Origin of the sequence: Streptomyces longisporoflavus, from assembly GCF_014649775.1 — a bacterium.
Lineage (GTDB): Bacteria > Actinomycetota > Actinomycetes > Streptomycetales > Streptomycetaceae > Streptomyces > Streptomyces longisporoflavus.
The window spans coordinates 230,687-288,357 of record NZ_BMTR01000003.1; the positions used below are offsets into that span (position 1 = coordinate 230,687).

General features: G+C 70.8%; 48 protein-coding genes, 3 tRNA genes and 1 pseudogene (2 of these 52 running past the window's edge). 20 read left to right on the forward strand and 32 right to left on the reverse strand.

Annotated elements, in window-relative coordinates; translation table 11 throughout:
- The 4 genes from glxA to IE226_RS07725 all read right to left on the reverse strand — a co-directional run.
- On the reverse strand, positions 1-199 hold the 5' portion of the coding sequence (gene glxA / locus IE226_RS07710) for a radical copper oxidase GlxA (RefSeq protein ID WP_190080278.1). It extends 1,742 nt beyond the left edge of the window; 199 of the gene's 1,941 nt are visible here — the first part of the coding sequence; its start codon is at positions 197-199; its stop codon lies beyond the left edge, outside the window.
- A complete protein-coding gene (locus IE226_RS07715) occupies positions 196-2,199 on the reverse strand; it encodes a glycosyltransferase family 2 protein (protein WP_190080279.1) in 2,004 nt (667 codons plus the stop codon). Before IE226_RS07715 ends, glxA begins: the two co-directional genes overlap by 4 nt.
- Before the next feature lie 326 nt (positions 2,200-2,525).
- Positions 2,526-3,242 (reverse strand): FadR/GntR family transcriptional regulator, encoded by a 717-nt coding sequence (locus IE226_RS07720; protein ID WP_190080280.1) that lies wholly within the window; start codon positions 3,240-3,242, stop codon positions 2,526-2,528.
- A gap of 113 nt (positions 3,243-3,355) precedes the next feature.
- Positions 3,356-3,429, reverse strand: a tRNA-Lys gene (locus IE226_RS07725).
- A 256-nt stretch (positions 3,430-3,685) separates the two neighbouring features.
- On the opposite strand from IE226_RS07725, the gene IE226_RS07730 reads away from it, so the two are divergent.
- From IE226_RS07730 to IE226_RS07765, 8 genes are all read left to right on the forward strand, one after another.
- Positions 3,686-5,128 (forward strand): peptidoglycan-binding protein, encoded by a 1,443-nt coding sequence (locus IE226_RS07730; protein ID WP_190080281.1) that lies wholly within the window; start codon positions 3,686-3,688, stop codon positions 5,126-5,128.
- A gap of 271 nt (positions 5,129-5,399) precedes the next feature.
- Complete coding sequence (locus IE226_RS07735; RefSeq protein ID WP_190080282.1) at positions 5,400-6,596, forward strand: SPFH domain-containing protein; 1,197 nt, start codon at positions 5,400-5,402, stop codon at positions 6,594-6,596.
- Entirely contained in the window at positions 6,583-7,305 is a 723-nt protein-coding gene (locus IE226_RS07740; protein ID WP_190080283.1) for a nucleoside/nucleotide kinase family protein, read from the forward strand. The genes IE226_RS07735 and IE226_RS07740 overlap by 14 nt, the downstream gene beginning before the upstream one ends.
- A 129-nt stretch (positions 7,306-7,434) precedes the next feature.
- Positions 7,435-8,037: a lytic polysaccharide monooxygenase auxiliary activity family 9 protein gene (locus IE226_RS07745; RefSeq protein ID WP_190080284.1), complete on the forward strand. Its 603-nt coding sequence runs from the start codon at positions 7,435-7,437 to the stop codon at positions 8,035-8,037.
- 121 nt (positions 8,038-8,158) lie between these two features.
- Positions 8,159-9,865, forward strand: a complete 1,707-nt coding sequence (locus tag IE226_RS07750; protein ID WP_190080285.1) for an AMP-binding protein — start codon at positions 8,159-8,161, stop codon at positions 9,863-9,865.
- 109 nt (positions 9,866-9,974) lie between these two features.
- Positions 9,975-11,273, forward strand: a complete 1,299-nt coding sequence (locus IE226_RS07755) for a sensor histidine kinase (protein WP_190080286.1) — start codon at positions 9,975-9,977, stop codon at positions 11,271-11,273.
- Entirely contained in the window at positions 11,237-11,911 is a 675-nt protein-coding gene (locus IE226_RS07760; protein ID WP_190080287.1) for a response regulator, read from the forward strand. The genes IE226_RS07755 and IE226_RS07760 overlap by 37 nt, the downstream gene beginning before the upstream one ends.
- A gap of 110 nt (positions 11,912-12,021) precedes the next feature.
- On the forward strand, positions 12,022-12,312 hold the full coding sequence (locus IE226_RS07765) for a hypothetical protein (RefSeq protein ID WP_190080288.1): 291 nt from the start codon (positions 12,022-12,024) through the stop codon (positions 12,310-12,312).
- Here the strand turns inward: IE226_RS07765 and IE226_RS07770 are convergent.
- The 9 genes from IE226_RS07770 to ehuB form a co-directional block, all read right to left on the reverse strand.
- On the reverse strand, positions 12,287-14,506 hold the full coding sequence (locus IE226_RS07770; protein ID WP_190080289.1) for an MMPL family transporter: 2,220 nt from the start codon (positions 14,504-14,506) through the stop codon (positions 12,287-12,289). The two genes, IE226_RS07765 and IE226_RS07770, sit on opposite strands and share 26 nt — an antisense overlap.
- A gap of 380 nt (positions 14,507-14,886) precedes the next feature.
- Positions 14,887-15,558 carry a response regulator gene (locus IE226_RS07775; RefSeq protein ID WP_190080290.1) on the reverse strand — a complete coding sequence of 224 codons (672 nt, stop codon included), beginning with the start codon at positions 15,556-15,558 and terminating at the stop codon, positions 14,887-14,889.
- Positions 15,491-16,744, reverse strand: coding sequence for a sensor histidine kinase (locus tag IE226_RS07780; protein ID WP_190080291.1), 1,254 nt, complete (start codon positions 16,742-16,744; stop codon positions 15,491-15,493). Before IE226_RS07780 ends, IE226_RS07775 begins: the two co-directional genes overlap by 68 nt.
- A 269-nt stretch (positions 16,745-17,013) precedes the next feature.
- Positions 17,014-17,087: transfer RNA gene (locus IE226_RS07785), tRNA-Lys, on the reverse strand.
- A 71-nt stretch (positions 17,088-17,158) separates the two neighbouring features.
- A complete protein-coding gene (locus tag IE226_RS07790) occupies positions 17,159-17,917 on the reverse strand; it encodes an IclR family transcriptional regulator (RefSeq protein WP_190080292.1) in 759 nt (252 codons plus the stop codon).
- A 194-nt stretch (positions 17,918-18,111) separates the two neighbouring features.
- A complete protein-coding gene (gene ehuA, locus IE226_RS07795; RefSeq protein WP_373306911.1) occupies positions 18,112-18,882 on the reverse strand; it encodes an ectoine/hydroxyectoine ABC transporter ATP-binding protein EhuA in 771 nt (256 codons plus the stop codon).
- A gap of 34 nt (positions 18,883-18,916) precedes the next feature.
- Complete coding sequence (gene ehuD / locus IE226_RS07800; RefSeq protein WP_190080293.1) at positions 18,917-19,564, reverse strand: ectoine/hydroxyectoine ABC transporter permease subunit EhuD; 648 nt, start codon at positions 19,562-19,564, stop codon at positions 18,917-18,919.
- Positions 19,561-20,295: an ectoine/hydroxyectoine ABC transporter permease subunit EhuC gene (gene ehuC / locus IE226_RS07805; protein ID WP_190080294.1), complete on the reverse strand. Its 735-nt coding sequence runs from the start codon at positions 20,293-20,295 to the stop codon at positions 19,561-19,563. The genes ehuD and ehuC overlap by 4 nt, the downstream gene beginning before the upstream one ends.
- Positions 20,295-21,218, reverse strand: a complete 924-nt coding sequence (gene ehuB, locus IE226_RS07810; protein ID WP_190080295.1) for an ectoine/hydroxyectoine ABC transporter substrate-binding protein EhuB — start codon at positions 21,216-21,218, stop codon at positions 20,295-20,297. The genes ehuC and ehuB overlap by 1 nt, the downstream gene beginning before the upstream one ends.
- Positions 21,219-21,315: 97 nt before the next feature.
- Here ehuB and IE226_RS07815 point away from each other — a divergent pair, with 97 nt between their 5' ends.
- Positions 21,316-21,816, forward strand: a complete 501-nt coding sequence (locus IE226_RS07815) for a DUF3830 family protein (RefSeq protein ID WP_190080296.1) — start codon at positions 21,316-21,318, stop codon at positions 21,814-21,816.
- 15 nt (positions 21,817-21,831) lie between these two features.
- Here IE226_RS07815 and IE226_RS07820 read toward each other — a convergent pair whose 3' ends face one another.
- On the reverse strand, positions 21,832-23,235 hold the full coding sequence (locus tag IE226_RS07820; RefSeq protein ID WP_190080297.1) for an amidase: 1,404 nt from the start codon (positions 23,233-23,235) through the stop codon (positions 21,832-21,834).
- Positions 23,236-23,298: 63 nt separating this feature from the next.
- The gene (locus IE226_RS07825) at positions 23,299-24,255 is read right to left on the reverse strand and encodes a D-2-hydroxyacid dehydrogenase (RefSeq protein WP_190080298.1); all 957 of its coding nucleotides are present in this window, start codon (positions 24,253-24,255) and stop codon (positions 23,299-23,301) included.
- Positions 24,256-24,598: 343 nt separating this feature from the next.
- Here IE226_RS07825 and IE226_RS07830 point away from each other — a divergent pair, with 343 nt between their 5' ends.
- From IE226_RS07830 to IE226_RS07840, 3 genes are all read left to right on the forward strand, one after another.
- A complete protein-coding gene (locus IE226_RS07830; RefSeq protein ID WP_190080299.1) occupies positions 24,599-25,459 on the forward strand; it encodes a maleate cis-trans isomerase family protein in 861 nt (286 codons plus the stop codon).
- A 12-nt stretch (positions 25,460-25,471) separates the two neighbouring features.
- Complete coding sequence (locus tag IE226_RS07835) at positions 25,472-26,209, forward strand: maleate cis-trans isomerase family protein (protein WP_190080300.1); 738 nt, start codon at positions 25,472-25,474, stop codon at positions 26,207-26,209.
- Positions 26,210-26,438: 229 nt separating this feature from the next.
- Entirely contained in the window at positions 26,439-27,527 is a 1,089-nt protein-coding gene (locus IE226_RS07840; RefSeq protein WP_373306912.1) for an LLM class flavin-dependent oxidoreductase, read from the forward strand.
- A gap of 11 nt (positions 27,528-27,538) precedes the next feature.
- Here IE226_RS07840 and IE226_RS07845 read toward each other — a convergent pair whose 3' ends face one another.
- Complete coding sequence (locus IE226_RS07845) at positions 27,539-29,344, reverse strand: putative bifunctional diguanylate cyclase/phosphodiesterase (protein WP_190080302.1); 1,806 nt, start codon at positions 29,342-29,344, stop codon at positions 27,539-27,541.
- A 337-nt stretch (positions 29,345-29,681) separates the two neighbouring features.
- On the opposite strand from IE226_RS07845, the gene IE226_RS07850 reads away from it, so the two are divergent.
- Positions 29,682-30,962, forward strand: coding sequence for a M6 family metalloprotease domain-containing protein (locus tag IE226_RS07850; RefSeq protein ID WP_190080303.1), 1,281 nt, complete (start codon positions 29,682-29,684; stop codon positions 30,960-30,962).
- A gap of 105 nt (positions 30,963-31,067) precedes the next feature.
- Here IE226_RS07850 and IE226_RS07855 read toward each other — a convergent pair.
- The 7 genes from IE226_RS07855 to IE226_RS07885 all read right to left on the reverse strand — a co-directional run bounded on the left by IE226_RS07855 (position 31,068) and on the right by IE226_RS07885 (position 38,157).
- Positions 31,068-31,141 (reverse strand) — tRNA-Lys (locus IE226_RS07855).
- Positions 31,132-31,755, reverse strand: coding sequence for a bifunctional DNA primase/polymerase (locus tag IE226_RS07860; protein WP_190080304.1), 624 nt, complete (start codon positions 31,753-31,755; stop codon positions 31,132-31,134). Before IE226_RS07860 ends, IE226_RS07855 begins: the two co-directional genes overlap by 10 nt.
- Before the next feature lie 281 nt (positions 31,756-32,036).
- The gene (locus IE226_RS07865; protein WP_190080305.1) at positions 32,037-32,402 is read right to left on the reverse strand and encodes a DUF8844 domain-containing protein; all 366 of its coding nucleotides are present in this window, start codon (positions 32,400-32,402) and stop codon (positions 32,037-32,039) included.
- An 84-nt stretch (positions 32,403-32,486) separates the two neighbouring features.
- Complete coding sequence (locus IE226_RS07870) at positions 32,487-33,863, reverse strand: AAA domain-containing protein (protein WP_190080306.1); 1,377 nt, start codon at positions 33,861-33,863, stop codon at positions 32,487-32,489.
- A complete protein-coding gene (locus tag IE226_RS07875) occupies positions 33,860-35,446 on the reverse strand; it encodes a hypothetical protein (protein ID WP_190080550.1) in 1,587 nt (528 codons plus the stop codon). Before IE226_RS07875 ends, IE226_RS07870 begins: the two co-directional genes overlap by 4 nt.
- Before the next feature lie 445 nt (positions 35,447-35,891).
- The gene (locus tag IE226_RS07880) at positions 35,892-37,043 is read right to left on the reverse strand and encodes a hypothetical protein (RefSeq protein WP_190080552.1); all 1,152 of its coding nucleotides are present in this window, start codon (positions 37,041-37,043) and stop codon (positions 35,892-35,894) included.
- A complete protein-coding gene (locus IE226_RS07885; RefSeq protein WP_190080551.1) occupies positions 36,994-38,157 on the reverse strand; it encodes a phosphatase PAP2 family protein in 1,164 nt (387 codons plus the stop codon). The genes IE226_RS07880 and IE226_RS07885 overlap by 50 nt, the downstream gene beginning before the upstream one ends.
- Positions 38,158-38,436: 279 nt before the next feature.
- Here IE226_RS07885 and IE226_RS07890 point away from each other — a divergent pair, with 279 nt between their 5' ends.
- On the forward strand, positions 38,437-39,030 hold the full coding sequence (locus tag IE226_RS07890) for a histidine phosphatase family protein (RefSeq protein ID WP_190080307.1): 594 nt from the start codon (positions 38,437-38,439) through the stop codon (positions 39,028-39,030).
- Positions 39,031-39,094: 64 nt separating this feature from the next.
- On the opposite strand, the gene IE226_RS07895 is transcribed toward IE226_RS07890, so the two are convergent.
- Positions 39,095-40,540, reverse strand: a complete 1,446-nt coding sequence (locus IE226_RS07895; protein ID WP_190080308.1) for an NsdA family TPR-like regulatory protein — start codon at positions 40,538-40,540, stop codon at positions 39,095-39,097.
- 267 nt (positions 40,541-40,807) lie between these two features.
- Between IE226_RS07895 and IE226_RS07900 the strand changes: the two genes are divergently transcribed.
- Complete coding sequence (locus IE226_RS07900; RefSeq protein ID WP_190080309.1) at positions 40,808-41,329, forward strand: hypothetical protein; 522 nt, start codon at positions 40,808-40,810, stop codon at positions 41,327-41,329.
- A gap of 66 nt (positions 41,330-41,395) precedes the next feature.
- Entirely contained in the window at positions 41,396-42,256 is an 861-nt protein-coding gene (locus IE226_RS07905; protein WP_190080310.1) for a spermidine synthase, read from the forward strand.
- Positions 42,257-42,383: 127 nt separating this feature from the next.
- Here the strand turns inward: IE226_RS07905 and IE226_RS07910 are convergent, their stop codons facing one another.
- Positions 42,384-42,920 carry a hypothetical protein gene (locus IE226_RS07910; protein ID WP_190080311.1) on the reverse strand — a complete coding sequence of 179 codons (537 nt, stop codon included), beginning with the start codon at positions 42,918-42,920 and terminating at the stop codon, positions 42,384-42,386.
- Positions 42,921-43,006: 86 nt separating this feature from the next.
- On the opposite strand from IE226_RS07910, the gene IE226_RS07915 reads away from it, so the two are divergent.
- The 3 genes and pseudogenes from IE226_RS07915 to IE226_RS07925 form a co-directional block, all read left to right on the forward strand.
- Positions 43,007-43,696 (forward strand): response regulator transcription factor, encoded by a 690-nt coding sequence (locus IE226_RS07915; protein ID WP_190080312.1) that lies wholly within the window; start codon positions 43,007-43,009, stop codon positions 43,694-43,696.
- Positions 43,693-45,081 (forward strand): sensor histidine kinase, encoded by a 1,389-nt coding sequence (locus IE226_RS07920; RefSeq protein ID WP_190080313.1) that lies wholly within the window; start codon positions 43,693-43,695, stop codon positions 45,079-45,081. Before IE226_RS07915 ends, IE226_RS07920 begins: the two co-directional genes overlap by 4 nt.
- A 488-nt stretch (positions 45,082-45,569) precedes the next feature.
- Positions 45,570-46,460: pseudogene (locus IE226_RS07925) on the forward strand (chitinase); the annotation flags it as partial.
- A 107-nt stretch (positions 46,461-46,567) separates the two neighbouring features.
- Here the strand turns inward: IE226_RS07925 and IE226_RS07930 are convergent.
- The 7 genes from IE226_RS07930 to IE226_RS07960 all read right to left on the reverse strand — a co-directional run bounded on the left by IE226_RS07930 (position 46,568) and on the right by IE226_RS07960 (position 56,633).
- On the reverse strand, positions 46,568-48,217 hold the full coding sequence (locus IE226_RS07930; RefSeq protein WP_190080315.1) for a bifunctional aspartate transaminase/aspartate 4-decarboxylase: 1,650 nt from the start codon (positions 48,215-48,217) through the stop codon (positions 46,568-46,570).
- Between the two features lie 29 nt (positions 48,218-48,246).
- Positions 48,247-49,950, reverse strand: coding sequence for an aspartate-alanine antiporter (gene aspT, locus IE226_RS07935; RefSeq protein WP_190080316.1), 1,704 nt, complete (start codon positions 49,948-49,950; stop codon positions 48,247-48,249).
- 47 nt (positions 49,951-49,997) lie between these two features.
- Positions 49,998-51,677, reverse strand: a complete 1,680-nt coding sequence (gene aspT / locus IE226_RS07940; RefSeq protein WP_190080317.1) for an aspartate-alanine antiporter — start codon at positions 51,675-51,677, stop codon at positions 49,998-50,000.
- A 108-nt stretch (positions 51,678-51,785) separates the two neighbouring features.
- Positions 51,786-53,207, reverse strand: a complete 1,422-nt coding sequence (locus IE226_RS07945; RefSeq protein ID WP_190080318.1) for a GH1 family beta-glucosidase — start codon at positions 53,205-53,207, stop codon at positions 51,786-51,788.
- A gap of 158 nt (positions 53,208-53,365) precedes the next feature.
- On the reverse strand, positions 53,366-54,178 hold the full coding sequence (locus IE226_RS07950) for a carbohydrate ABC transporter permease (protein WP_229870671.1): 813 nt from the start codon (positions 54,176-54,178) through the stop codon (positions 53,366-53,368).
- A 131-nt stretch (positions 54,179-54,309) separates the two neighbouring features.
- Entirely contained in the window at positions 54,310-55,314 is a 1,005-nt protein-coding gene (locus IE226_RS07955; RefSeq protein WP_190080320.1) for a carbohydrate ABC transporter permease, read from the reverse strand.
- 5 nt (positions 55,315-55,319) lie between these two features.
- Positions 55,320-56,633: an ABC transporter substrate-binding protein gene (locus IE226_RS07960; RefSeq protein WP_190080321.1), complete on the reverse strand. Its 1,314-nt coding sequence runs from the start codon at positions 56,631-56,633 to the stop codon at positions 55,320-55,322.
- A gap of 313 nt (positions 56,634-56,946) precedes the next feature.
- On the opposite strand from IE226_RS07960, the gene IE226_RS07965 reads away from it, so the two are divergent.
- Positions 56,947-57,671, forward strand: the 5' portion of a protein-coding gene (locus IE226_RS07965; protein WP_190080322.1) for a LacI family DNA-binding transcriptional regulator. It continues 331 nt past the right edge of the window; 725 of the gene's 1,056 nt are visible here — the first part of the coding sequence; the start codon lies at positions 56,947-56,949; the stop codon falls past the right edge of the window.

Sequence of the window (57,671 nt, forward strand, 5' to 3'; positions counted from 1 at the left end):
GGCGGTACTCCTCGGGGAAGTTCACGACCTGCCAGTGACCGTTGTCGGCCTTGTACTCCGGCTTGTTGATCTTGTAGTCGTGGTACTTCTCGGAACCCACGCGCCAGAGCCACGGGCCGTTCATCCCGGCCAGCGCTATGACCACCGCCGTGCCTATCGCGATGCGGCGGGCGCGGCGGCGGCTGGAGCGGTCTTTCATTTCTTACGTCCCCCAAGGGCGATCTGCATGGTCTGGTCGTTCGCCGCCCAGCTGGGTTTCTGCTGCGGCGCATGCGGTGCGTGCGGCGCCTGTGGGGCGTCGTGCGCCTGCGGCAGCCGGGCCGTGGCATCGCCGTCCCGCTGCTGCGGCACCGTCGGGCCCCGGCCCCCGTCGGACGGCGGCCCCGAAGAGCCCGCCCCGTGCCGGGACTTGCGCTTCTTCTTGTCCTGGCGCATGCCCCACCGCCAGGCGAAGATCGGCGCCGCCGTGATCAGCAGGGCGAACGTGGCCCAGATGATCATCGCCGGGTGGACGTGGTCGAAGACGAACGCGGCGGCCATCGATCCCGCGAAGACCAGAATGAAGAACAGGTGGATCCGGAACGTGCCGAACAGTGTGTCCGGGCTCGCCGAATCGCCCTTGGGAGTCACCACGAACTTGCTCTTGCGGCGCAGCGCGGCGTCGAGCAGGGAGCGCGCGTAGACCGGCGCGGAGAGGGCCGACATCACCATGCCCGCGATACCGCCGGAGCCCTCGGGCTCGTGCGGCGAAACGTTGTGGCGGCGGTTCCAGATGTAGAGGCCGATCTGCAGCGCCGACGCGTTGCCGTACAGCATCAGCCAGATCGTCGGGTCGATGTTCACGCCGGATGCGCCCATGCCGAGGAACAGCGCGCAGGAGAGCGCGGCCAGGATCCAGTTCATGGCGGACATCGGGTAGAAGATGACCATCATCGTGTAGTTGAAGAGGCGGCCGGGCGGCAGCGAGAACGGCGCCTTCCAGAACTGCTTCAGGATGGTCTCGTACGTCCCCCGCGACCAGCGCAGCTGCTGCGTGAAGAAGTCCGTCCAGGCGTTGGGGCCCTCACCGACAGCGAGCACGTCCGGCGTGTAGACCGACTTCCACTTCTTGCCGGTCTTCGGGTTCGTGGCGCGGTGGATCTCGAAGCCCGTCGCCATGTCCTCGGTGATCGAGTCGTACAGACCGCCGATCTGCTTCAGGGCGCTGATGCGTACGGCGTTGCTCGTGCCGACGAACATGGGGGAGCCGTAGGCGTTGCCCGCGCGCTGGATCAGGGCGTGGAAGAGGAACTGCTGGGACTCGGCGGCCTTCGTGATGAAGTTGTCGTAGTTGCCGTAGACCTGCGGGCCGATGACGAAGCCGACGTTCTCGTCGCGGAAGAAGCCGAGCATCCGCTCGAGGTAGTTGGGCATCGGGACGTGGTCGGTGTCGACCGATGCGAAGTAGTCGTAGTCGTCGCCGTGCGCGTCGAGCCAGGCGTTGTAGTTGCCGTGCTTGGTCTTGGCGCGGTGCGGGCCCTTGCTCATGTTCCACTTCGCCACGCCCTTGCGGGAGAAGTGGTGCACGCCGAGCCGCAGGCAGACTTCCTTGACGGCGGGGTCGTCGCCCTCGTCGAGGAGCCAGACGTGCATCAGACCGCGGTGGCGGATCTTGACGGCCGCCTCCAGGGTCTTCGTGACCATCTCAAGGGGTTCCTTGCCGGGCACGAAGGAGGTGAGGAAGGCGACACGGGTGCCGGTCTCGGGCACCACGGGTATCGGGTCACGTGCGACGAGCGTGGCGTGCGCGTTCGACAGCACGTTCATGCAGCGGAAGAACTCGATCAGGCCGATGGATATGAGCATGATGACGTCGAGCGTCGGCAGCCAGTCGTTCGCGACGTAGTCACGCTTCGTCCAGTGCGTCGGCTGGAGCAGCCAGGCCAGCAGCACGAGGGAGAGCAGCGGCGCGGCCCCCAGCATCAGGGCGGCCCTGATCCGGTGCGGCTCCTGCGAGAGCAGGGAGCGGTACTGCACCTTGTACGGCTTGGTCGGGTCCGGCTGCGTGAGCGGCCCCGCGAGACGGCTGTAGTGCTCGTAGTCGTATCTCGGCAGTGCCTTCTTGATACGCCTGAACCCGCCTGTCCTGTGCGACGGCACCCGCAGTTGCGTCGTCTCTGACGGGTCGTCCGGCCGCGCGCCCGTCGGCGTCGACGTCATGAGTCATCCCCCCGCACGCGGTCACCCGCGTGTTCGTTGGTCCTTCCGTCCGGTCCGGTCCCCCTCGACCTTCACGAACGCATCAGTGACAGGCCACCGTCCCCTTAGACATGGAACAGCTACCTTCCGGTTGCATGATGCCCCCCTCGGCATCTGTTCGTGAAAGGGACCCCCGCCCCTTCCCCCCGCGGGCTACCGGTCGGGCCCCCAACTGCCCCGCACCGCGTGCCTCATGAGAGCCAGTGGCTCCAGCACAAGGTTCTACGCCCCTAGCCATGATCGCAAGAGCGAAGCAAGGGGTTTACCGGTCATACGAGCGATGTGAGTTACCTATTGCTACCTGTTGGGACAGGAGCGCTCAATCGCGTTCGAATATTACCGAAGTGTTCCCGTATCGCCCGCTCGGCCCGGAGGACGTCGCCGGATCGGACCGCGTCGAGGATCTCGCGGTGCTGGCGGCAGGTGACCTTGGGATCCTGCGGAATATCCACCAAATCGGTACGTACCTTGTGGAAGGCGTCCCAGAACGCCTCCAGAACCTCGCCGAGCAGGGGGTTGCCCAGGCAGCGGTAGAGGGTGGCGTGAAATGCGCGGTCGGTTTCGGTTCGCACCGCGCCCGGCCGTCCGTTGTGACTTTCGTCCGCCGCCGTCTCGGTGTCCATCCGGTCCACGATGGCGTCCAGTTCGGCGAGGTCCGCCGCCGGGATGCGGCCGGCGAGGCGGGCGATGAGCCCGGTCTCCACGGCCTCCCTCAGCTCCAGGAGCTGGAGCAGGCTGTCCTCGCCGCGGTAGTGCCCTGCCACCGTGCGGAAGGTGAGGCCCTCGATCATCGGAGCCATCGACATGGGTCCGACATATGTGCCGAAACCGTGCCGGATTTCCACGATGCCCATCGCCTGCAGCGCCTTCAGTGCCTCTCGCACGGAGTTCCGACTGACGCCGAGGCGTTCCATCAGTTCGGGCTCGGTGGGCAGAGAGGCTCCCGAGGGAAGCCGCTGGTCGATGATGAGCTTCTTGATCCGCTCCTGTATGTCGCGCGCCATGGCGCAACGGTAGCGGTACGGACACGGGTATCGACCCGGCGCGGAAGGCGCGTGTTCACCTGGCACGGGAAACACGAAAGCCCCCCGCGTGAACGGAGGGCTTTCGCTGTCTGTGCGCCGCCAGGGACTCGAACCCCGGACCCGCTGATTAAGAGTCAGCTGCTCTAACCAACTGAGCTAGCGGCGCCTGCTGACCTGGAGAACTCTACCGGACGTGGACGAGTGCTCCGAACCAACCGGAGGCCCCGGGTCCTCGGGGCCGCATTGGTGCCGGGGCCCGGGCGGGCTTTGCCCGGGCCGGGCCCCGCGGGGCGGCGGGGATGGTGAATGCGGGCGTATCAATCATTCGGACCGTCAACATGCGATATCGCCCGACAGTTGAGAAGCTGACGACTGTGCAGATGCGACGCAGGCATTCTTTCCTTGAGTGTGACGGGAATCGCATGGAGGTTGCTCCGGTATTCGAGGAATTCGATCCCGGGAGCGACTGCGACTGCCCCGGATGTATTCACCGGCGACGAGTCATGGCCCACACGCTTCCCGTGAGCCTCGGCGGCCACCCGGCGGCGCACGGAGCGCGGCGCGCCCTTGTCGTCGCCGCGGCGGCGGGCACCGTGCTCGGCGGCGGCCAGACGCTGCCGGCGGTGGCCGCGCCCGATGCGGGGCGGCAGGCGGGGCGGCTTCCGGGTGCGGTGCCGGGGGCTCCTCCGGGGGCTGTCCCGGGGGTTCTTTCGGGGACTCTTTCGGACGAGGGGCCGGGGGCGGGGCCGACGGGGGACCCGCGGGGGGATCCGGATTCCGGTACTCCGCAGGGCGGCAGGAGCGGGCTGCACGGGGCGCCCGGCGCGGCGGGTACTCCGGGGCCCACGGCTGCGGCGCCGCGGCCCATCACGCGGGCCGCGATCCTCGCCCGCGCCGGGACGTGGGTCGCGGCGAAGGTGCCGTACAGCATGAGCAAGTACTGGAGCGACGGCTACCGGCAGGATTGCTCCGGCTTCGTCTCCATGGCCTGGAACCTCGGCGGCAATGAATGGACGGGGAGCCTGGCCAAGTACGGGGTGCCTGTCACGAAGGCAGAGCTGCAGCCCGGCGACATGCTTCTCTTCCACAATCCCGCGGACCCCGAGAAGGGGTCGCACGTCACCATTTTCGGCGGCTGGGCGAATAAGGCCGGTACGAAATACATCGCGTACGAGCAGACCCGCCCGCACGCCCGTAAGCAGACGACTCCCTATGCCTATTGGAGCAATGCGAGCCGCTATGTGGCCTACCGCTACAAGGGCGTGACGAGCGCCGCACCGGGTGCCTCGCGGCCGGGTACGGGGACGTCCTATCCCGGAGCGGCGTCGTTCGGTCCCGGCGTGGACAACGAGTACGTCACCCGGCTGGGCAAGGCCCTGGTCCGGCGGGGCGGCGCCCGCTTCTACACCTCCGGGCCGGGCCCGCGCTGGAGCGAGGCGGACCGCCGGGCCACGCAGGCGTTCCAGCGGGCGCAGGGCTGGCGGGGCAAGGACGCGGACGGCCTGCCGGGTCCCGCGACGTGGTCCTACCTGATGACGGGCAAGGGCCGCGACATCCCGGCGGCGGACGGCGGTGGCAGCGGTAGCGGGAGCGGGAGCGGTGGTGACAGCGGCAGCCAGGGCCGGGCTCCGGCGTACCCCGGCAGCGGGGTGTTCCGCCCCGGCCGGTCGAGCCCGTCCATCGAGCTGCTCGGCAAGCAACTGGTGAAGAAGGGCTTCGGCAAGCACTACGCCCGGGGTCCCGGCCCGCAGTGGACCGAGAGCGACCGCCGCAACGTCGAGGCGTTCCAGCGGGCCCAGGGCTGGCGGGGCAAGGCGGCGGACGGCTATCCGGGCCCGGAGACCTGGCGGCGGTTGTTCGGGTGAGGGGCGGCGGGGCTCTTGTGGGACCGGCTGCGTATGTGACCGGGTCACGTACGACACCCGGCCACGTATGAGACCTGGGCACGTATGAGACCTGGGCACGGGTGACACCCGGGCACGTATGAGACCTGGGCACGGGTGACACCCGGGCGCGCACGAGCCCTGGTCACGGGTGAGACCCGGTCACAAGAGAGACCCGGCCACGGGTGAGACCGAGGCACGTATGAGATCGAGGCACGTATGACGCGGAGGCACGTATGAGGCGGAGGCAAGGATGAGTGCGACAGCGGCATCACGGTCACAGACACCCCAGCCCGAGGACCCGCAGGTCGCAGGCGCTCCGGAACCGGCCGCCCGCTCGCCCCGCCTGATCCAGAGCGAGGCCACCACCGAGATCCCCGTCCATCTGCTCTTCCGTGACGACCCGGCCGACCCCGGGGTTTCGCTGTCGCCCGCCGTGGTGCGGCGCCGGCAGGGCACCGGAGAGCAGCCCCGCGCCACGCGCAAACCCGTGGCCAGGCCCGTCGCCCGCCCCCTGCCCGACGTCGACCCCGCACTGGGCGAGCGGCCCGCGCGGGTGCTGCCCGGCATGGTCGGAGTGCTCGGCGGGATCTCGGGGGTCGCCGGGTGCGCCGCCGCGCTGTGGTGGGCGGGGGTGCTGCCCGAGTCGGTGGCGCGGGCGGCCGGATTGCCGCGGCCGGGCGGGTACGCGGGGTACGGGGGGTACGGCGCGTATGCCGGACTCGGCCTCGCGCAGTGGGCCTCGCTCGCCGGATCGGGCGCGCTCGCGCTCTTCGGCTTCGGAGGGCTGGCCCGCGGCCGGGTCGGCGCGGCGTGGGTCCTCACCCTCTTCGGGCGGTACCGCGGCAGCGTCCGCCGGACCGGGCTGATGTGGGTCAACCCGCTCCTCCTGCGCCGCCGTGTCGACGTACGCCTCCGGCACTGGCGCAGCGAGCCGATCCCCGCGGTGGACCGGAGCGGGGTCGCGCTGCGCGTCGTCGTCCTCGTCGTCTGGCGGGTGAAGGACGCGGCGCGGGCGACGCTCGGGGTCGCCGACCACCAGGAGTATCTGCGCGAGTGCGTCGAGGCGGCGACCGCACGCGTCCTGTCCCGGCTGCCCGCCGACGCCTTCCACGACGACACCCCGACCCTGCGCGACACGGAGGCCGTCGGCGACGCGCTGACCCGGATGCTCGCGGCGGAGACCGAGCCGGTGGGCATCCAGATCTTCTCGGCCCAGCCGACCCGTATCGAGTACGCCCCCGAGATCGCCGACACCATGCGCCTGCGCCGGGTCGCCGCCCTGGATGCCCGGCACCGTGACAGCGTGCTCACCTCGGTGGTGGACTCCGTCGAGGACACGGTGACCCGGCTGACCACCCGGGGGCTGGTCGAGCTCGACGACTACGAGCGCAAGGCCTTGGTCAAGGACCTGACGGTGGCGTTCTATACGGGGCATGGAGATCGATGACCACACCCCCGACCACAACACTGACCACACCACTGGCCGCGCTCCCGGTCACGCCTCTGGCCACACCCCCGGCCTCACCGCCCTCGCCCGGGACGCCCTGCGGCTGACCGCCGACCGGCCCCGCGCCCTCCTCGGGATCGCGGGGCCGCCCGGCGCGGGCAAGTCGACGTTCGCGCGGGCGCTGGTGGAGGAGATCGGCGAGAGCGCCGCGTATCTCCCGCTCGACGGTTTCCACCTCTCGAACGATCAGCTGGAGCGCCTCTCCCTCACCTCCCGCAAGGGGTCGGAGCCGAGCTTCGACGTCCGGGGATACGTCGCGCTCCTCACCCGTGTGCTCCAGGACACCGGCCACGACATCTACGTACCCGATTACGACCGCACCCTCCACGAGCCGATTGCAGCCCGGCATCGCGTCCCGCCGACGGCCCGGCTCGTCGTCACCGAGGGGAACTATCTGGCCTGCGATCTGCCCGGCTGGCGCGAGGCGCGGGAGCTGATGGCGGAGTGCTGGTACGTGCGCGCACCTGCGGAGGTACGTCAACAGCGCCTGATCGAGCGGCAGTTGGCGGGCGGTCGGACGGCCGAGGGGGCGGCGGCGTGGGTGGCGACGAACGACGGCCCGAACGGTGAACTCGTGGAGAAGTCAAGTCATCGGTGCGGCCGGATCGTCTCCACTATTGGTATGGACATGTTCAACTACCGCCCATAATCTGGGCTTGGTCTAGACCGCAGAACTCCGCAGGACCCCTGCTTTCACTGCGCCCCGCACCCGCGGCGGCGCAGTGCCGCGGCGCGCGCACGGCTCACGGAATCCCCACGTTTCCCCTGGAGCGGCAGCATGCGAAACAAGAAGATGTACGCGGCCATGCTCGGCGCCACGACGGTCGGGGCCCTCGCGCTCTCGTCCGGTGGCGCGAGCGGCCACGGCTACACCGACCTGCCGGCCAGCCGCCAGATCAACTGTGCCAACGGCACGGTGAGCGGCTGCGGTTCCATCCAGTACGAACCCCAGAGCGTCGAGGGCCCCAAGGGCTTCCCGGCGTCCGGTCCCGCCGACGGCAAGATCTGCTCGGCCGGCGTCGGCGGCTTCGACTCGCTCAACCAGCCGAAGGCGCCGGGCGGCGGCGCCTGGCCGACGACCAGCGTCAGCGCCGGTCAGAACTACACCTTCCGCTGGCAGTTCACGGCACGCCACCGCACCACCGACTTCAAGTACTACATAACCAAGCAGGGCTGGGACGCGAGCAAGCCGATCACGCGGGCCGCCCTCGAGACGACCCCGTTCCTCAACGTCCCCTACAACGGCCAGCAGCCGCCCGCCACGCTCTCGCACTCCGGGGCGATCCCCGGCGGCAGGAGCGGACACCACGTGATCGTCGCGGTATGGACGGTCCACGACACGGCGAACGCGTTCTACGCCTGCTCCGACGTCAAGTTCTGAGCGGTCTTCCCCGCCGCTGGGTGCCGCGCACGTCGTCCGCGTACGGGACGGCGTGCGCGGCTCTGTGCCCGGCCGCACATGCTCTCCTAATCTGATGGGCCATCAGTTATGGTGCGCGGCCATGGAGTCCACCGGAAGTACCGTCGCGGAACTCGTACAGGCGCGCTGGGGTGACCACCGTCCGGGACTGCGCTTCGAGCAGCGGTCGCTGACCCACCACCAGGTCGCGGCGGGCGCGGCGGCGAGGGCGGCACTCCTTGCCGACCTGCTGCCGAGAGGGGCCGAACCGCACGTCGGCGTGCTGCTCGACAACACCCCCGAGTACCCCCTGTGGCTGAGCGCGGCGGCGCTCGCGGGTGCGGCGGTGGCGGGCATCAACCCCACCCGCAGGGGTGCGGAACTCGCCCGCGACATCATGCACACGGACTGCGGCGTCCTGATCACGGAACGGGCGCAGCTGGCGCTCGTCGACGGCCTCGAACTGCCGGGCGTACGCATCCTGGTGACGGACACGGATGCGTACGCGGAACTGCTCGCGCCCTACGCCGACGCGCGCCCGGAGACGGCGGGAACCGTGACTCCGGCGAGCCGCATGCTGCTCTACTTCACCTCCGGTTCGACCGGCGCCCCCAAGGCCGCCATCTGCAGCCAGGGCCGCCTCGCGGCCGCGGGCCGGTCCCTCGCCGACCACTTCCGGCTGGGCCCCGACGGGGTCCACTACATCTGCATGCCCATGTTCCACGGCAACGCGGTGATCGCGGACTGGGCGCCCGCCCTGGCGGCCGGGGCGGGGGTGGCGTTGCGGCGGCGGTTCTCGGCCTCGGCGTTCCTGGACGACGTACGGGCTTATGGGGCGACGTATTTCACGTACGTGGGCCGGGCGGTGCAGTACCTCCTTGCCACGCCGGAGAAGGCCGACGACGGGTCGAATCCCCTCCGGATGGGCTTCGGCACGGAGGCCGGGGCGGTGGATGCCGCGCGGTTCGAGAAGCGGTTCGGGGTGCGGCTCGTCGAGGGGTACGGGTCCTCGGAGGGCGGCGCGGCGATCCAGCGGACGCCGGATACGCCGGCCGGGGCGATCGGGCTCCCGGTGCCGGGGAGCCGGCTCGCCGTGGTGGACGCCGGTACGCGGGAGGAGTGCCCGCCCGCCTCCTTCGACGCAAAGGGGCGGCTGCTGAACGGGGACGCGGCGATAGGGGAGCTGGTGAACAAGGGCCGGACGCCCTTCGAGGGGTACTGGCGCAACACGGAGGCGGATGCGGCGCGGCTGCGGGACGGCTGGTACTGGACGGGGGACCTCTTCTACCGCGACGCGGAGGGCTTCTTCTACTTCGCGGGGCGCACGGACGACCGGCTTCGCGTGGACAGCGAGAACCTGGCGGCGGCGGTGATCGAGAACATCCTGGCGCGGTGGGAGGGTGCGGCGGCGGTGGCGGTGTACGCGGTGCCGGATCCTGTGGCGGGGGATCAGGTGATGGCGGCGATTTCCCCGCGGCCGGGGGTCGACTTCGACCCGCCGGCCTTCGCGGAGTTCCTGCTCTCCCAGCCGGATCTGGGGACGAAGATGGCGCCCCGCTTTGTACGGGTGGTGGGGCGGATGCCGGTTACGGCCACCAATAAGGTGGCCCGCTCGCTCCTTCGCCGGGAGGGCTTTCGCTGCGGGGACCCGGTCTGGTGGCGCCCGGGGGCGGGAGCCTACCGCCGTCTGACCCCGGCGGACGAGGCCGCCCTCCTGTCCCAGTACCGCGCCCATCGCCGCGAGGGCTTGCTGCCGCTGCCGGAACAGCCCCTCCCACCCACCCGCCCGCAACCCCGCATCGCCCCCTGACCGGACAAGCTTTCCCGCCCACCCGCCCGATTGCCCCGCGTCCGGTCCCGGGCGAACGAGCTCTTTCGCCCACCCGCCCGATTGCCCCGCGTCCGAATACCGTGACCCCATGGGCAGCGCGAGCGTGTGGGTGGGGTTGCGGCGGCGGAGGTATCTGCGGAGTAGTGCGCCCTGGAGGGGCGTTGCCTACCTCCTCGGGGGTATCGTCCTCGGGGTTTTCGTGCTCGTCGGCGGGCTCGTGGCCGCCGTCCTCGGAGCCGCCCTCGCCGTCGTCCTCGTAGGGCTACCCCTGCTCGCCCTTCTCGCCTTCGCCGGTATCCCCGTCGCCGCCCTCGAACGCCGCCGGCTCCGGATCGTCGAGCCGGAGACCCCCGCTCCCAGCCCGCACCGGACGCTCGAAGTCCCCGGTATCTCCGCCTGGTTCAAGCTGCGGGTCAAGGAGCAGGCCACCTGGCGGGAACTCGCGTACACCGCGCTGCTCGCCCTCGTCCTGTGGCCCCTGGACCTCCTCGTGCTCGCCTGCACCGTCGGCGCCCCCGCCGTCCTCATGGCGGCCCCGGTCCAACTCGCCCTCGACGGCGGCGAGATACGCGCGGCCAAGCTCTGGGTCCTCGGCGACTACCCCCACGCCTTCGCCACCGCCCTCCTCGGCCTCGCCCTGCTCGCCCCGCTGCTCTACCCCCTCGGCGCCTACGCCGCTGCCCGCGCCGCCCTCGCCCGCCTCCTCCTCGCCCCGCGCGAGGCCGAGCTGACCACGCAGTTGGAAGAAGTGACCCGCTCCAGGGCCCGCCTGGTCGACGCCTTCGAGGCGGAACGGCGGCGGATCGAGCGGGACTTGCACGACGGGGCGCAGCAGCGGCTCGTCGCGCTGACCATGATCTTGGGTCTGGCCCGGCTCGACGCCGCCCCGGGGAGCGAACTCGCCGCCCGGCTCTCCAAGGCGCACGACGAGGCGGGGAACGTACTCACAGAACTGCGCGAGCTCATTCGCGGCATCCACCCTCAAGTCCTCGCCGATTACGGCCTCGCCGCCGCCATCGAGGACGCCGCCGACCGCTCCCCGGTCCCGGTCGACACCGACCTGGACGGACTGCCCCGCCTGCCCGAATCCGTCGAAGCCGCCGGGTACTTCACCACCCGCGAGGCCCTCACCAACATCGCCCGCCACAGCGCCGCGCCCCGCGCCCGCATCAGCGCACGCCATCACCAGGGCACCCTGCGCATCGACGTGCGCGACGAAGGCAGGGGCGGCGCGGACGCCGCCCGCGGCAGCGGCCTGACCGGGCTCGCGGACCGGATCGCGGTGCTCGATGGCACACTGACGGTCACCAGCCCGCCCGGTGGCCCGACCGTACTGTCCGTGGAGATCCCGTGCCGAGCCCTGACCCCGCAAGTCCCCGCAGACTGAGGATCGTTGTCGCCGAGGACAGCGTGCTGCTCAGGGAAGGGCTCATCGGCCTGCTCACCCGCTTCGGCCACGAAGTGCCCGCCGCGCTCGGCGACGCCGTGGAGCTCTGCGCCGCCGTCGACGCGCACGACCCGGACCTCGTCCTCACCGACGTACGCATGCCGCCCTCCTTCCGGGACGAGGGCCTGCGCGCCGCCCTCGCCCTGCGGGCCGAGCGGCCCAAGCTGCCGGTCCTGGTGCTCAGCCAGTACGTGCAGCGTTCGTACGCCGCCGAGCTCCTGGACACCGGTGACGGCACCGGAGTGGGCTATCTGCTCAAGGACCGGGTGGGCCAGGTCGAGCAGTTCGCCGACGCGGTGACCCGGGTCGCGGACGGCGGCACGGTCGTGGACCCGGAGGTCGTACGGCAGTTGATCAGGCGCCGCCGGGACCCCCTTGAGCAGCTCACGCCGCGCGAGCGGGAGGTGCTCGGCCTGGTCGCCGAGGGCAGGTCGAACGCGGCGATCGCCGCCGAACTCGTCGTCAGCGAGGCCGCGGTGGGCAAACACATCGGCAACATCCTCGGCAAACTGGACCTGCCGCCCGGAGACGGAACGCACCGCAGGGTGCTCGCGGTCCTCGCCTATCTGCGGGCCTGACCCTGACGCGACGCGCATATCCGCGAGCCTGACCCCGCCCCGCCCCGCCCCGCCCCGCTCCGGTCAATCCGTGCAGTGGCCACCGGTCCGGTCGATTACGATCCTGGACCATGAGCACGTCAGACCAGATGGGGGCAGGCCGGGCAGGCCTCACGCCGCGCCAGGCCCGGCGCATACGGATCGCCGCGGCCTCGGTGCTGATGGCCGCGGCGGCCGTGGTGCTCGCCGTACGCCTGGCGAGCCGGTCGTCCGTCCTGGTCGTGGGGGTGTACGGGCTGCTGCTCGTCCTCTGCGGCCTGGTGATCGAACTCAGCAGGCGCGGACGGACCCGGCTCGGCAGCTATCTGCTCGCCGTCGGCCTGGTGGCCGCCCTGGTCATGGACTGGGTGGTGCTGGCCTGACCTCTGTCGCCGCTTGGCCGTCCCCCTGCCCGACCAGTACGGGGCCGCCCGCTACCGGCGCCTCCTCGCGCAGCCCGTAGCGCTCGTGGAGCCCGCGCATCCGTGCCGGTGCCCACCAGGCGCGGCGGCCGAGCAGCGTCATCGTCGCCGGTACGAGGAACATCCGCACCAGGGTCGCGTCGATGAGCACGGCGAGCGTCAGGCCGAGCCCGATCTGCAGGATCGGCGCGAAGCCGCCCGTCATGAAGCCGCCGAAGACGATCGCGAGCAGCAGGGCCGCACAGCTGACGACACGGCCCGAGCGGCGCAGCCCCTCGACCGTGGCGGCCCGGTGGTCGCCGGTCTCCAGCCACGTCTCCCGCATCCGGGACAGGATGAACAGCTCGTAGTCCATGGCGAGCCCGAACGCGATCGCGATGATCAGCGGCGGCGCGGTCAGGCTCAGCGCCCCGAGCCCCTCGCCGCCGAGCAGCCCCGCGAGATGCCCGTCCTGGAACACCCACACCACGACGCCGAGCGCGGCACCCAGACTGAGCAGCGTGGTGGCGAGCGTGCGCAGGGGGAGCAGCAGTGATCCGGTGAAGGCGAAGAGCAGGGCGAACAGGGCCACCAGGACGGTGAGTACGGCCCAGGGGGCACGCTCGGCGAGCATCGAGCGGAAGTCGACGAGGCTCGCGGCGTTGCCGGTGACCTCGACGGGCTCCTCGTCGCGGAGGTCGCGCACCTGCTCCACGATCCGGGTGGCGGCGGGACCGTCGACCGAGCCCTTCGGGGTCAGTTCGAGCAGGACCGTCCCGTCGGAGAGCCGCTCGCTTCCGGCGGTCCTGACGCCGGGCAGGGCACGCATCCTGGCCTCGGAGCCGGGGTCTGCGCCGGCGCCGATGAGCACCTGGACGGGGTCGGTGTCGGCCCCGGCGGGATAGTGCTCGCCCACGGTGTCGTACAACCGCCGCGCCTCCGTGTCGTGCGGGAGCTGCCGCGCGTCCCCGATGTTGATCCGCATCCCGAAGGCGGGCAGCGCGAGGAGGGTGAGTACGGCGACGACGGTGGTGGCCACCGCCAGCGGGCGCCGGGCGGAGAAGAGCGCGAGCCGGGCGAAGAAGGCACCGGGCTCGGGCGCGGGGCCCGGCCCGCGAGGCGGCCAAATCCGCTTACGCGTACGGGATTTCGTGCCCGCGGGTGCGATCCTGCCGCCGAAAAGGGCGAGCAGCGCGGGCAGCAGCGTCAGCGCGGCCAGCATGTCGACGACGACCACCGCACTGGCCGCGAGGCCCATGCTGCGCAGGAACGGGCTGGGGAACCAGACGAGCCCCGACAGGCTGATCGCCACCGTCAGGCCGGAGAAGAGGACGGTGCGTCCGGCGTGGGCGACCGTCGCGTGCACGGCCCGCGCCACATCCTCGGGCGTGCCCCGTTCCGCCGTCTTCCGCCGCTCCTCGCGGAAGCGGATCACCATCAGGAGCGCGTAGTCGACGGCGAGGCCGAGGCCGAGCATCGTGACGATCTGGACGGCGTAGACGGAGATGTCGGTGAACTGGCTGAAGCCGTACAGCGTCAGGAAGGCACCGGCCACGCCGCTCACGGTGACCAGGAGGGGGAGCGCGGCGGCCCGCAGCCCGCCGAAGATGAGCAGCAGGACGACAAGCACGGCGGGCAGGGTGATCAACTCGGCCCGTGCGACGTCCTCCTGGGCCCTGCCGCCCATCTGCTCGCCGAGCAGCGGGCCGCCGCTCACCGCCACGTCGCCCGCGCTGATCTCGCGGAGGCGGTCGGCCGCGTCGCCGGTGGCCTCCTCCTCGGCGTCGTCGTCGAGGCCGCCCTTGAGGGTGACGGGGATGAGCAGGGCCTTGCCGTCCGCGGAGACCAGGCCCCGGGTGGTGTAGGGGTCCGGCACCCGCGCGATGCCGGGTTGCTGTCGTACGTCGGCGACGGCGGCGCCCACCCGGTCGCGGAGCTGCGGGGTGTCGACGGCGGGGGCCGACACGACGGCGTTGAAGTCGTCCCCGTGCGGGGTGAGTTCGTCCAGGCGCTCCGCGGCCGCGACCGACTCGCTGCCGGGGACGTCCTCGACCGACGAGGTCAGGCCGCCGAAGACACGGGTGCCGAAGCCGAGGCCCGCGACCAGGAGTAGGAGCCAGACGAGGATGACGGTCTTGGGGCGTCGGGTCGCTGTACGAGCGAGGGCGGCCAGCATGGCTCTGCCTCCTCCGTGGACGGGATCCGGGTCGGACCCAGAGTCGCCCTCGGCGCATGCGCGGCGGATCGCCGCGGCGGGCGGTCTTGCGGCCTCCCCCGCGCGGGGGAGTGCTCGCTCGGGCGGGGGAGACACGCCCAACCCGCCCGGCGCGCTGGCCCGTCCGGCGTGCTGGCCCGTCCGGCGTGCTGGCCCACCCGGCGTGACCCGCGCGAGAGCTCTGGTGTCCCGGCGTGCTGGCCCACCCCGCGCGACCCGCGCGAGAGCTCTGGCTCCCCGGCACCATGAGCGCGTCTCGGCGTGCCCGCCCGTCTCGGCACGCTGGCCAGCCCAGCGCGGCCCGCGCACCCCGCACGGCTCACGCGGCCCGCGCCAGAGCTCTAACCCCCCGGCACCACGAGCCCCGTCTCGTACGCGCAGATCACCGCCTGCACCCGGTCCCGCAGCCCCAGCTTCGACAGGACGTTGCTGACATGGGTCTTCACCGTGTGGTCGCTGACCACGAACGACGCCGCGATCTCCGCGTTGGAAAGACCCCGCGCGAGGAGCCGCAGCGTCTCCTCCTCGCGGGCGGTGAGGACCGCGAGGCGTTCGGAGGGCGACACGTCGGGCGCGTCGGACTCCGTGCGGCGGCGCCGGACCACATCCGCCACCAGGCGCCGGGTCACCGAGGGCGCGAGCAGGGAATCGCCGGCCGCGACCACCCGCACCGCGTGCACCAGGTCGTCCCTGCGGACGTCCTTGAGCAGGAAGCCGCTCGCGCCCGCGTACAGCGCCTCGTAGACGTACTCGTCGTGGTCGAACGTGGTCAGCATGATCACCCGGCAGCTGGACTGCGCGCACACCCGGCGGGCCGCCTCGATGCCGTCCATACCCGGCATGCGGATGTCCAGGAGTACGACGTCGGGGCCGTGCCGCAGGACCGCGGCCACCGCCTGCGCGCCGTCACCCGCCTCCGCCACCACCTCGATGTCGGGCTGCGCCTCAAGGATCATGGAGAAGCCGCTGCGTACCAGCTCCTGATCGTCGGCGACCGCCACCCGGATGCTCATCACCCCAGGATGCCGTGGGCAGCCGTACGGCGACACAGAATCCACCGTCGTTCCCGTTCCCGTTCCCGTTCCCGTTGCCGGCTTCGGCCGTGCCACCGCAGGCGGCGGCGCGTTCACGGATGCCGACGAGCCCGTGGCCGGTGTGCTGCGGGGCGAGGAGCCCGACTCCGTCGTCCTGGACCCGTATCCGCAGCTCGTCGGCGAGCCAGTCGAGCCGGACGGTCGCCTGCGTCGCCCGCGCGTGCTTGACGCAGTTGGTCAGCGCCTCCTGGACGATGCGGTACGCGGCCACCTCGACGTACGGCGGCAGCGGGCGCGGCTGTCCCGTCTGCGCGAGACCGACGCGCAGACCCGTCCGTTCGACGAGCCCGGTGAGTTCCGGGAGCGCGGCGAGGGTCGGCTGCGGGTCGCGCCCGTCGGGGGCGGACGGCTCTCTCAGTACGCCGAGGATCCGCCGGAGCTGCACCATCGCGTCGCGCCCGGCGTCCGCTATCGCGTCGAACGCTCCCACCGCGCGGTCCGGGTCGCTGCGCACGACCACGGGGCCCGCCTCCGCCTGGACCACCATCAGGCTCACCGCGTGGGCGAGGATGTCGTGCATGTCGCGGGCGATCCTGGACCGCTCCTGGCTGACCGCGCGCGCCGTCTCGGTGGCACGCTCCCGCTCCAGACGCCGGGCCCGGTCCTCCAGGGCCACGGCGTACGCGCGCTGCACGCGGGCGAAGGCGCCGAGTGCGTACGCGCTGATGAGGCTGATCAGGTGGAACGGGTACTCGTACGGTTCGGCGTGCTCCTTGAGGGCCATGGTGACGGCGGCCCCCGTCAGCCACCCGGCGAGCATGAGACGCCGTTTCAGGGGTGTGCTCAGGGCGGCCACGGTGTAGAGGGCGACCATGCCGCCGAAGCAGACGTCGGGCGGCGGCCGGTGGTAGAGCGCCATGGCGGGCGTGAAGACGGCGATCGCCGCGGCGCAGGCGAAGGGCGCGCGGCGCCGCCAGATCAGCGGTACCGCGGTGCCGGCGCCCAGGAGGAAACCGCCGGGGCTCAGCGGGTCGCCTCCCTCGTCGGGGAAGAGGAACTGGAGCGAGACGGCGAAGAGCACCACGGCGGCGAGCGCGGCGTCCATGACATAGGGGCGGGGGCGGATGGCGCGCAGCCGGGACAGCGCGAGCGGGGCACGTCGCATCGGAGGGCTCCTCGGGGCAGGAGGCCGTGCCAGTATCGCGGCGCCCCGGCGGCACTGTCCTCACCGGTACGGGGGATATCCGGGCCCACGCCTCCAGGCCCGCCACCCCGCGACCCCAGGCCCGCCACCCCGGCCCCGCGCCTCCAGGCCCGCGCCTACAGGCCCGCCACCCTGGGCCCCGCGACCCCAGGCCCCACGCCCCGCCACCCCGGACTCCTCGGAAACGAGAGAAGCCCCCTCGCTTCCGCGAGGGGGCTTCTCTCTAGTCGTGCGCCGCCAGGGACTCGAACCCCGGACCCGCTGATTAAGAGTCAGCTGCTCTAACCAACTGAGCTAGCGGCGCCTGCTGACTCAAAAATAATACCTGGTCCCGGGGGGTGCTCGAAACCGCCGCCCGGAGCTCCCGGGCAGGCCCTAGATCGCGAGGGAGAGCAGCACCGGCGCCGCCTCGCGATTGAGCGTGCGGGCTGCTTCCCGCAGCCGGTGCGCGTGCTCGACCGGCAGGGAGAGCGCCAGGCAGCCGACCGCGGAGCCCGCGGTGATGGGGACGGCGGCGCAGACCGTGCCGACCGCGTACTCCTGGAGGTCGAGGACGGGGACCGTGGCGGGCTGGGCGGCGAGACGGTTCAGCAGGACCCGCTCGTTCGTGATCGTCCGTGAGGTGAGGCGGGCCATCTTGTGCCGCGAGAGATGGTCCCTGCGTCCGTTCAGGTCGAGCTGGGTCAGCAGGCTCTTGCCGACCGCGCTGGCGTGCGCGGAGGAGCGGAAGTCGACCCATTCGTTGACCTTCGGGGTGCGGGGGCCGTCCGCGCAGCCGGTGATCTTGATTTCGCCGTCTTCGTACCGGCTGATGTAGACAGCCGCGCCGAGCGTGTCGCGCAGCCCGTCGAGCGTCGCCTTGAGCTTGTCGCGCAGTGCCTCCCCGCGGCCCTCGGCGGAGCCCAGGCGCTTGAGGGTGGCGCCGGTCACATACGCGCCGTCGGCCGTCCGGTCGACGTACGCCTCACGGCGGAGCATGCGCAGCAGGGCGGTGAGCCGGGGTGAGGGGAGCTTGGTCTGGCGGGCCAGCTCGGCTTCGGTGACGCCGGTGTCGTGCCGGGCGACGATTTCGAGCACCCGCAGGGCACTCTGTACCGAGTGCTGCGGCGTGGTCGGATCGTGCTTCAGCGCCACGGCTTCCCCCTGCGTGGAACGGTTCCGGACAGCTGGGCTCCGTCCACGATAGCCGCCAAGAGGCCCATTGGGAGCGGCTGTTGACGAGAATGTGGCGCGCCCCGGCTCTGTCAGCAGGAACGCGCCACTCTGGCATATGCCAGCGTCATCACCCGGTTTAACGGGGCCGAGTCGTCATACGCCGTCACACGTCGTCACAGGACCGCGCTGAGGAACTCCCGTGTCCGCTCGTGCTCGGGCTCGGTGAAGATCTTCTCCGGGGTGCCGGCCTCGATGACCCGGCCCGAGTCGAACATCAGGACCTGATCCGAGATGTCACGCGCGAAGTTCATCTCGTGGGTCACGCAGAGCATGGTGATGTCCGTGGTGTGCGCGATGTCCCTGAGGACGTCCAGGACACCCGCCACCAACTCGGGGTCGAGCGCGGAGGTGACCTCGTCCAGGAGCAGCACCTGCGGGCGCATCGCGAGGGCGCGCGCGATGGCGACGCGCTGCTGCTGACCGCCGGAGAGCTGGCTCGGGTACTTGTCGATGTGCTCGGTCAGCCCGACCAGTTCGAGCAGCTCGCGGGCCCGCTGCTCGGCCTCGTCCTTGGACAGGCCGAGCACCTGGACCGGCGCCTCGGTGATGTTGCGCAGGACCTTCATGTTCGGGAAGAGGTTGAACTGCTGGAAGACCATCCCGATGTTCTTGCGGACCTCGCGGGTGTACTTCTCGCTCGCCGGCACGAGCTTGCCGTTCTTCGTCTCGTGCGTGAGGTACTCGCCGCCGACCTTGATCGTGCCCTCTTCGGGCTTCATCAGGGTCATCAGGAGGCGCAGGATCGTCGTCTTGCCGGACCCCGAAGGGCCGATGAGCGTGACGTGCTTGCCCGACGCGACGGAGAAGTCGAGCTCGTCCAGGACCACATGGCTGCCGAAGCGCTTGGTGACCTTGTCGAAGCGGATCAGCTCGCTGCCGTCCACCGTGGGATTGACTGTTTCCTTCGAGGTGCTGCTGTCAGCGGACAAGACGACGCTCCAAGACTCGGAGAAGAACGGAAGCCGGGTAGGCAATGACGATGAAGGCGATGCCCACGATGCTGATGGCCTCGTAGGTGAAGGTCGCCTGGGTGAATCCCTTGGCCTCGCCCAGCATGTCCAGGGCGCCGATGGCGGCGATCTGCGGGGAGTCCTTGAGCATCGACACCACGTAGTTGCCCAGCGCGGGGATCACGCGGCGGATGGCCTGCGGCAGGATGATCGCGGTCCAGGTGCGGCGCTTGGGCAGGCTGAGCGCGGTGGCCGCCTCCCACTGGCCGACGGGAACGCCTTCGATGCCCGCGCGGTACACCTCGGCGGTGTACGTCGAGTAGTGCAGGCCGAGGCCGACGATGCCCGTGGTGAGCGGCGACATCGTGGGGCCGAACTCGGGGACGACGGTGAACAGGAAGAACAGCTGCACCAGCAGCGGGGTGTTCCGGATGAATTCGGTGATCGCCGTCACCGGCCAGCGGATCCACACCTGGTCGGAGCGCTGTGCGATCGCCCAGAGCAGACCCAGGGAGAACGCGATCAGGGTTCCCCAGGCCAGTGCCTGGAGGGTGACGAGAAGACCGTCCCAGAAATGGGGCATGAAGTCTTCGACGTTGGACCAGTCCCAGTTCACTTGGCACCCCCGGTACCGGTCACGGCGTCGATCGACGACTTGGAACGCAGCCCGCCGAGGAGGCCGACTTTCTCGGGCGCCTGGCCGATCCTCGCCTTCGCGTGCCGCTCCAGGAGCCGCATCCCGCGCGTCAGGAGGAAGGCGAGCACGAAGTAGACGACGAGGAGCACGGTGTAGACCGGGGCGCTCTCGGCGGTGACGAGCCGCCACAGGTTGCCCGCGAAGGTCATGTCGGCCACCGCGATGAGGGAGACCAGGGACGTGCCCTTGAGCAGCTCGATCAACAGGTTGTTGAACGGAGGCAGCATCTCGGGCCAGGCCTGCGGGATCTCGATCTTCCGCAGTCGCTGCCCCTTGGTGAAGTTCAGCGCAACCCCCGCCTCGCGCTGCGCCACCGGCACGGCAGCAAGGGCGCCGCGCACGATCTCCGAGCCGTACGCCCCGTACGTCATCCCGAGGGCCAGCACACCGGCGGCCATCGGCAGGAAGCTGAAGCCGAACAGCATCGGCACCGTGAAGGCCATCCAGAACATGAAGACCAGGGCCGACGTGCCGCGGAAGATCTCGAAGTAGGTCCCGGCCAGGAAACGAACGATCCAGAGCGGCGACGTACGCAGCACACCGATCGGGAAGGCGATGACGAAGGCCAGGGCCGCGCTGTAGACCGTGATCTGCACGGTGATCCACAGGCCGGGCAGGAACCACGCCGTGATGAAGTCCGACGTCATCATCAGGAGGCTCCCTTCACCGGCGGACACAGATCGTCGAGCGTCAGCTTGGTCATCTCGGTCTTGGTGAAGCCGAACTTGCCGACGACCCGCAGCAGCTCGCCGCTCTCCTTCATCTTGTGCAGCTCTTTGTTGAAGGCGTCACGCAGTTTCTTCTCGGAGAGGCGGAAGGCGAAACCGCCCGCGCCGTAGGCGGGCTTACCGTCCACCTCGGGCTGGAAGGCCTCGGTCACCTCGGCCCGCCGGCTGCCCTTCACCACGTCACGGGTGGTGATGGCGGTGCCCGCGAAGGCGTCCACCCGGCCCTGCTCGACCGCGGCGAGGCCCGCCACCGGGTCCGGCAGGATGAGGATGTCCTTCACGCCCGCGGCCTCCGCGTAGGCGATCTCGGCGTACGCGGTGCCGCTCGCCAGCTTGAGCTTCTTCTTGACGACGTCCTCGTACCGCTTGATCCCGTGCGGATTGCCCTTCTTCACGATGAAGGCGTCCAGCATCAGGTAGTCGGGATCGGAGAACAGGACCTGCGCGCAGCGGACCGGGTTGATGTACATCCCCGCCGATACGACGTCGAACTGCTGTGCCTGGGTGAGCCCCGGGATCAGCGCGCCGAACTCGGTCGGAACAGCCTTGACGTTCGGCACGCCGAGCCTCGGGAAGATCACCTTGGCGATCTCCGGCGCCTCCCCGGTGACCTCACCCTGCTTGTCGATGTAGCCGAAGGGGAGTTCCCCGGCCACGCCGATCCTCACGGTCCCCGCGTCGCGGAGCTTGCTCAGTAGATCCCCGCCCTCGACCTTCCCCTCCTCCGGAACCTTCACGCACCCCGCAGCCCCGAGAGCTCCGAGCGCCGCTGCTCCTGCGAGCAGGGAGCGGCGGCGAAGCCTGCTGCCTGTGAATCCCTCGTTGTTCTCATGTGGTGGAGCCATGGGCGCGCGGCTACCCGACTCGACGCGGAATATGCGGGCCAATTTCAGCCCCTGATGCAATCGTTGTGGTCTTGACCCAGGGAGGAGCATGGGACACATGGCAGACCGATTCATCGAAGTCTCCCTCGCGAAGCGGGGAGTTACGTGCACGGCAAAACTGCTCGACGACCGGGCGCCGGTGACCTGCGCGGCGGTGTGGGAGGCACTTCCGCTCGGCGAGGACGTCTATCACGCGAAGTACGCCCGCAATGAGATCTACGCCCTCTTCCCGGCTTTCGCGGACCGCGAGCCGCCCCTCGAGAACCCGACAGTCACCCCCATTCCCGGCGACCTCTGCTATTTCTCCTTCAACGGGACGCAGTTGGGCACGCAGGCCTATGGGTACGAACCGGCCGCGGACGTCAAGGCGGGCGCCACGGTCGTGGACCTCGCCCTCTTCTACGAACGCAACAACCTGCTGCTCAACGGAGACGTCGGCTGGGTTCCCGGCATCGTCTGGGGCCAGGTGATCGACGGCCTCGACCGGATGGCCGAGGCCTGCAACGACCTGTGGCGCGCGGGCGCGCAGGGCGAGACGCTCAATTTCCGCAGAGCGTAGGACCCGCCCGCGGACTCACACGGCGGCGGGCGGCGCGATCGTGGCGGCGCCCGCCTCGTACAGCGCGTGCGCGGCCCGCAGGACGAGCGCGTCGGCGTGCCGCGCCGCCACGATCTGCACACCGACGGGCAGCCCGTCGCGGTCCACCCCGCAGGGGACGGTCGCGGCCGGCTGCTGCGTCATGTTGAAGGGGTACGTGAACGGCGTCCACCCCGTCCACCGACGATGGCCGGAACCTTTCGGTACCTCCGCTCCAGCCTCGAAAGCGGTGATCGGCAACGTCGGAGTGATCAGGAGGTCGTACGTCCGATGGAAGCCGCCCATGCGACGGCCGAGCTCCATGCGTACGTCAACTGCCGCAAGGTAGTCGAGCGCGCTGTACCGGGCGCCCTGCGCACAGATCTCCCGCAGCCCCGGATCGAGCAACGCCTTCCGCTCCGGCGGCAGATGCTGGATCACGCGCGCGGCGCCGCTGAACCACAGCGTGTGGAAAGCCTCCACCGGGTCGGTGAAGTCCGGATCGGTCTCCTCGACGTACGCACCCTGCGCCGCGAGTGACTCCACGGCCCCCCGCACCGCCGCGGCGACCGCGGGCCGTACGGCGACCTGACCGCCGAGCGAGGGCGAGTAGGCGATGCGCAGTCCGCGTACGCCGCCTTCGATACCCGCGCGGAAGCTGTCGGCCGCCGGGCTCAGGCCCGACCAGTCGCGCGGGTCGGGACCGCTGATGACGTCCATCAAGAGCGCCGCGTCCGCCGCGTCGCGCGTCATCGGGCCGACGTGTGCCAGCGTTCCGAACGCGGACGCGGGATAGAGCGGCACCCTGCCGTACGTCGGCTTCAGCGCGAAGATGCCGCAGAAGGAGCCGGGGATGCGCACCGAGCCGCCGCCGTCCGTGCCCAGCGACACCGGCGCGGCGCCGAGCGCCACGGCGGCCGCGCTGCCGCCGCTGGAACCGCCCGCGGTGCGTGCGGGGTCGTACGGATTCCGGGTGATCCCGCTCTGCGGACTGTCGGTGACGCCCTTCCAGCCGAACTCGGGCGTCGTCGTCTTGCCGATGAAGACGGCGCCGTGTTCGCGCAGCCGCGCCACCGAGGGCGCGTCCTCCTCCCAGGGCCCTTCCGTACGTGCCGTCCTCGACCCCCGCAGCGTCGGTCCGCCGCGCTGGAGCAGGATGTCCTTGACCGAGACAGGGACCCCGTCCACCAGACCGCTCGGCTCACCGCGCCGCCACCGCCGCGTACTCGCCTCGGCCTGCGCGAGAGCCTCCTCGGCGTCGACGCGCACGAAGGCGTTCACCACGGGCTGCACTTCCTCCGCCCTGCGCAGCGCCGCCCGCGTCGCGTCCACCGGACTGAATTCGCCCTTGCGATAGGCCTCGACGAGTTGTACCGCGGTGAGATCCGTGAGTTCGGTCATGCACGCTCCTCCGTGGATGAGTGGTCGGGGAGGGGAACAAGGGGGGCCGGGGTGGCGGGGTAATCAATTCCCCCGTACATACCCGCGTTTCTTGTCGACCACGTTCGAGAGGGGCCTACCGGCCGCCCACTCCTCGTACAACTCGACGAACTGCGCGCCCAGTTCATCGCGCCAGCCGACCACGTCACCGCTCATGTGCGGGGAGACGATCAGGCCCGGCGCCGTCCACAGCGGGCTGTCCGCGGGCAGCGGCTCGTGCTCGAAGACGTCAAGTGCCGCGCCCGCGATCCACCGCTTCGACAGGGCTGCCGCGAGCGCGTCCTCCACGACGAGCGCGCCGCGCCCGATGTTGATGAAGCGGGCCGACGGCTGCATCATGCCGAAGCGCCGCTCGTCGAACATGCCGCGCGTGTCGTCCGTGAGGGGCGCCGCGCACACCACCCAGTCGGCCCGCGCCATGAGCCGGTCGAGTTCGTCGGGGCCGTGTACGCCGTTGCGCGCGCTGCGCCCCACCAGGGCGGTGATGATCCCGAGGCCCTTCAGCATGCGGACGATGGCGTGTCCGATCGGGCCCGAACCCACGACACACGCGCGCGTACGGGCGACCCGCTGGGTCTCGCGGTGCTGCCAGATGCGTTCCTCCTGGAGCTGGAAGGTGCGCGGCAGATCCTTGGCCATGGCGAGGACCAGCCCGGCCACGTACTCGGCGATCGGCTGGTCGAAGATGCCGCGGGCGTTCGTGACCAGCGTGTCGGACTCGACGAGCTCGGGGCACATCAGGCGGTCCACGCCCGCGCTCGCGGTGTGCACCCAGCGGGGCCTGGGGCCCTCGCCGGGCCAGGCCAGCCGCACCGCGTCCGAGAGGAAGTCCCACACCAGGAGCACGTCGGCCCGGGGGAGTTGGGACGATAGCGTGTCCGCGTCCGCGTGCAGGATCCGGGCGCGCCCGGTGAGGCTGCCCAGGCGGGGCGGCGGCGCGGGGGACGGGGCGTCGAGGACCAGAACGGTTGATTCGGACATCGGATCAGAGCTTGATTCGGACATCTGGGAGAAACCGTTTCGCAATGAGAGTCCGCTTCCCTGAGTTCTGTGTCGGCCGGAGCCGAGTTCTCAGTCGGCCAGGGCCGTCTGAGATGCGCGGATTGACCACGCTCGCACCTGAAACTACCTTCGTCAACAGAGGTGCTCTATCACAAGCACCCCACGACTGAGTACGCTCCGTACGAGGCCGTAGCACACTCTGTAGCGCTCTCTTTGCGCCTTATGCCCCATCCCGACGTCCCGGCGCGTCGCCGGTTCCGCACATCTCCCGGCCCCCGGCCGGTCCCTTAAATGCACGCACGCACGAACTTGGGGCCTGCTCATGGACGTCTCCTTCCTCGGCGGACCACACCCTCAACGCGGTGTAGGTGTCGTCGCACCATTCGACTTCGCACTCGACAGGGAGCTCTGGCGCTGGGTGCCGGACGAGGTCTCCCTCCACCTGACACGCACTCCCTACGTCCCCGTCGAGGTGAGCCTCGACCTGGCACGACTCGTCAGTGAGCACGAAACGCTCGGCGAGGCGGTGCGCGCGCTGAGCGCCGCCGAACCCGAAGTCCTCGCCTACGCCTGCACGTCGGGCAGCTTCGTCGGCGGCATCGCCGGCGAGCGGGCGATGTGCGAGGCCATGAACCGCGAGGGCGCGGGGGCCTCCGTCACGACCTCGGGCGCGCTGCTCGAAGCGCTCGACGACCTGGGCGCGCGGCGCATCGCGCTCGTCACGCCCTACACCTGGTCGGTGACCCAGTCCCTGGAGCAGTACCTCGGCGAATCCGGTGTGTCCGTCACCGGCCGCGCCTACCTGGGCCTGACGCGACACATCTGGAAGGTGCCGTACAAGGACGTGGCGGAGATGGCGCGCAGGGCGGTGCTCGGCGGCGCCGACGCGCTGTTCATCAGCTGCACCAACCTCGCGACCTACGACGTCATTCCGCAGCTTGAGGCCGAGCTGCGGATGCCGGTGATCTCCGCGAACCAGGTGACGATGTGGTCGGCGCTGCGCCGTCTGGGTACCCATGCCGTTGGGCCCTACCAAGCGCTGATCAATCCGAGTGCCAGGCCGGGCGCGGGCCCGGTCGCGGGGCCGGGCTCGCTGCCCGGCGTGCTGCCGGTCGATCCGCCCCGGGGCCTGACCGAGGGGCTGACCGAGGGTCTGCCCGAAGGACCACCACCGCTGCCTTGAAGGAGGCTGGAAGTGACCGCACTTGGTTTCCTCTATCCGGGCCACTCGGCCGAGGACGACTACCCCCGCATGGAGCAGATGCTGGGAAGCGATGTCCGGTTGCAGGTCGTCCACACCGACATCGGCGAGGACGCGCACCGGGTCGACGCGCTCCTGGAGATGGGATCACCGCAGCGGCTCGCCGCCGGGGTCGAGGAGCTTCGTCTGTCCGGCGCGGAGGCGGTGGTGTGGGCCTGCACCAGCGCGAGCTTCGTCTTCGGCTGGGAGGGGGCGCACGACCAGGTCCGCTCCCTGGCCGTATCGGCGGGCCTGCCCGCGTCCAGTACGTCCTTCGCCTTCGCCCATGCGGTACGGGAGGTGGGGGCGGAGAGGGTCGCGGTCGCGGCGACGTACCCCGAGGACGTCGCGTCGCTCTTCGCCTCGTTCCTGAAGGCGTCTGGGGTCGAGGTCGTCTCGGCGCAGGGGAACGGCATCATCACGGCCGCGGAGGTGGGCACGTGGGGCTGGGAGCAGGTCCGCGCGATGGCCCGCGCGGGCGACCACCCGGACGCTCAGGCGCTCCTGCTGCCCGACACGGCACTGCACACGGCGGCATACATCCACGACCTGGAGCAGGAACTGGGCAAGCCGATCCTGACGGCAAACCAGGTCACGGTCTGGGAAGCCCTGCGCCTGGCCTCCCGCCGGGTAAACGCCCCGACCCTGGGAGCCCTGTTCACCAAGGAGCCGGTGGTGCAGGTGCGGGGGTAGGCCCGCCATTCCACCCGCCCGAGAACGCGGGGTAATCGGGCGGGTGGGCGGGAGAGCCTGTTCGTGAAGGTGTGGACGCAGGGCAATCGGGCGGGTGGGCGGGAGAGCCTGTTCGGTCCGCGGAGACACGCCGGGGGAATAAACCGGAGCCACCCTCCCGTTAGCACCCTGCGGAGCAAGAAACCGCACAAGCACGCGCAGCAGAAGGCAGGACCCCGTGACAGTGGAACTGAGCGACGACATCCGCGGCGAGCGGCACGGCAGCGCGCCGGTCCCGCTGTCCGTGCTCGACCTGGTGACCGTGGGCGCGGGCCGGACCGCCACCGACGCCCTGAAGAAGAGCGTGGAGATCGCCGAGCTGGCGGAGGGCCGCGGCTACCACCGCTACTGGGTGGCCGAACACCACTCCATGCCCGGCGTAGCCTCCTCGTCGCCGGCAGTCATCCTCGCCCACCTCGCCGCCCACACCGACCGCATCCGCCTGGGCTCCGGCGGCGTCATGCTGCCCAACCACGCCCCGCTCGTCATCGCGGAGCAGTTCGGCACCCTGGAGGCGATGGCCCCGGGCCGTATCGACCTGGGCCTGGGCCGCGCCCCCGGCACGGACGGCGCGACCGCCGCCGCCCTGCGCCGCACGGACCGCCTCAACGAAGGCGCCGACGACTTCCCCCAGCAACTCGCCGAGCTGACCCGCTTCCTGGACGACGACTTCCCGGACGGCCACCCGTACAGCCGTATCCACGCCGTCCCCGGCCCCGTCCAGGCCACCTCTCCCGGCGGCGTCCAGTCCCCGCACCGCCCGCCGCTGTGGCTGCTCGGCTCCTCCGGGTTCAGCGCCCGCCTCGCCGGAGTCCTCGGCCTGCCCTTCGCCTTCGCGCACCACTTCTCCGCGCAGAACACGATCCCGGCGCTCGACCTCTACCGGGAGTCGTTCAAGCCGTCCGCGGTACTCGACGCCCCGTACGCCCTGATCGGCGTATCTGCGCTCGCGACCGACGACGAGAAGGAGGCCCGGCGGCAGGTCCTGGCCGCCGCGCTGAACATGGTCCGCCTTCGCACCGGGAAGCCGGGGCTCGTCCCGACCCCCGAGGAGGCCGAGGCGTACGAGTTCAGCGAGATGGAGCGGGACTTCATCAACAGCTGGAACTCCAACGTCATCCACGGCACCGCCGACGAGGTCCGCACCGGCCTCGACGACCTCGCCAAGCGCACCGGCGCCGACGAGCTGATGATCACGGCCAACGCGCACAGCGGTGACGTGCGGCTGCGCTCGTACGAATTGATCGCCGACGCCTACGGGCTGCCCGGCGCCCGCTAGGGCCCCGGCCCTCAGCCGGCGGCGAGCAGCGCGGAGATACGATCCGGCGCCACCGGGCGGGAGTACAACCACCCCTGCCCGGTGTCGCAGCCGATCCGCCGCAGCCGCGCCGCCTGGGACGTGGTCTCCACGCACTCCGCGGTGACGGTCAGGCCGAGCCGGTGCGCGAGCTGCACGAGCGCCTCGACGATGACCTCGTCGGCGGGGTTGATGTGCCCCTCGCCCGCCTCGGCGTCGTACTGGAAGCCCCGCACGAAGGAGCCGTCCAGTTTGAGGACGGACACCGGGAGCCGGCTCAGGTACGCCAGGTTCGAGTACCCCGTGCCGAAGTCGTCGATGGCGATCCGCACCCCCATGTCGCTGAGCGCTTGCAAGGCCTGCAGCGGGCGGCCCGTCGAGCCCATGACCGCCGACTCGGTCAGTTCGAGCTGGAGCAGTTCGGGGGCGAGGCCCGTCTCGGCGAGGACCTCCGCGACGTCGGCAACCAGATCCGAGTCCCACACCTGCCGCACCGCGACGTTGACGCTCACGAAGACCGGCGGCCGCTCCGGATGGTCCAGCTGCCACTGCCGGGCCTGACGGCACGCCGTACGGAGCACCCAGCGGCCCAGCTGCACGATCGAGCCGTCCTCCTCCGCCAATCCGATGAACCGATTCGGCGTAAGGAGACCGAAGTGCGGATGCTGCCACCGCACCAGCGCCTCGACCCCGCGCACGCCCCCGTCCTCAAGACGGACCAACGGCTGGTAGTCCAGGACGAATTCACCGCGGTCGACGGCAGGACGCAGCGAACTCGACAGCGTCTGGCGGGTCATCCGGTGGGCGTTGCGCTCGGGGTCGAAGAGCGTCCAGCGCGCCTTGCCGTCCGACTTCGCCCAGTACAGCGTCGTGTCGGCGGCCTGCATCAGACAGGTCGTCGTGGTCCCGGCGGCGCGCCGCTCCACGACACCGATCGACGCCGACACGGCGAGCCGCTGCCCCGACAGATCGAAAGGATCCTGCAACGCCTTGAGCGCCGAGTCCGCGAGGTCCGCGAGCTGATCCGTGCCCGTCGACTCCTCCACGAGCAGCGCGAACTCGTCGCCGCCGAGCCGCGCCACCAGCGGCGCCGCCGCCCTGCCGTGACCGGCCTCGTCGGCGCACCGCGTGAGCCGCTCCGCGACGGCCGCGAGCAGCCGGTCGCCGACCCGGTGGCCGAGGGTGTCGTTGACCGCCTTGAATCCGTCGAGGTCCAGATAGCAGAGGCCGATCCGTCCGGTGCCCGTGTCGTCGTAGGCACCCGATTCGAGTGCCGCGGCGAGGCGTTCGAAGAACAGGCTGCGGTTGGGCAGCCGCGTCACCGGGTCGTGCATCTGCAGATGCCGCAGCCGGGCCTGGAGCTCGCGGCGCGCGCTGATGTCGGTGGCCGCGAGCAGCACCGTACGGCCGCCGGGCATCGGCGAGACGGTGACCTGGACCCACAGCGAGTGCCCGTCGGGGTGCTTCAGGCGCCGGGTGCAGCGCAGCTTCGCCTGCCGGCCGCGGAGCACCTCGCGGTAGGCGTGCCAGGTGCGGGCGTCCGACGCCAGGTCCAGCAGATCGGCGGCCAGGCGCCCCGTCAGCCCGTCCGGGGTCTCGCCGAGCAGCTCGGCGAGCGCGTCATTGGCATCGACGAGGAGACCCTCGCCGTCGACGACGCCCAGAGCGAGGGGGGCCGCGGCGAAAGCGGCCCGGTGATCGGGCCGCTGCCCCGGACGACGACGCTCCGTAGTGGGCGCCCTGGCGAGGTCGGGTGCTGTGACCGCTGTGGGCGCTTGGCCTTCAGACGTTCCGTTCACCGTGTGCTCCCGCAGTGCAGTTGTTCGGCGAGGCCGGGCCCGCGCAGGAAGGTGTGCCGATCATAGGGGCTGGCCGGACGGCGCTTCCAGCCACAGGGCGGTACCGCGTGGCGGCCGATTTCGGCATAGGACAAGCGCATGCCCAGTACGGGTTTGGCACTCGCCCGGCGGCAGATCGTTTCTGCTCAACCCTGTACCGCTTCCCTTGCGTTCCCTTGCGCCTCGATCAGCCCCCGGACCACTTGTGACGTTCGGTGAGCGCCGCGCAGGCCGTTCATCACCCGGCCGGGTTAGACAAACAGGGCGTATTTAAATAATTCAACACAGGGTGGGTGGGATGCCCCGTAATCCGCACCCGGAGGTGGACGTGCCGCGTCAGCTACCCCCCTGGGGACTCACCCGTGGAGGGGAGCGACCCCGGTTGCGCAGCGCGGCCGCCGCCTTCACGTCTTTGACCGCACTCGCCGCCACCGGGCTCGTGGCGGGCCCCGCGGTCGCGGAGAGCCCGATCATGCCCTGCGCCCTGGAGCGCACGCCGGCGCACCACTCGGAGGGCCTGGACACCTGGAACACCGCCTACCAGCGGCCTGACCGGCACCTCGACGCGGTGATGGTCTTCCTCTCCTTCCCGGACTCGCCGCCCCGGAGCGCCCCCGCGGAGCTGGCGGCCGACTATTTCCCGGCCACCAGCCAGTTCTTCGACCGCGCCTCCTACGGCAAGTTCGCGCTGCGCCCGCATCCGCAGCGCGAGTGGGTCCAGATGCCGGACTACTCGACCTCGTACGCGATACAGCGTGACTGGAATCCGGCCCGGCGCAGCGCCTATCTGCGGGACGCGGTGGCCGCGGCCGATCCGCACGTCGACTTCTCGCGGTACGACGTCGTCTACCTCATCGCCGATCCGGACGCGCCCGGCGTCGACTCGGACGCGACCAAGGTCGTCAACTTCGACCGGCCGATGCGGGCCGACGACACGGACATCAAGCGCATCGTCACGGTCTTCGAGGGGCACCCGCCGGACCGCAACGTCCTCGCCCACGAGACCGGCCACGTCTTCGACCTGCCCGACCTCTACCACCGGCCGACGGACGGCGACGGCGACTGGGACACGCACGTCGGCGACTGGGACGTCATGGGCAGCCAGTTCGGCCTCTCGCCCGACCTCTTCGGCTGGCACAAGTGGAAGCTCGGCTGGCTGGACCGGCGGCAGGTGGAGTGCGTGGAGGGCGGAGGGCAGCGGCTGACCCTGGAGCCGCTGTCGACGCGGCCCGCGCGCGGGGGCGTCGGCGGCACCAAGCTGGCGGTCGTCCGCACGGGCCTCGGCAGTGCGATCGCGATCGAGGCGCGGGGCGCGACGGGCAACGACCGCGCCACCTGCACGGAGGGGGTGCTCGTCTACCGCGTACGCAATGAGGCGCCGTCCGGCGGCGGCCCGGTCGAGGTGCTCGACGCCCACCCGGACTCGGACGCGTGCTGGAGCGACTCGGTGTATCCGCCGCTCGCGGACGCGCCGGTGAGTGTGGGGGAGAGCTTCACGGTGCCGGACGAGGACGTACGCATCGAGGTCGAGGGGCGTACGGCCACGGGGGCGTGGACGGTGAAGGTGTCGGTGGGCTGAGGGGGTGCCGCTCTGCCCTCACGCCGAATCCTCAGGCCGGGCGCTGCCGCCCGTCACCGGCATGAAAGAAGCCCCCCGCTCGCGCGAGGGGCTTCTTTCTGTCTGTGCGCCGCCAGGGACTCGAACCCCGGACCCGCTGATTAAGAGTCAGCTGCTCTAACCAACTGAGCTAGCGGCGCCTGCTGACGTCGTAGACCTTAGCATCCTGATCGCCGCCAGGAAAAATCGATATACGCACCGCAGACCCCGCCGCCGCACGGGCCGCGCGGACGCAGGCCCAGAGCATCACCTCGGGCCCCGGGAGCCAGGGATGCCGGGCATCGGGGGCCACCAGCCAGCGCGAATCGAGGTGCGGGTTACCGGTGGCGGGCCCGCCCGTTTCCGCGGTGATCGGCGGCACCGTCACCGCGTCCCCCGTGCCGTGGCAGAGGATGCCGGGCACGGCGCTGCCCCACTCCTCCCACTCCAGGAGCGAGGGCAGGCGATGCGCGGTGCCGGGAGCGGCGAAGAGGAGCATGCGACCGCGGTGCGCCGCGACGGGGCCGGAGCCGGGGCCCTCGTCCCACAGGCGGTCGAGCATGCGTCGTCCGAAGACCGCCGGAACGCTCACCACGTCGAAGACGGAGCCGCAGGGGAGGACGGCCGGGGCGGTGGGGCGGCTGCGCCAGTGGGCGAGGGCGCTACGGGGATACGTTTCCGCGGAAGCAAGCCAGGCAGCTCCCTCGGTGGTGACGTCAGAGCTGTCCGGGGTGTCGGCGGGGGCAGGGCCGGGGTAAAGACGTGTACCGCTCATGGCAACTACATCTACCGGCGGTGAGGGTTCCATTTCCAAGAGTTACGAGAATCCGGGACAACGGGACCTGGGAGGGGGTACCTTGCCCTCCCTGCTGGCATATGCCCCGCGGTTTTCGGGGGGGTGGGGGCGGGCGTGGGTGGGTGCGTGTGAGTCCGGCGGGGGGTGGTTCGGCGGCTCGGTCGGGGCATTGGCTTGGCGGTTGAGCCCGGGCGGTCTGCTCTGGAGGCCGGCCCCCTTCTGACCGCCCCGCCCTGCGGGGGTCCGGCGGGCCGGTGGTCTCAGGCTTCCGGGCCGCCCCCGCCCGCGCCGGACCCGCGCAGCAGATCCCGGCCGAATTCGATCATCTTCTTCGCGTAGTCCTCGGTCCACTCCGCGCGCTCGGCGATCGCTGCGGGGGTCAGGCGGTCGAAGCGGCGGGGGTCGGCGAGTTGGGCGGCCGCGATTGCCTGGAATTCGACCGACCGGTCCGTCGCGGCGCGGAAGGCGTGGGTCAGCTCGGTGGCTCTGGCAAGGAGCTCCCGGGGGTCCTCCATCGACTCCAGGTCGAAGAAGTGCTCCGGATCAGCGACGGCTGCCGCGGGCTCGAAGAGCAGGGGCGCGGGGCGCAGACGCTGCTCGGTCCGGTGCCGCTCGGGCTCCGCCATGGTTCATCCTCCTCGTACGGTGTCCGGCCGTGGGGCCGTCTTCCATTCTCCCTTGCTGCGCAAGGGGGCCCTGAGGCCACGTGCCTACGGCCGCCACGGCACCCGGTGTTCGGCGAGGCGGGCCAGGACCGCGTGATTGGCCTCCCAGCCGTCCGGGAACTTCACCGTGACACCCAGCTGGACCGGTTCCGTCGAGGGGTGGTCGTCCAGCAGTTCGCTCACACCTGCTCGGCAGACAACGATGCAGGCGTGCCGGTGCCGGGACGCCAGGACGCAGAGACGGCCCGTTTCCAGGTGGAACGCGGTGGCGTCCGGGCGGCCGGAGAGCGGGTGCAAAACCACCGTCACGTCGAACTCGCGGCCCTGGAGCCGGTTGGCCGTGTCCACCGTCACATCCGCGACACCGAGCTCCGCGAGGGCCGCCCGCACCGCCGCCGCCTGATCGCGGTGCGCGGTGCCGACGGCGATGCGGTCGGCCGTGAGGGGCGTGGGGTCCGGGCCGCGTTCCGAGACGGCCGCGCCGCCGCGGTCCAGGAGCCGCCGGACGACCTGCGCCACCGCGCGCACCGCCTCGGGATCCGTGCGCGGCGTGTTCCGAGCGGGCAGTTCGAGCAGGCCCCAGCCCGCCTCCGCCGCCTCGTCGATCACCCGGTCCGGGCCCGAACCGTCCGACGGCACGCCGAAGCTCAGCGTCCTGTCGCCGTGGTCCGTGCCGCTGCGGAACGGGGTGTACGGGTAGAACGCCGCGGAGACCAGCGGAGCCGCCGACGCCGGCAGCCGCCAGGACACCGGCAGGCGGTGCTGCGGCAGTTCAGGGTTGTGCGCGAGGAGCGTCGTCACCGCGCTCGCCGACGGGTCGTACGCGAGGCCCGCCCACTGCTCCGCACCCACGATCGAGAACGGGTCGAGCTGGCCGGGGTCGCCCACGAACAGGGCCCGCTCGAAGAGCCCGGCCACGGCGAGCAGCGCGTCCGAGCGCATTTGATACGCCTCGTCCACGATGGCGTGCTGCCAGGGCGCGTCGAGCTTGGAGACCTCGACATGCGCCCACTTCGCGGCGGTCGACACGACGACGTCAAGACCCGCCAGGTCGGTGACCTTCGTGGACGTACGGACGAAGGGGAGATCGTCCAGGGCCTTGTCGTACGCGTCCGGGTCGCTGCTGTGCAGGCGGCCCACCGGCAGCTCGGGGTCCTTCTCGGCGAGACGCAGGACCAGGTCGTCGACCTGCGCGTTCGTCTGGGCGATCACCATCAGGGGGCGTCCCGCGGCGGCCAGTTCGCGGGCCGCGCGGACCACGAGGGTCGACTTGCCCGCGCCGGGCGGCGAGTCGACGACGACGCCGCGCTGCGCGCCGTGCAGCGTGTCGTGCAGGATCGCGTCCGTGGCACGGGCGGCCGCCGCGCCGGGATCGAAGGAAGCGCGGTCGGCGGCGCGGTCGAAGGGGGCGGTCGGACTCACAGGATGTCCTCCGGCGTCACGGGGTCAGGGCGCTCGGCGGCGTCGCCCGGCGGGCCGCCATGGGTCCACGGAGTCGCCTCGGGGTCGGGGAGCCCGGGGCCGCCGCGCTGCTCGTGCTCGAAGAGCGTCCAGCAGATCCGGTCACCCTTGCCCGGCACGGAGCCGGGCTCGGGCTCCTTGCCGCGGCCCATCTTGTCGGTGACGCGCAGCACGACGAGGCCTTCGCCCTCGTACGTGACGAACTCGGCGGTCTGCGGCTTGCCTTGCAGCGAGCGATACACCTTCGCCCGCTCGGCCAGGTGCGGGCGGTCGTCCGTGCGGACCGTGACCAGCGGGCGCGGCCGCGGACTCCTGCTCTCGCTGTACGCCATCACCACCTCGGTCACCTCGCCCTCGAACGCCTCGCCCGCGAGCCGGCGGCCCGCCATCACCAGGGGGTCGTCGAGTGCTTCCTGGGCCTCAAGACGGGCCTGTTCGCGCTCGCGCGCCGCCAGCTTGTTCGCCGCCGTCACCGCGTCGTCGATGCGGGGCTGCGGTGGTTCGCCCGCCCTCACGCGGTCCCGGTGGCCGGTGAAGGACCACCGGTCGCGGGTCCAGCGGTCGGCGGCGTGCGGGGCCTCGGGGAGTGTGCAGAGCGCGTCGAGGCCCCGCCATACCGCGTCCCAGGTGGGGCGGGTCCTGCTCTCGATCAGGGAGCGGATCTCCCGCTCGGCCGCGGCGAGGGCGGCGAGCCGGGTGTCCGCCTCGATGCCGTCCTCGGCGGTGGCGAGGACTCCGCGAGCGCGGTCGTAGCGCTCGATGGCCGGGGCGAGGAGGCGGTTGTCGAACGCCGGGTCGGTGGCCGGGCCCGCGGGCGGACAGAGCAGCTGGCCGTCCTTGTCCCGCGCCAGCTCGGCGCGGAGGGCGGCGTCGGCCCCGGATGCGCCCTCCGGGGCTTCGATCCAGGCGAGCAGGGCGCCCAGATGCTGGTCTTCGAGGCTGCTCTGCCCGGTGGCCCAGTGCCGGGAGAGCAGCTCGGTCATGGCGACGAGGAGGGAGGAGCCGGGGACGCGGGCCCGCTCCCCGAAGTGAGTCAGCCAGCGACCGAGGAGGGGGACGCGGGGCGGGGCGGGATACGGGGTCTCCGGATCCTGCTCCGCGGTGCGGCGGAATCGGGTGGAGCGGCCGATGAGCCGTACGAAGTCGATGCCGGCGCGGCTCGGGACGATCAACTGCGGCGCGTCCTGGCAGAGTTCGACCTCCACCTTGACGCGCTTTCCGGTCTCCGGGTCCGTCTCGCTGCGTTCCGCGGCTTCGACGTCGTCCGCGAACGAGTCCACGTACTCCAGGACGGTGTCCGCGAGTTGGGCGAGGAAGGTGAAGCGGAGGTCGCGGTCGCGGGGCTGGGGGACGACCAGCAGGCGGGGCGAGGTCCGCTCGGTCCCCACGAGCGCGCCGAGCGGGGCGCCTGCCTCGCCCGCGGTGGTGAGGGGGACGAGGACGAGGGGGCGCTGGGAGAGGTGGCGGTGCCGGGTCGTTGCTCTCGGCTGGGCCCGGCCTGTCGCTACCGCCTCCAGGCGTGCGAGGTTGTCGATCAGCGACATCAGGTTGTCCTCCCCTGCGGGGTCGCTGCGCTGTGCGGGGTCGCTGCGCTGTGCGTCGGCGTCTGCGGGCCGGTGTTCGCTGCCCGGCCGCCGCTTCGCGGCGAATTTTCCCCGCCCACCCACCCGATTACCCGGCAGCTCCCACGCGCCGAAGAACGGACCGGTCGACGGGCGGGCGGGAAAGGAGCGGTCGCGGGGAAGCGCCGGGAAGGGCGGGTGGGAGGGAGGGGCGTGGTTGCCACGGGGTGTTGGTGCGGAGCGTGGGCGGGTGGGGAGGGTGCGGTTGCTGCGGGGTGTCGGTGTGGGACGTGGGCGGGCCGGAAGCGCGTGGCTGCCGTGGGGTGTCGGTGCGGGGGTGCGGCTCCGGCAGGGTGTGGGAGGTGGGTGGGCCGGAAAGGCATGGCTGCCGCGGGGGCGTGGGTGGGTGGCACTGGTGCGAGGGGCGTCAGCATGGCGCGGCCCCCGTGTGCTCGCCCGGGGTGTCCGCGCCGGCCAACGCCTCCTGCCTCAGCGCAGCCGCTCTGCGCAACGCCGCCACCGCCGGGTCCGACGGATCGCCCGTGGTGCCGTTCGCCGCGGAGAGGACCGCGGTGACCGTTGTCAGGCCGCCCAGTTCGCCCCGTACCGCACGGCCCAGAGCCGTCACCGCGTCCTGCTCGCGGGCCCGTTCGCGGCAGTGGAAGGCCAGTTCGCAGGCGGCCAGGCACTCGGGGGCGTACGTCGCCGGGACCGACTCGACCGCTGCCGTCAGATCGGCGGCGGGGCGGGTCACGTCGAAGGTGGTGCCCTCCGGAAGCGCTGCCGCGATGTCCTCGATACGGGTCAGCCGGGCCAGTTGGCGCCGCGTCACCGAGAGCTGTTTGCGTACGTCGATCGCCGATGCCGTGGGAGAGTTCGAGAAGTCCTTGGGGCAGACCAGAAGCACGTGGTGCCGGACCGGGGGAGCCGGGTCCAGGCGCGCCGCCACCTCTTCGAGCGCCAGTGCGTACACCGCTGCCTGGCGCGCCGCCGCTCCCACCTTCGCCGCGTCCGCCGAACCGTCGAGCATCGGGAAGGACTTGATCTCCACGACCGTCCAGGTGCCGTCGGGGTGGACCACCACCGCGTCCGGTTCCAGGAAGGCGGGGGTCCCGGCGACGTCGAGCGCCAGCATCGGGTGGTCGAGGAGGGTCCAGCCCTGCGTCGTCGTCGCCTCGCGCAGCGCCAGCGAGGTGCGTGCCGCACGGCCCTCGGGGCCCACCGCGGAGAGGTCCGGGACGGACGATTCGCCGGGCACCGGCTCAGGACCGCCCCCGAGCCTGCCGTGCACCAGACGCAGCAGCTCGGCGCCGCCGTCCGCCTTGACCTTCGCCTCGAAGGCATTGCCCCGCATGAACGCGAACTGCGACTGCCCGAAGGAGGCGGGGGAGCCGAGTGACTGCGCGAGCGTCGCCTTGTCCACGCCCGCCCCGTCGAGCAGTGCACGCCGCTGGCACCCCGGATTCGCGGCGAGGGCCGCGAGAGCGCGGGCGTCCAGCGGCTGAGCGGGGACGTCCGGTCCGCGCAGCTCAGCGAGCCGCTGTCGGAGTGCTGTCCCCCGCTTCGGCGGGTCGGGCACTCGGCTCGGCGCCTGGCTCGGCAGGCCGCTTGCGCGGCCGGGGAATTCGCTCACCTGTCGAAGTCTGGCACCCGGCACTGACAATTGAGGACTCTGGGGCATACGAGACCGCTGAAGAGGCCCCTGCCGAGACCGATGACGAGACCGGCGACGGAACCGGCGACGGAACCGTCGGCGGGCCCGCCGATCCGGCCGCCGATCCGGCCGTCGGCGAGCCCGCGCCGACCACCACGTCCGCAGACCCGACCCCCGGGTCCGCGGACCAACCCGCCGCACCCGACGAAGCCCCTGCACCCGACGAAGCCCCCGCACCCCGCGACGCCCCCGCAACCGCCAGCGGCAACCGCACCCGTGCCTTGACCCGGTCCGCCAGCCGCAGCACGGGCCGTACGAGAAGCAGGCCGGCGCCCATCACCGCGGCGCCCGCGACGGCGTCGAGGAAGTAGTGGTTCGCGGTGCCCATCACGACGATCGTGGTGATGAGCGGGTAGGCCACCGCCGCGACCCTGGTCAGCGGCGAACGCCCGTGGCGCCACAGCATCACCCCGCACCACAGCGCCCACCCCACGTGCAGGCTCGGCATCGCCGCGTACTGGTTGGTCATGCCGCCGAGCCCGCGCGGCGCACTCGCCTCGCCGCCCCACCAGCCGTAGTCGCTGTACTGCGCCATGGTGTCGACGAAGCCGTGGCCCACGCTCAGCAGCCGGGGCGGGCAGGTCGGCAGGAGCGTGAAGCCGATCAGGCCGATCATGGTGGAGGTCATCAGCCACGCGCGCGCGACGCGGAAGTGGACCGCGCGGCTGCGGAAGATCCAGACGAGTATCAGGGGCGTCACCAGATAGTGCAGCGACGCGTACCAGAAGTCGGCGGGGATGCCTATCCAGGAGTGCTCGGTGAAGAGACGGTTCAGCGGACTCTCCGCGTTGAGGCGCAGGAACTGCTCGATGCGCAGTATGCCCACGCCGTGGTCGACGGCGGTCGACACGTCGCCGCGCGCGAGCAGCCGGCCTGCCGAGTAAGCGGCGTACACCAGCACGATCAGCGGCAGCTCCGTCCACCAGCGAAGCCGGAGCCCGCTCGTGCCGCCGGTGCCCGGAGTGTCGGTCTGCGGCATCCGGTCGGTCCCCCATCCGTTCTTGTTCACGCGGTGTTCGCCGCGGCCTCACCCTACGGCGTACGCGAGACCGTTCTGAGGCGGTCCCCGGCTGTCTTAGACGCTGAGATCGACGAGCGGGTTGCTCCTTGTGGGCACGGATGATCGCGATGTGGGCAGGGATGATCGCGACATCGCGCGTGAGTGATGATGGAGGGCACGGACAGCTGTCTGTCCACAGAATTCGCTCTATGACAGCCGATGGTCCCCACGGCCGCCGTCGGCTCGGAAAGGCTCGACATGGCACCGCGCATCCTGCTGGCCCGGCACGGACAGACGGAGTGGTCCCTGTCCGGGAAGCACACCGGCAGGACGGACATCCCGCTCCTCGAAGAGGGCCGCAACGGCGCGAAGCTCCTGGGCGAGCGCCTGCACCGCGCCCCCTACGACGGCCTCCCGGACGTCGAGGTGCGCACCAGCCCCCTGGCGCGTGCGCGCGAGACCTGCGAGATCGCCGGCTTCGGGGACCGTGCCACCACCTGGGACGCGCTCATGGAGTGGGACTACGGCTCCTACGAGGGCATGACCCCGGCCGAGATCCAGGACGTACGCCCCGGCTGGTTCATCTGGCGCGACGGCGTTCCGGGGGGCGAGACCCTGGCGCAGGTCACCGCCCGCGCGGACGAGGTGGTGGACTGGGCGCGCGGCGCGGACCGCGATGTCCTGGTCTTCGCGCACGGCCACATCCTGCGGTCCATCGGCGCGCGCTGGCTCGGTCTCGGCATCGACTTCGCCGCCCGCATCCGCCTCAGCCCGACCTCGATCTCCGCCCTCGGCTGGGCCTACGGAGAGCCGGCCATCGAGTCGTGGAACGAGACGGGTCACCTGGCCTAGGTGCCGGCCGGACGACCCGCGCCCCCGCCGTTCGCGTACCCCGCGCGCTCCCCGCCGTTCGCGCTCAGACCACCCGGGGCAGCGAGGCGTGCCGCTCCAGGAAGCCGCACACCCCCGAAGCCCGCCGGTGCGGAAGCAGCACCCGTGCCGTCGTGGCGAGCATCGACTGGATGCGCGAGGACTGCACCTCGTCCAGGAGCGCGATGACCCGCATACCGGCGGTGGCCGCCTCGTCGGGACGGCCCGCGCGGGCGAGGTCGTCGGCGAGTTCCGCGGTGTAGAGGGCGATGTTCCGGGTGAACTGCGGGGTCTGCGCCGATGCCACGCTCACGGCGCGCCGCGCGTGCCGGGCGGCGCGGTTCCAGTCGCCGAGCGCCGACCAGCACTGCGCCTCGAGACCCTCCAGCTCGGCGGGTCCGTAGAAGGTCATCCACTCCGGGTCGGTGTCCGAAGGGCCCCGGTCGAAGAGGGCGTGCGCGCGGGCCAGCGACTGTTCGCAGCCGGCCCGGTCGCCGAGCCCCGCCCAGCCCCCGGCCTCGCGCAGCGAGACGAGCGAGAGCAGCCTCGGCGACGCGAGCGGAAGGGCCGCCCTGGCCGCCGCCTGCGCCGCACGCACCGCCTCGCGGGGCCGCCCGGCATCGCGCGCCAGGAAGGCCGTGTTGCAGAAGGCGTGTGCCTCCAGGGCCTGGTCTCCGGCCATCCGGGACGTGGCGAGGGCCTCCGCGTAGTGCGAGCGGGCGTCGTCGAACCGGCCCGAGTCGTGCGCGAGCCAGCCCACGGAGATGGCCAGTTCACCGGCGCCCGTGTGCAGCCGCTCCGCCGTGGACTGCCGGGTGGTGCCCGCGTCGAGCAGGGCGTACGCGGTGCGCAGCGGGGTGGCGGCGCGGCGGTAGAGGCCGTCGGCGCCGTGCCGGTCGTCGAGCAGTCTGATCTGTCGTACGGCTTCCTCGACCGCGCTCACCTCGGCCTCGCCCGCCCGGCCGCCGCGACGTGCGGTGGCCTCGGCCGGACTCGGGGCGGCGAACCCGAAGGAACCCAAAGAGGCGGCGGCCGCGGAGGCCGTGCCGCTCATGAATGCGCGACGCCGCACGTCGCTCTCCTCGTGGCTCTGGATCTCGTACGGGTCGCACTCGTGCGTTTCGGAGCCGGTCGGCCCGGACGGAGAAGACTCATACAGACGGATCGTGGTGTGTGACACAGGCGCTCGGGACTCGGTGCGCGCTCCCCGCCCGCGCACTGCGGAGCGGGGCGAGAACCCCAGATCCGTGAGCGTCCGGCCGGGGAACATGTGCAGGAAGACCCGCTCGTACGCGTAGTTGGGACAGCGGATCTCACCCGCCTCGACACGCCCCACGTACCGGGCGTCGCAGCTGACGCGCTCACCGATCTCGCGGGCGGCCCGGCGGATCACGGCGGCGAACTCGCCCGGTGAGCGCTGCCCGCGCAGCTGCCGGAAGCGAAGATTCGGGCGTGGGGACTGAGTTGACGATGCCATCGGTGACGACGCCATGGCCTGACCCTCTCGTACGGATCGTGCCGGAGTGCGTCGAATCCTGCGGATCCGACGATGCTGCCCCTGTTCCGGCGAAGCAAGAACGTACCGTCAGTGATGGGGCCCACACGCAGAGTTTGGCTACAAACCGGATATCTCACCCATGATCTGCCATGAACTGCCATCCTTTGCGGCGGCATTACGCCGTAGCTGTTGACAGCGTGCCGCGTTGAACCATGCGGAGAGGGAGCGACGCGGCTCCCACCCTTGCGAGGAGGGGTTCCCTTGTTCGAGACCGGCGCGGAGAACGGCGAAGCGCGGGCGTCGCTGACTACGGCACGGCACCTGCCCACCCAGGACCGCAGCGCACCACCGCAACAGGGGCCATGGCAGGGAGCACGGCAGGGGCCGGGGCAGAGCGCCGGGCCCGGCGACTGTGCCGACTTCTGTGATCTCGTCACCGTTCCGGCCCGCCAGGGCCTCGAAGCCGTCGACATCCTGCGCCGCGGGGCGGGTGACGCCGTCGGCCCCGTCCTGCACGACGGCGGCTGCGACACCCTCGGCTTCCTGGTGCCGCCCGGTACCGCCGCCGGCTGGGACCTGCCGGGCAGCGCATGTACGCAGACCTTCGGGCGCGGCACCCGCCCGCACACGGAGCCGGGGCCGGCCACCCCGCCGCCCCCCGTCGCGGGCACCGGCTGGCTGCTGTCCCCCGCGGAGACCGATCCGGTCACCGATCCCGCCGTCCTGCGTGCGGCGCTCGGGATCGCGGCCCGCACGATCGAGGCCGCCGACAACTGCCGCTGAGCCCGCGGCGGGGCGGTGCCCCAAGGTCATCGGGCCGCCCCGTCCGCGTACGCCGATAATGGACCGATGGCAAGGAACAGGCGGTCCCGGGAAGAGGCGCAAGCCGTCGTCGAGAAGGTGGACGGCGGGCTCGCCGAGCTGATGCCCGACCGGGACAGGCCGCGCGCGTGGACGCTGCTCGTGGACGGTGCCCCGCAGTCCCATGTCGACCTCGACGACCCGGCGTATCTCGACTTCGAGTACCAGCGCAGGCTCGGTCATGCCGCCGACCTCGTCGCGCCGCCCGGCAAGCCGATACAGGCCCTGCACCTGGGCGGCGGCGCCTTCACCCTCGCCCGCTACATAGCCGCGACCCGACCCCGCTCCACCCAGCAGGTCATCGAGCGCGACGCGGCACTCATACAACTGGTCCGCAGGGAACTGCCGTTGGACCCGCAGGCGCGGGTGCGGGTGCGCGGCACCGACGCCCGCGAAGGGCTCGCGAAGATCGCGGACGGCTGGGCGGACCTCGTCGTGGCCGACGTCTTCAGCGGCGCACGGACCCCCGCGCACCTCACGAGCGCCGAGTTCCTCGGTGACGTACGCCGGGTCCTGAAGCCCGGCGGGTACTACGCGGCGAACCTCGCCGACGGGCCGCCCCTCGCGCATCTGCGCGGCCAGCTCGCCACCGCCGCCGCGCTCTTCCCGGAACTCGCGCTCATCGCCGACCCCGCGGTCCTGCGCGGCAAGCGGTTCGGCAACGCGGTGCTCGTGGCCTGCGACCGGCCGCTGCCGGTCGCGGAGCTGACCCGGCGCAGTGCGGGGGACTCGCATCCGGCGCGGGTCGAGCACGGCAGGGCGCTGATCGACTTCAGCGGGGGAGCGGCGGCGGTCACGGACGCGAGCGCGGTGGCGTCGCCCGCGCCGCCCCCTTCGGTGTTCCGCTGAGGACGGCCCGTCGGGCTTCCGCTGAGGACGGCCCACCGGGGCTTGCGCTGAGGACGGCCCGTCGGGGCTTGCGCGGCTCTTTCCGTCCGGACTTTTTCAACTCTGGGGCATCCGCTGAACCAACCGGTCAGTACTCGTTGATTTCTACCGCCGGGGCGTGGTCGTGCCACGTGCAGAACACCGAGACCTTCTCGGCGCCCGACGTGAACTGCACCCGGATCCAGGTGTCCTGCTTCCACACCTGCACCGACCAGCCCGCCGCCGGAGTCGCCGAGACCAGCGTCGCGGATTCCTTGCCGAGGTCGAAGACGACCCGGCCGCCTTCGGAGGAGTAGCTCTTCACGTTGCCCGGTGCGGGCGCGGGCGCGGAGGGGGAGCTCGGCCTGCTCGTGCTCGTCTTCGACGGCTTGCTCTCGGGGGACTTGGCGGGTTTCGAGGGCTTCTTCGACTTCGACTTCGAGGGCGTGGGGGTCGGCGTCGGGTCCGGGCGGTGCGTGGAGGACGAGAGCGGCTCGGCGCGGTCGCCGTCGGCGGCCAGCGGAACGGCACGCGGCGGGTCGTAGGCGGTGCCCGCCATGACCGTGTGGACACCCCACCAGGAGAGTGTGACCGCCGCGCCCGTGGCGAGCGACCAAGCTATTGCGTGTATGAGTCCTCTGCGCATCGCGAGCCATACTGCACCACTCGGACCGCTGGGCCCACCGTCGTCCCGGGAGACCCGGCTCACCCAGATGGCGTACGGTGCCGCCCATGGCAAGTGTGCTCGTCGTCGAGGATGACCAGTTCGTACGCTCCGCTCTCATCCGGCATCTGACCGAGGCATCGCACACCGTGCGCAGCGTCGGCACGGCCCTTGAGGCGCTGCGCGAGGTGGCCCATTTCCGGTTCGACGTGGTGATCCTGGATCTCGGTCTGCCCGATCTGGACGGGTCGGAGGCGCTCAAGATGCTCCGCGGGATCACCGACGTCCCCGTGATCATCGCCACCGCGCGTGACGACGAGGCCGAGATCGTCAGGCTCCTGAACGACGGCGCCGACGACTATCTGACCAAGCCGTTCTCCGTGGAGCACCTCTCCGCCCGGATGGCCGCCGTCCTGCGCCGCTCGCGCGTCCCGGCGGGCGAGACCCCGCCGAGCAGCGAGATACGGGTCGGCGGGCTCGCCATCGACCCGCTGCGCCGCCAGGCCGAGCTGGACGGGGCGCGGCTCGACCTGACCCGGCGCGAGTTCGATCTGCTCGCCTTCCTCGCCGGCCGGCCGGGTGTCGTCATACCCCGCAAGGAGCTGCTCGCCGAGGTGTGGCAGCAGAGTTACGGGGACGACCAGACCATCGACGTACATCTGTCGTGGCTGCGCAGGAAGTTGGGCGAGACCGCCGCCCGGCCGCGTTATCTGCACACGCTGCGGGGTGTCGGCGTCAAGCTGGAGCCACCGCTGTGAGGTGGGCGCTCGTCAAGGTGTGCCTGGCCGTCACGACGATGGTCGTGGTGGCCTTCGCCGTACCGCTCGGCCTGGTCATCCAGGAGATGGCCAGGGACCGCGCCTTCTCCAACGCCGAGCGGCACGCGGCCGGCATGGGCCCCACGCTCTCCATCACCACCGACCGCGATCAGCTGACGCGGGCCGTCGCCACGTCCGAGGCGGGCGGCGAGGGGCGGATGGCCGTGCACGTACCGGCCGTCGACAAGGCACCTGCCCTGGAGATCGGCGACCGGCGGGCCGACGCGCGCGCGGTGGAGATCACACGCAAGGAGGGCCGGGCCAGGACGGTCACGGTCGACGGCGGCTTCGCGCTGCTCCAGCCGACGGCCCTGAGCTCCACCCAGATCGCCGTGGTCGAGATCTTCGTGCCCGAGGGCGCGGTCAGCAACGGCGTGACCACGGCCTGGCTGGTGCTCGCGGGGGTCGGCGTCGCGCTGATCATCGGGTCCGTGGCGGTGGCGGACCGGCTCGGCGTACGGATGGTGCAGCCCGCCAAGCGGCTCGTGGGCGCGGCGCAGTCCCTCGGCGAGGGAAAGCTGGGCGCGCGGGTCCAGGAGGAGGGGCCGACCGAACTGCGCCTTGCGGCCGTGGCGTTCAACTCCATGGCCGACCAGGTGGTGCAACTCCTGGCCAACGAACGCGAGCTCGCGGCGGACCTCTCGCACCGCCTGCGCACCCCGCTGACGGTGCTGCGGCTCAACGCGGCCTCGCTGGGCGACGGCCCCGCGGCCGAGCAGACCCGTATCGCGGTGGAGAAGCTCGAACGCGAGGTCGACACGATCATCCGTACCGCACGCGACGCCAAACCGCAGACCGTGACGGTCGGCCCCGGTGCGGGCTGCGACGCCTCCGAGGTGATCCGGGACCGGATGGCCTTCTGGTCGGCGCTCGCCGAGGACGAGGGGCGCGAGGCGCGCGTCGCGGGGGTGGAGCGGCCGGTGTGGATACCGGTCGCGCGGCCCGAACTGGTCGCCGCCCTGGACGCGTTGCTGGGCAACGTCTTCCGGCACACGCGGGAGGGCGCGGCGTTCGCGGTGGACGTGCACAGCGGCGAGGACGCCGTGATCGTCCTGGTGTCGGACGCGGGGGCGGGCATCGCCGACCCCGAGGCCGCGTTGGCGCGGGGCGCGGGGTCGGGGGCGGACGGTTCCACCGGCCTGGGGCTCGACATCGTGCGGCAGCTCGCGGAGTCCACGGGCGGGGATGTCCGTATCGGGCGGTCCGTGCTCGGCGGGACCGAGGTCCGGATCTGGATCCAGCTGGACGGGCGGCGGCCGGTCGCCGGGGGGCGTGGGCACGGGGGTTCCGTACGTCGGCGTAAGCGTGTCCCGAGCGTCCGCTAGGCCCTGAACCGCCGCTTCGCGGCGGATATTTTCCCGCCCTCCCACCCGATCACCCCGCGTCCGACTGTGAACGGAGCGCAGGTAGTTTCCGTCCAGGGGCTGACTCCGGGTGTCGGGTGGGTGGGCGGGAGAAGATCCGCGCGAAGCGCGGGAAGGTGTCCGCGGCTCGCACCCGGGAGCACCCGGAGCCCACCATTAAACGCTCCCGATCGCTTCCTTAAGCGCACCCTAAGATCCAGTGCAGAGCCCAGATTGCCCGCTATGTCGCGCCCCCGCGGGGCTAAGTTGCTGACGCACCCCCACCCCCCCCGCACAGCTAAGGCAGGCACGCCATGAGCAGCACCCATCGGCGCACGGTGAGCACCAAGTCCAAGGTCATAGGCGGCATCGTGGCCGCGGGCCTCGTCGGCGGCGGCGCTTTCCTCTTCTCCGGGACGGCCCTCGCGACCAAGGCCCCCGCGGAGGAGACCCCCGCCGAGGCAGCCGCGCAGGCCAAGTTCGCCCCGTTCGTGGACACGTCGCTCGCCCCGGCGTACGACCTCGTTGACACCGCCGACAAGACCGGCGTGAAGGAGTTCAACCTCGCCTTCATCACCTCCGGCGGCAGCTGCGAGCCCCTGTGGGGCGGCACCACCGGACTCGACGACGACAAGGTGGCCTCGCAGATAGCGGCCCTGCGGGCCAAGGGCGGCGACGTAAGCGTGTCCTTCGGCGGCGCCGCGGGCTCCGAGCTCGGCCTCAAGTGCGACAGCGCCGACGCCCTCGCCGAGGCGTACGGCAAGGTCATCGACAAGTACGAGCTGACCAAGGTCGACTTCGACATCGAGGGCGCTGCCCTGCCCGACACCGCCGCCAACACCCGCCGCGCGCAGGCCATCGCGCAGTTGCAGAAGGACCACGAGGGCCTGGACGTCTCGTTCACGCTGCCCGTCATGCCCGAGGGCCTGACGCAGCCGGGCGTGGACCTGGTCGCCGACGCCAAGAAGAACGGCGTCAAGGTCTCCGCCGTCAACATCATGGCGATGGACTACGGGCCTTCCTACAGCGGCGACATGGGCCAGTACGCCATCGACGCGGCGACCGCCACGCAGAAGCAGATCAAGGGCGCCCTCGACCTGTCCGACGAGGCGGCATGGAAGGCCGTCGCGGTCACCCCGATGATCGGCGTCAACGACGTCACCACCGAGGTCTTCAAGGTCGACGACGCCGCGCAGCTGGTGAAGTTCGCCGAGGAGAAGGGCCTCGGCTGGCTCTCCATGTGGTCCTCGACCCGCGACAAGGCCTGCGAGGGCGGCGCCAACAACGGGGCTCAGCCCACCTGTTCGTCGATCGAGCAGGAGCCGCTCGCCTTCACGAAGGCGCTCGGCGTCTACAAGTAAAGCCGCGACACCCCATAGCCACCGCCCCCCACGGCGCCTCGACCGGCACCCCACATCCCCCCACCCGGTCGGGGCGCCACCCATGTCTGGACTCTGGCATCCAGCCTCTAGCCCCTGCTCGCCTGCCACTCCGACGCGTAGTCGTTGAAGATCGCCCGCAGATGATGCCCGATCTTCAGGTAGTCGAGGTCGTCCAGGTTGGCGAGCGACACCCGCACCGACCACTCGGGCCCCTCGAAGCCGCCGCCGTTCAGGAGCACCACATGGGTCTGCTCGGCGAGGCGGAACAGCGGGTCGACGGGTTCGTAGTTCTTCTCGAGGAAGTCGGCGAAGTCCTTGCCGTGGACGCGTTCCGCCTCGGCGAGCAGATCGAGCTCGATGTAGTAGCCGGCCCGGTGCGGATCGTCCGAGACCTTCATCTCGGCTCCTTCCAGCAGGAGTTCGAGCCTCTGCCGCACGATCGCGCGGATACGCAGCTTGTACGCCTGCCCCTCGTCCAGCATGTCGAAGAGGGAGAAGAGGACCATCATCGTCTGCTGGGGGAGCGAGAGACCGGAGGTGTGGTTCAGGGCCACCTGCCGGGAGTCCGCGACGAGGCGGTCGATGAACTTGATCTTCTCGGGCTCCAGCGTCAGCGTCCCGTACCGCTTGGCGAGCCGGGCCTTCTCGTCCCGCGGAAGAGCGGCGATGAGCTGGTCGATGACGTTGTCGTCGTTGAGGCCGATGACGCCGAGCCGCCAGCCGGTGCAGCCGTAGTGCTTGGAGTACGAGTAGACGAGCAGCGTGTTGTGGGGCAGGTCTGCGGCGATGGAGCGAAAGCCCTCGACGAACGTCCCGTACACGTCGTCCGTCACGATCAGCAGGTTCGGGTTCGAGGTGGCGACGATCTCCTTGATCTGGTCCGCGACGCGCTGACTCAGCGCCAGTGAGGGCGGGTTGGAGGGATTGACCAGGCAGAGCATCTTGATGGCGGGGTCCGCGAGCTTGGCCACCTCCTCCTCGGGATAGCGCCACTCCCGCACACCCGCCTCGGCGAACATGCTGGCCTGGACGTACGTCACGTCGAACTCGTACGTGTCGAGCTCGGGAATCTCCACGTACGGCGTGAAGACCGGCACCATCAGGGCGATCTTGTCGCCCTTGTGCAGGACGCCGTTCTTCATGAGCGAGTCGAAGATGTAGCACATCGCGGCCGTGCCGCCCTCGGTGGCGAACAGGCTCAGGTTGCCCGCCGGGGGCTTGTGGTCGAACATCTCGTCGGTGACGTAGCCGCGGACGATCTGCTCGGCGTGCTTCATCATCCGGTCCGGGACCGGGTAGTTGTCGCCGACCGAGCAGTCCGTCAGCTCATGGATGAAGTCGTCCCTGACGAAGCCGAAGCGTTCGACGGCGTACTCGACGCACTTCTGGAGCAGGTCGATGCCGGGCAGATCCGGGTGCTGCCGTACGAAGGTGTCGAAGCGGGCGCCCGACCCCTCTTTCTCCGGCATGCCGCCCAGGTTGTCGGCGGTCCAGACGCGGCGGGACTCGGAGAGGGCGAAGTAGCCGAGCGCGTAGAAGGCCTCGCGGGGTCCTGTGGCGACCCAGTTGGGGTTTCCGCGGCCCGCGTTGAGCATCTGCGGGATGGACTTCTCCTTCTGGCCCGGCTTGTCCTCCTGCACGGCCCGGGCGATCTCGATGAACTTGTCCTTCAGCTCGAACGGGCTGAGCTGGGCGAACGACTGGATTTCCTCGCGGGTGAAGGTGGTCTTGGGCACGGCTCGTTCCTCACGTGGGGGAGCGGGGGTCAGTGGTGGAGCAGGACGATGACGGCGCCCCAGATGGTCAGGAGCACGTTGCTGATGGCGTACGGGATCGTGTAGCCCAGCGTCGGGATCTGGGATCTGGACGTCTCGTTGATCGCGCCGATCGCCGCGGTGGTCGTCTGGCCGCCGGCCAGGACTCCCATCAGGATCGGGAAGCGGATCTTCTGCACGTGGTGCCCGAAGAGGAAACCGACGATCAGCGGGAGCACCGTGGCGATCGCACCGAAGAGGAGCAGCCCCCAGCCCGCCGTGGAGAGACCGGAGGTGAAGCTCGGGCCCGCGTTGATGCCGACGACCGCGACGAAGAGACAGAGCCCGAGGGTGTCCATGAACCACTGGGCGCCGGGCGGGACGTTCCCGTACGTCGGGTACTTGCCGCGGATCCACCCGAAGACGAGCCCCATGATCAGCGCCCCCCCGGACGTGGAGAGCGAGATCGGCACGCCGCCCGCGGTGAGTGCCGGGATGCCGATGCAGCCGCCGAGGAAGATGCCGAGGCCCACCCAGACCATGTCGGTGGCGAAGGACGTCGGCACGGGCTTGCCGAGTTCCTTGCCCGCCGGGTCCACCAGGCGTTTGGGGCCGGTGAGGATCAGGGTGTCGCCGCGTTCCAGCTCGGTGGTCAGGCGGTAGGGGAACTCGGACCCGGAGCGGTACAGCTTGTCGACGTAGACGCCGACCATGAACGGCTCGCGGCGCAGCTCGCCGATGGTCCGGCCGAGCCGGTGCTTCTCGGAGGCGACGACATGCAGGGTCTCGGTCTCATAGCCGAGGAGTTCGACGTCGTCGGTCTCGGCGCCGACGTGCGTACGCGGGTCGAACTCGACGAGCGAGCCGCGCAGTGCGCTCAGCGCGACGACATCGCCCTCGCGCAGGGCCGTGCGCTGGTCGTGGTCGAGGATGTTCCCCTCTCTGCGTACGCGGGTGATGTAGACCCGGCGGCCCAGCTCGCGCTGCTGCTTCTCGAAGTCCTCGATGGTGCGGCCCGCGAGGTCGGGGCGCTGGACGGTGTAGGCGCGCAGGACGACCTCGTAGTAGCCCTCGGCCAGGTCGGGGTTGTCGCCGGGGGTGTCGAGCTCCTTCGCCAGGGCGGCCGATTCCGCTGCCAGATCCTTGCGGTAGAGCTTCGGCAGGACGTTGGCGAGCAGCATCGCGCAGAGGATCGTGCCGAGGGGGTAGGTCACCGCGTACCCGATGGCGACCAGGTTCGACTCGCTCTTGACCTGCGCGGAGCTGAGTCCCGGCAGGTTGGAGATCGCGTCGCCCGCGACACCGATGACGGCGGACTGGGTGAGCGCCCCGCCGAGCAGCCCGGCCGAGAGCCCGGGCCCGTAGCCGAGCATCGCGGCGAAGCCCCAGCAGACGAGCAGGCCGGTCACGCAGACCACGACGGCGTTGAGCACCTGCGGAAGGCCGTCCTTCTTCAGGCCGCGGAAGAACTGCGGGCCGACCTTGTAGCCGAGGGCGAAGAGGAACATCGTGAAGAAGAGGTTCTTCACCGTCCCGTCGATCTCGACCTTGAACTGCGCCCCGAGCAGCAGCCCCGCGACGAGACAGCCGGTGACCGCGCCGAGGGCGATCGCCTTGTAGCGCAGCTTTCCGAAGAGGAAGCCGATCGCCACGGTGATGAAGACGAGCAGCTCCGGATGGGGCTGGAAGATGTTCCGGTTGAGGAAGTCGATCATTTTCTACGCTCCGGATGTGCGCCGGGGTACGCCGGGTGTGCTGCTCTTCAGGAGCCGAGTACGCCGACGAGGATCGGCCCGGTCAGGGGGAGCAGGAAGTTGGAGAGGGCGTAAGTGATCGTGTAGCCGAGCAAGGGGACCGAGCTCTGGGCCACCTGGGTGACGGAGGTGATCGCCGGGGTCGAGCACTGCTGGCCCGCGATGGCACCGATCAGGAGCGGTTTCTCGATCTTCAGGAGCTTGCGGCCCACGAAGAGCGAGATCGTCGCGGGTACGAGGACCATCGCGATCCCGGCGAACGGAAGCAGCACCCCGTACTGCTTGAGCAGCGGCCAGGCCTGCGGCCCCGAGACGAGCCCCGTACAGGCGATGAAGATCGCCAGCCCCATGTCCTTGATGGTGTTGGCCGCCTGCGGCGGGAACGCCCCGAAGGTCTGCCTGCGGGAGCGGAACCAGCCGAAGAGCAGCCCGGAGACCAGACAGCCGCCGCCCGTGCCGAGGGACATCGGCACGTCGCCGAAGTGCACGACGACCTGCCCGAGCAGGGAACCGGCCGCGATCCCGAGCCCCAGATAGATGAAGTCGGTGGCGTCGTTCTTGACGACCGCGCCGATCTTGGCGACCAGCTTGTTCAGACCGGACCGCGCGCCCACCAGGGTGAGCACGTCACCGCGGCGCACGGTGGTGCCCCCGGCGGCGGGCAGATGCTGGTCACCGCGCAGTACGTCGGTGACGTACACGCCGTCCTTGACGAACTCGGGATGGGCGCGCTGCAACTCCTCCACGCTCAGGCCGTCCGACGACTTCTCGGTGACGGCGACCTGGGTGGTGGCGAGCGGGGTGTCGACGCCGGGGATGCCGGGGGTCTCGGTGCCGATGAGCCGGCCCGCCTCGATGGTGTTGGCACGCAGGCCCACGACGAGGACCAGGTCGGAGAGGGTCAGGGCGAGATCCGGGCGGGGCGTGAGCGTCTTGCTGCCGCGTTTGACGGCCTCGACGGTGACCCGCCCCTCAAGCTCGGACTCCAGGTCGCCGACGGTCCTGCCGTCGGCCGTCGTCACCAGATAGGTGCGGCCGACCATGCCCGGCAGGGCCTGGCGCTCGTCGGACTCCAGGCCGCCGCCCGAGCCGCGCATCTTCTCCCACAGCTCGCGCGAGGCGTCCCGCAGGTTTATGCGCAGCATCATCGGCATGATCTGGCTGGTGTAGAGCACGATGGTGATCAGGCCGAAGAGGTAGCAGACCGTGTACGCGGTGGCGACGTGCCCCTGGTACTGGGTGATCTGGTCCGGGGTGAGCCCGTCGAGCTTGCCGATGGCCTCGGTCGCCGTACCGACGACGGCCGACTCGGTGGCCGCGCCCGCCAGGATGCCCGACGCCGTGCCGACGTCCAGGTCGAAGGCCTTGGCCAGGCCGAGCGCGATGCCCAGGACACAGACGAGCTCGATCGCGCAGAGCGCGAAGAACCGCAGGCTCTTGCGGTTGAGGTTGGAGAAGAACTGCGGGCCCGCGAGATAGCCCAGGGCGAAGATGAAGAGCGCGAAGAAGATCGTCTTGACGTCGTCGGAGACGACCACCTTGGCCCAGGCGCCAAGGAGCAGCGAGACGATCAGGGTGCCGCAGATGCCGCCCAGGGTGATGGGGCCGACGCGCACCTTGCCCAACAGGTAGCCCAGGGCGAGGCAGACGAACAGCGCGAACTCGGGGTGATCACGGAGTACGCCCACGGGCACTCACCGTGCCTGGTCTATTGCGTTATATGGCATATGTGAAACCTAAGGAGCCGTGTGGCGGCGTGCCACTCGGCTCCTCAGGGGTACTGCCGGTGCGGCCGGTCAGCCCACCACGCTCTTCTCCGGCAGCTCACCGGCGGCCGCGACGCCCGCGTACCAGTGGGCGCTGGACTTCGGGACGCGGGCCTGCGTCTCGTAGTCGACGTACACCGCGCCGAAGCGCTTGCTGTAGCCGTACGACCATTCGAAGTTGTCCATGAGGGACCAGAGGTAGTAGCCGCGGACGTCGGCGCCGTCCGTGATGGCCCGGCGGACGGCGGCCAGGTGGCCGTGGAGGTAGGCGATGCGCTCCGGGTCGTGCACGCGGCCGTCCGCGTCGGGCTTGTCGTCGTAGGCCGCGCCGTTCTCGGTGATGTACAGCGGCAGGCCCGGCGCCTCGCGGGTGTAGCGCATGATCAGGTCGTGCAGGCCGGTCGGGTCGATGGTCCAGCCCATCTCGGTGCGGTCGCCCGGCGTCTGGTGGAAGGCCACGTCGTCGGCTGCGGGCCACGGGGAGTGGTCGCTGGCGCCGTGCCCGTCGGCGCGCGGGCTGTCCGGATCGTTCTGGGCGGCCGAGACGAGGGCGGGCGTGTAGTAGTTGAGGCCGAGGGCGTCGAGCGGCTGGTGGGCGGCGGCGAGGTCGCCGTCCTGCACGAAGGACCAGTCGGTGATCCGGGCGGTGTCGTCAAGCAGGTCCGCCGGGTAGGCGCCGTGCAGCATCGGGCCGTGGAAGACGCCGTTGGCGAGGTTGTCGATGCGGCGCCGGGCGTCCTGGTCCGCGGGGCTGTCGGAGACCGCCCTGACCACCGAGGAGTTGAGGCTCACCGCGACCCGGGCACGGGCCGGCAGGGCGGCGCGCAGCGCCTGCGTGCCCAGGCCGTGCGCGAGGTTGAGGTGGTGCGCGGCCTGCAGGGCCGCGGCCGGATCGGTACGGCCGGGGGCGTGCACGCCGGAGCCGTAGCCCAGGAAGGCGCTGCACCACGGCTCGTTCAGGGTGATCCACGACTCGACGCGGTCGCCGAGGGCCTCGGCGACGAAGCCCGCGTACTCGGCGAAACGGTAGGCGGTCTCGCGCGCCGGCCAGCCGCCCGCGTCCTCCAGGTCCTGCGGCAGGTCCCAGTGGTAGAGGGTCAGGGCGGGCTTGATGCCCTTGGCGAGCAGCTCGTCGACCAGGCGCCGGTAGAAGTCGAGGCCGCGCTGCACGGCGGGGCCGCGTCCGGTGGGCTGCACCCGCGACCAGGAGACGGAGAAGCGGTAGGCGTTCAGGCCGAGGTCCGCCATGAGCGCCACGTCGTCGCGGTAGCGGTGGTAGTGCTCGACGGCCACGTCACCGGTGTCGCCGCCGGCGGTTTTGCCGGGCGTGTGGCTGAAGGTGTCCCAGATGGAGGGGGTGCGGCCGTCCTCGCGCACGGCGCCCTCGATCTGGTACGCGGACGTGGCGGCTCCCCAGAGGAAGTCGGCCGGAAAGGTAAGGGGTTCAGGCATGGAAGCGCTCCCATGGAGAGGGGGAAACAGGACAGGGGGCAGGGCGGCACGGGGACAGAGGGCGAGCGGGTCGCCGGGGCCGAGGCGGCGGGCGCGGTTCGGCCCCGGAGCCGCTCGACCCGGGCGTACGAGGCGAGGGCGCTGGTCGGAAGCGGGCTTCAGCCCTTGACCGCGCCCTGCATGATGCCGCTCACGATCTGCTTGCCGAACAGGATGAACGCGAAGAGCAGCGGCAGCGTGCCGAGGAGCGCGCCCGCCATGATCACCGCCCGGTCCGGGATATACCCCGTACCGAGGGAGTTGAGCGCCACCTGCACGGTGGGGTTCGACTGGTTGAGGGCGATGATCGGCCACAGGAAGTCGTTCCAGGCCATGACGAACGTGAGGAGGCCGAGGACCGCCATCGCGGGCCGCGCCGCCGGGAACACCACGTGCCAGATGATCCGCAGGCTGCTCGCGCCGTCCATCCGGGCCGCCTCGATGAGCTCGCTCGGCAGTGCCTGCAACAGGTACTGCCGCATGAAGAACACGCCGAAGGCGCTCACGAACGTCGGCAGGATCACCGCCTGGAGCTGGTTGGTCCACTGCAGGTCGGCGATCCACAGATACAGCGGTACGACGCTGAGCTGCGGCGGCACCATCATCGTGCCGATCGTCAGGAGGAGCAGCAGACCGCTGAACTTGAACTTCAGCTTGGCGAAGGCGAAGCCGGCGATCGTGGAGAACAGGACGGTGCCGATGGTGATGCTGCCCGCCACGATCGTCGTGTTGAGCATCGCGTCACCCAGGCTCGCCTCCGTCCAGGCCCGCTCCAGGTTCTTGAAGAGGTTGCCGCCGAACCACAGGGGCGGCGGTGTCTGGGCGAGCCGCCCGCTGGTCCGCGACGCCGCGATCGCCGTCCAGATCAGCGGGGCCAGTGACACGGCCGTGAACAGCGCGAGCACGATGTAGGTCCACGGACCCGCGTGCATCGTGCGCCCGGCCTTGAGCCCCAGCGAGCGGCCCGACTTCGGGCGCGGCGCGGGAGCGGACTCCGGGCTCGTGATCACGTCGGTCGGCGGGTCCGACGCGAGGTCCGTCGTCGGGCCCGAGGTGCGGGACTTCATTGGGCCTTCCTCAGACGTCGGGCGATCAGCAGATTGACCGCGGCGATGAGCAGCAGGATCACGAGCATCAGCCAGGCGACGGCCGAGGCCCTGCCCAGATGGCCGTTGATCCAGCCCTGGTCGTACAGATAGAGACCCAGCGTCTGGAACTGGTGGTCGGCGCCGCCCTTGGACCCGGCCGTGCCGCCGAACAGCAGCGGCTCACCGAAGAGCTGGGTCGCCCCGATGGTGGAGACGACCACCGTGAACAGGATCGTCGGACGCAGCATCGGGATCGTCACGTGCCGGAACTGCTGCCAGCGCGAGGCGCCGTCGAGCGACGCGGACTCGTACAGGTCGTGCGGCACGGCCTGCATCGCCGCCAGATAGATCAGGGCGTTGTAGCCGGTCCACCGCCAGATGACGATCGAGGACACCGCGAACTGCGAACCCCACGACGACTCGCGCCAGTTGACGGGATCGAAGCCCACGGACCCGATGATCCAGTTGACCATGCCGCCGTCCCACGCGAACAGGAGCGTGAAGACCAGCGAGGCGCTCGCCACGGACGTGGCGTACGGAGCGAGCATCGCCACGCGCCACAGGGTGGAGCCGCGCAGCTTGTAGTTGAGCAGATGCGCGATGCCGAGCGCGATGGCCAGCTGCGGGACGGTGGAGATGACACCGATGGTGAAGGTGTTGCCGAGCGCGTTCCAGAAGTAGTCGCTCTGCAGCAGGTTGGTGTAGTTCTCCAGGCCGAGCCAGGTGCTGTCGTCGAGGTTGGTCAGTTCCAGGCGGTGCAGCGACGCCCAGCCGGTGTAGAGCAGCGGGAAGAGGCCGAAGGCCCCGAAGAACAGGAAGAACGGCGCGACGAAGACATACGGCGACGCCTTTATGTCCCAGCGGTACAGGCGGCTGCGCCACGAGGACGTGGGGGAGGATTTGCGCCTCCCGGACGCGGCCGGGGCCGCGTCCCCCTTGTCGGGGGACGCGGTCTCGGCGTACTCAGTGGTCTCGGACATGCGCGTCACTGTCCCAGAACATCCTTGATCTCCTTCTGCGCGGCCTCCCAGCCCTCAGCCGGAGACTTGCCCTGCTGCTCCACCTGGAGCACACCGATGTCCGTGATGGACTGGCCGATCTGGGCGTCCTTGAGACCGTAGATGACCGAGGGGATGTTCTTGGCGATGTCGCCGTAGATCTTCGTGATGGGCGCGTTGTTGAAGTACGCCTTGGTCGCGGGCGAGGGCTTCAGCGAGTCGTACGCCGACGGGGTGGAGGGGAAGCTGGCCTGCTTGGCGAAGACCTTCGAGAGCTGCTCGGGCTGCGTCAGCCACACGGCGAGCTCGGTCGCCTCCTTCTTGTGCTTGCCGGCGCTCGGCACACCGAGGAACGTTCCGCCCCAGTTGCCCTCCTTGGGCGCCCTGGCCATGTCCCACTGGCCCTTGCCGCTCGCGCCCGTCTTCTCCTGGATGTAGCCGGCCATCCACGCGGGGCAGGCCACGGTGGCGAACTTGGCGTTGGCGAAGCCCTGGTCCCACGTCGGGTCGAACTGCTTGAGCTTGGCCGACATGTCGCCCTTGGCGACCTTCATCGCCGCGTCCCAGGCGTCCTTGCGGCCCTGGCTCTTCTCGTAGATCTCCTTGCCGCTCTTGTCGTAGTACCGCTCGGTGGCACCGGCGAAGACGGCGTTGTAGACACTGGAGGCGGAGTCGACGAACTTCGTGCCGTCGGGCGCCTTCTTCATGTACTTCTCGCCGAGCTCGACGTACTTGTCCCAGTCGCCGGACCACGCCTTGGCGAGCTCCTCGCGGTCGGTGGGCAGACCGGCCTTCTTGAAGAGGTCCTTGCGGTAACAGAGCGCGGTGGGGCCGATGTCGACACCGAGACCGATGGTCTTGCCGTCTTCGGTCGTCCCCTGGTCCCACTTCCAGTCGAGGTACGTGGACTTGTCCACGCCCTCGGCCTTGCTCAGGTCCTCGAACTTGGCACCCTGGGTCTGCACCACCTCGGTGATGTTGCTGACCTCGATGGCGGCGACGTCATTGACGCCCGCGCCCGACTGGAGCTGGGTGAGCAGCTTCGGATAGTAGGCGTCGTTCCGCTCGATGACGTTCTCTTTGATCTTGATGTTCGGGTGCGACTTCTCGTACTCGTCGTAGAGCCCGGCCTGCTTCAGGCCAAGGACACCGAACGTGCCGACATTGAGCGTGATCTTGCCGTCACTGCTCGCCGAACCACCGTCGTCGTCACTCGAACAGCCGGCCAGCAGGCTTGTGGCCAGCGCGGTCACGGCCGCGAAGGCCACCAGCCGACCGGGTCGGCGATAAGTCGTGCGCATTACGTCCTCCTGTTGCCTGACGTGCCGACCCCCCGGCCAACTGCACTGCTTGCCCCGTTGCTTGACTCTTCGGCTCGGGCGGGGAACGTGCGGGATGTGTACGTGTCAGGTACCGTGGGAGCGCTCCCACAAGTGATGAGTTGAAGAGTCGTGGCTCAGAGCGGGGGTGTCAAGGGACCGGACATAGAGATATGTCTTCAGTTATCGGGCTGTTACGAGGGCGCTCGCGTGATCGGTCCATCCGCCCGGCGAAGATCAGGCTGTTACATTCCTCTACATTCCTCGCCGGGGGAAGTGCGACGGGAGGCGGACAATGGCAGCTCACGGTGCACGCAGCCGCAGTGGCGGGCGACCGACCCTGGAGGAGGTCGCCGCACGAGCGGGAGTGGGCCGCGGGACGGTGTCCCGGGTGATCAACGGATCGCCGCGGGTGAGCGAGGCGACCCGTACGGCGGTCGAGGCCGCCGTCGCGGAACTCGGTTATGTCCCGAACACGGCGGCCCGTGCCCTCGCGGCCAACCGCACCGACGCCATCGCGTTCGTCGTGCCCGAGCCCGAGACCCGGTTCTTCGCCGAGCCGTACTTCTCCGACGTCCTGCGCGGCGTCGGGGCGGAGCTCGGCGAGACGGAGATGCAGCTGCTGCTGATCTTCGCCGGGAACGACCGCAGGCGGCAGCGTCTGGCCCAGTACCTCGCGGCCCATCGCGTCGACGGGGTCCTGCTGGTCTCGGTGCACGCCGACGACCCGCTGCCGGACCTGCTCACCCAGCTGGAGATCCCCGCGGTGATCAGCGGCCGCCGCTCCGCCGACGAGGCACTGCCCTCGGTCGACTCCGACAACTTCGCGGGCGCGCACTCGGCGGTGGAGCACCTCCTGGGGCGCGGCCGTACGTGTATAGCCACCATCACGGGCCGCCTGGACGTGTACGGCGCCCAGCGCCGCCTGGACGGCTACCGCGCCGCCCTCACGGACGCCGGCCACCGCGTGGACGAGAGCCTCGTCGCGCCGGGCGACTTCACGGAGGAGGGCGGCCGCCG

Excerpts from the sequence above, each read along its gene's own strand:
- IE226_RS07715 (WP_190080279.1), bottom strand. The coding sequence starts at position 2,199 with ATGACGTCGACGCCGACGGGCGCGCGGCCGGACGACCCGTCAGAGACG.
- IE226_RS07720 (WP_190080280.1), bottom strand. The coding sequence starts at position 3,242 with ATGGCGCGCGACATACAGGAGCGGATCAAGAAGCTCATCATCGACCAG.
- IE226_RS07730 (WP_190080281.1), top strand. The coding sequence starts at position 3,686 with ATGGAGGTTGCTCCGGTATTCGAGGAATTCGATCCCGGGAGCGACTGC.
- IE226_RS07735 (WP_190080282.1), top strand. The coding sequence starts at position 5,400 with ATGAGTGCGACAGCGGCATCACGGTCACAGACACCCCAGCCCGAGGAC.
- IE226_RS07740 (WP_190080283.1), top strand. The coding sequence starts at position 6,583 with ATGGAGATCGATGACCACACCCCCGACCACAACACTGACCACACCACT.
- IE226_RS07745 (WP_190080284.1), top strand. The coding sequence starts at position 7,435 with ATGCGAAACAAGAAGATGTACGCGGCCATGCTCGGCGCCACGACGGTC.
- IE226_RS07750 (WP_190080285.1), top strand. The coding sequence starts at position 8,159 with ATGGAGTCCACCGGAAGTACCGTCGCGGAACTCGTACAGGCGCGCTGG.
- IE226_RS07755 (WP_190080286.1), top strand. The coding sequence starts at position 9,975 with ATGGGCAGCGCGAGCGTGTGGGTGGGGTTGCGGCGGCGGAGGTATCTG.
- IE226_RS07765 (WP_190080288.1), top strand. The coding sequence starts at position 12,022 with ATGAGCACGTCAGACCAGATGGGGGCAGGCCGGGCAGGCCTCACGCCG.
- IE226_RS07770 (WP_190080289.1), bottom strand. The coding sequence starts at position 14,506 with ATGCTGGCCGCCCTCGCTCGTACAGCGACCCGACGCCCCAAGACCGTC.
- IE226_RS07775 (WP_190080290.1), bottom strand. The coding sequence starts at position 15,558 with ATGAGCATCCGGGTGGCGGTCGCCGACGATCAGGAGCTGGTACGCAGC.
- IE226_RS07780 (WP_190080291.1), bottom strand. The coding sequence starts at position 16,744 with ATGCGACGTGCCCCGCTCGCGCTGTCCCGGCTGCGCGCCATCCGCCCC.
- ehuC (WP_190080294.1), bottom strand. The coding sequence starts at position 20,295 with ATGATGACGTCGGACTTCATCACGGCGTGGTTCCTGCCCGGCCTGTGG.
- ehuB (WP_190080295.1), bottom strand. The coding sequence starts at position 21,218 with ATGGCTCCACCACATGAGAACAACGAGGGATTCACAGGCAGCAGGCTT.
- IE226_RS07815 (WP_190080296.1), top strand. The coding sequence starts at position 21,316 with ATGGCAGACCGATTCATCGAAGTCTCCCTCGCGAAGCGGGGAGTTACG.
- IE226_RS07820 (WP_190080297.1), bottom strand. The coding sequence starts at position 23,235 with ATGACCGAACTCACGGATCTCACCGCGGTACAACTCGTCGAGGCCTAT.
- IE226_RS07825 (WP_190080298.1), bottom strand. The coding sequence starts at position 24,255 with ATGTCCGAATCAACCGTTCTGGTCCTCGACGCCCCGTCCCCCGCGCCG.
- IE226_RS07830 (WP_190080299.1), top strand. The coding sequence starts at position 24,599 with ATGGACGTCTCCTTCCTCGGCGGACCACACCCTCAACGCGGTGTAGGT.
- IE226_RS07850 (WP_190080303.1), top strand. The coding sequence starts at position 29,682 with ATGCCCCGTAATCCGCACCCGGAGGTGGACGTGCCGCGTCAGCTACCC.
- IE226_RS07860 (WP_190080304.1), bottom strand. The coding sequence starts at position 31,755 with ATGAGCGGTACACGTCTTTACCCCGGCCCTGCCCCCGCCGACACCCCG.
- IE226_RS07865 (WP_190080305.1), bottom strand. The coding sequence starts at position 32,402 with ATGGCGGAGCCCGAGCGGCACCGGACCGAGCAGCGTCTGCGCCCCGCG.
- IE226_RS07875 (WP_190080550.1), bottom strand. The coding sequence starts at position 35,446 with ATGTCGCTGATCGACAACCTCGCACGCCTGGAGGCGGTAGCGACAGGC.
- IE226_RS07885 (WP_190080551.1), bottom strand. The coding sequence starts at position 38,157 with ATGCCGCAGACCGACACTCCGGGCACCGGCGGCACGAGCGGGCTCCGG.
- IE226_RS07890 (WP_190080307.1), top strand. The coding sequence starts at position 38,437 with ATGGCACCGCGCATCCTGCTGGCCCGGCACGGACAGACGGAGTGGTCC.
- IE226_RS07895 (WP_190080308.1), bottom strand. The coding sequence starts at position 40,540 with ATGGCGTCGTCACCGATGGCATCGTCAACTCAGTCCCCACGCCCGAAT.
- IE226_RS07905 (WP_190080310.1), top strand. The coding sequence starts at position 41,396 with ATGGCAAGGAACAGGCGGTCCCGGGAAGAGGCGCAAGCCGTCGTCGAG.
- IE226_RS07910 (WP_190080311.1), bottom strand. The coding sequence starts at position 42,920 with ATGCGCAGAGGACTCATACACGCAATAGCTTGGTCGCTCGCCACGGGC.
- IE226_RS07915 (WP_190080312.1), top strand. The coding sequence starts at position 43,007 with ATGGCAAGTGTGCTCGTCGTCGAGGATGACCAGTTCGTACGCTCCGCT.
- aspT (WP_190080316.1), bottom strand. The coding sequence starts at position 49,950 with ATGATCGACTTCCTCAACCGGAACATCTTCCAGCCCCATCCGGAGCTG.
- IE226_RS07945 (WP_190080318.1), bottom strand. The coding sequence starts at position 53,207 with ATGCCTGAACCCCTTACCTTTCCGGCCGACTTCCTCTGGGGAGCCGCC.
- IE226_RS07950 (WP_229870671.1), bottom strand. The coding sequence starts at position 54,178 with ATGCACGCGGGTCCGTGGACCTACATCGTGCTCGCGCTGTTCACGGCC.
- IE226_RS07955 (WP_190080320.1), bottom strand. The coding sequence starts at position 55,314 with ATGTCCGAGACCACTGAGTACGCCGAGACCGCGTCCCCCGACAAGGGG.
- IE226_RS07960 (WP_190080321.1), bottom strand. The coding sequence starts at position 56,633 with ATGCGCACGACTTATCGCCGACCCGGTCGGCTGGTGGCCTTCGCGGCC.